General features: G+C 37.8%; 44 protein-coding genes and 1 tRNA gene. 37 read left to right on the forward strand and 8 right to left on the reverse strand.

Annotated features, from left to right (window positions below; all coding sequences use genetic code 11):
• The 10 genes from MVE01_RS07645 to MVE01_RS07690 form a co-directional block, all read left to right on the forward strand.
• A partial coding sequence (locus MVE01_RS07645) for a radical SAM protein (protein ID WP_472561591.1) occupies positions 1-821 on the forward strand: 821 nt, incomplete at its 5' end.
• 74 nt (positions 822-895) lie between these two features.
• A tRNA-Asn gene (locus MVE01_RS07650) sits at positions 896-970 on the forward strand.
• Between the two features lie 313 nt (positions 971-1,283).
• Positions 1,284-2,162, forward strand: a complete 879-nt coding sequence (locus tag MVE01_RS07655; RefSeq protein ID WP_472561592.1) for a hypothetical protein — start codon at positions 1,284-1,286, stop codon at positions 2,160-2,162.
• 84 nt (positions 2,163-2,246) lie between these two features.
• Positions 2,247-2,714 (forward strand): hypothetical protein, encoded by a 468-nt coding sequence (locus tag MVE01_RS07660; protein WP_472561593.1) that lies wholly within the window; start codon positions 2,247-2,249, stop codon positions 2,712-2,714.
• A gap of 183 nt (positions 2,715-2,897) precedes the next feature.
• Entirely contained in the window at positions 2,898-3,896 is a 999-nt protein-coding gene (locus MVE01_RS07665) for a hypothetical protein (protein WP_472561594.1), read from the forward strand.
• 70 nt (positions 3,897-3,966) lie between these two features.
• Positions 3,967-8,568: a hypothetical protein gene (locus MVE01_RS07670; protein ID WP_472561595.1), complete on the forward strand. Its 4,602-nt coding sequence runs from the start codon at positions 3,967-3,969 to the stop codon at positions 8,566-8,568.
• Entirely contained in the window at positions 8,562-10,112 is a 1,551-nt protein-coding gene (locus MVE01_RS07675; protein WP_472561596.1) for a PA14 domain-containing protein, read from the forward strand. Before MVE01_RS07670 ends, MVE01_RS07675 begins: the two co-directional genes overlap by 7 nt.
• A gap of 7 nt (positions 10,113-10,119) precedes the next feature.
• Positions 10,120-12,060, forward strand: coding sequence for a lamin tail domain-containing protein (locus MVE01_RS07680; protein ID WP_472561597.1), 1,941 nt, complete (start codon positions 10,120-10,122; stop codon positions 12,058-12,060).
• 56 nt (positions 12,061-12,116) lie between these two features.
• On the forward strand, positions 12,117-12,611 hold the full coding sequence (locus MVE01_RS07685; protein WP_472561598.1) for a L,D-transpeptidase family protein: 495 nt from the start codon (positions 12,117-12,119) through the stop codon (positions 12,609-12,611).
• Between the two features lie 57 nt (positions 12,612-12,668).
• Entirely contained in the window at positions 12,669-13,088 is a 420-nt protein-coding gene (locus MVE01_RS07690; protein WP_472561599.1) for a hypothetical protein, read from the forward strand.
• 74 nt (positions 13,089-13,162) lie between these two features.
• Here the strand turns inward: MVE01_RS07690 and MVE01_RS07695 are convergent, their stop codons facing one another.
• The 5 genes from MVE01_RS07695 to MVE01_RS07715 form a co-directional block, all read right to left on the reverse strand.
• A complete protein-coding gene (locus tag MVE01_RS07695; RefSeq protein ID WP_472561600.1) occupies positions 13,163-13,801 on the reverse strand; it encodes a hypothetical protein in 639 nt (212 codons plus the stop codon).
• Positions 13,802-13,810: 9 nt separating this feature from the next.
• Positions 13,811-14,203 (reverse strand): hypothetical protein, encoded by a 393-nt coding sequence (locus MVE01_RS07700; protein WP_472561601.1) that lies wholly within the window; start codon positions 14,201-14,203, stop codon positions 13,811-13,813.
• Positions 14,204-14,293: 90 nt separating this feature from the next.
• Positions 14,294-14,860 carry a hypothetical protein gene (locus MVE01_RS07705; protein WP_472561602.1) on the reverse strand — a complete coding sequence of 189 codons (567 nt, stop codon included), beginning with the start codon at positions 14,858-14,860 and terminating at the stop codon, positions 14,294-14,296.
• 12 nt (positions 14,861-14,872) lie between these two features.
• Entirely contained in the window at positions 14,873-16,723 is a 1,851-nt protein-coding gene (locus tag MVE01_RS07710) for a TonB-dependent receptor plug domain-containing protein (protein WP_472561603.1), read from the reverse strand.
• 209 nt (positions 16,724-16,932) lie between these two features.
• On the reverse strand, positions 16,933-17,100 hold the full coding sequence (locus tag MVE01_RS07715) for a hypothetical protein (protein WP_472561604.1): 168 nt from the start codon (positions 17,098-17,100) through the stop codon (positions 16,933-16,935).
• A 77-nt stretch (positions 17,101-17,177) separates the two neighbouring features.
• On the opposite strand from MVE01_RS07715, the gene MVE01_RS07720 reads away from it, so the two are divergent.
• The 14 genes from MVE01_RS07720 to MVE01_RS07785 all read left to right on the forward strand — a co-directional run bounded on the left by MVE01_RS07720 (position 17,178) and on the right by MVE01_RS07785 (position 28,190).
• Positions 17,178-18,371 carry a tetrahydrodipicolinate N-succinyltransferase N-terminal domain-containing protein gene (locus MVE01_RS07720; protein WP_472561605.1) on the forward strand — a complete coding sequence of 398 codons (1,194 nt, stop codon included), beginning with the start codon at positions 17,178-17,180 and terminating at the stop codon, positions 18,369-18,371.
• Between the two features lie 3 nt (positions 18,372-18,374).
• Complete coding sequence (locus MVE01_RS07725; protein ID WP_472561606.1) at positions 18,375-18,611, forward strand: hypothetical protein; 237 nt, start codon at positions 18,375-18,377, stop codon at positions 18,609-18,611.
• A gap of 92 nt (positions 18,612-18,703) precedes the next feature.
• Positions 18,704-18,949, forward strand: coding sequence for a S4 domain-containing protein (locus MVE01_RS07730; protein ID WP_472561607.1), 246 nt, complete (start codon positions 18,704-18,706; stop codon positions 18,947-18,949).
• Positions 18,950-19,927: an anthranilate phosphoribosyltransferase gene (trpD, locus tag MVE01_RS07735; protein WP_472561608.1), complete on the forward strand. Its 978-nt coding sequence runs from the start codon at positions 18,950-18,952 to the stop codon at positions 19,925-19,927. It begins immediately after the preceding gene.
• Positions 19,928-20,030: 103 nt separating this feature from the next.
• Positions 20,031-20,450, forward strand: coding sequence for a tRNA (adenosine(37)-N6)-threonylcarbamoyltransferase complex ATPase subunit type 1 TsaE (gene tsaE, locus MVE01_RS07740; RefSeq protein WP_472561609.1), 420 nt, complete (start codon positions 20,031-20,033; stop codon positions 20,448-20,450).
• On the forward strand, positions 20,450-21,172 hold the full coding sequence (gene lptB / locus MVE01_RS07745; RefSeq protein ID WP_472561610.1) for an LPS export ABC transporter ATP-binding protein: 723 nt from the start codon (positions 20,450-20,452) through the stop codon (positions 21,170-21,172). Before tsaE ends, lptB begins: the two co-directional genes overlap by 1 nt.
• A 3-nt stretch (positions 21,173-21,175) precedes the next feature.
• Positions 21,176-21,943 carry a TIGR02757 family protein gene (locus MVE01_RS07750; RefSeq protein WP_472561611.1) on the forward strand — a complete coding sequence of 256 codons (768 nt, stop codon included), beginning with the start codon at positions 21,176-21,178 and terminating at the stop codon, positions 21,941-21,943.
• A gap of 59 nt (positions 21,944-22,002) precedes the next feature.
• Positions 22,003-22,728: a F0F1 ATP synthase subunit A gene (locus tag MVE01_RS07755; protein ID WP_472561612.1), complete on the forward strand. Its 726-nt coding sequence runs from the start codon at positions 22,003-22,005 to the stop codon at positions 22,726-22,728.
• 7 nt (positions 22,729-22,735) lie between these two features.
• Positions 22,736-23,011 carry a hypothetical protein gene (locus tag MVE01_RS07760; RefSeq protein WP_472561613.1) on the forward strand — a complete coding sequence of 92 codons (276 nt, stop codon included), beginning with the start codon at positions 22,736-22,738 and terminating at the stop codon, positions 23,009-23,011.
• Positions 23,012-23,551, forward strand: a complete 540-nt coding sequence (locus tag MVE01_RS07765; protein WP_472561614.1) for a thiamine phosphate synthase — start codon at positions 23,012-23,014, stop codon at positions 23,549-23,551.
• Positions 23,552-23,610: 59 nt separating this feature from the next.
• Positions 23,611-25,041 (forward strand): Asp-tRNA(Asn)/Glu-tRNA(Gln) amidotransferase subunit GatB, encoded by a 1,431-nt coding sequence (gene gatB / locus MVE01_RS07770; RefSeq protein ID WP_472561615.1) that lies wholly within the window; start codon positions 23,611-23,613, stop codon positions 25,039-25,041.
• A 23-nt stretch (positions 25,042-25,064) separates the two neighbouring features.
• Positions 25,065-26,612, forward strand: a complete 1,548-nt coding sequence (locus MVE01_RS07775; RefSeq protein WP_472561616.1) for an NAD-binding protein — start codon at positions 25,065-25,067, stop codon at positions 26,610-26,612.
• Positions 26,599-27,306, forward strand: coding sequence for a potassium channel family protein (locus tag MVE01_RS07780; RefSeq protein ID WP_472561617.1), 708 nt, complete (start codon positions 26,599-26,601; stop codon positions 27,304-27,306). The genes MVE01_RS07775 and MVE01_RS07780 overlap by 14 nt, the downstream gene beginning before the upstream one ends.
• On the forward strand, positions 27,303-28,190 hold the full coding sequence (locus tag MVE01_RS07785) for an NAD(P)H-dependent glycerol-3-phosphate dehydrogenase (protein ID WP_472561618.1): 888 nt from the start codon (positions 27,303-27,305) through the stop codon (positions 28,188-28,190). The genes MVE01_RS07780 and MVE01_RS07785 overlap by 4 nt, the downstream gene beginning before the upstream one ends.
• On the opposite strand, the gene MVE01_RS07790 is transcribed toward MVE01_RS07785, so the two are convergent.
• Positions 28,179-29,753, reverse strand: coding sequence for a phosphoethanolamine transferase (locus MVE01_RS07790; protein ID WP_472561619.1), 1,575 nt, complete (start codon positions 29,751-29,753; stop codon positions 28,179-28,181). The genes MVE01_RS07785 and MVE01_RS07790 overlap by 12 nt on opposite strands.
• A gap of 97 nt (positions 29,754-29,850) precedes the next feature.
• On the opposite strand from MVE01_RS07790, the gene MVE01_RS07795 reads away from it, so the two are divergent.
• Positions 29,851-31,620, forward strand: a complete 1,770-nt coding sequence (locus MVE01_RS07795) for a BamA/TamA family outer membrane protein (protein WP_472561620.1) — start codon at positions 29,851-29,853, stop codon at positions 31,618-31,620.
• Positions 31,617-35,096, forward strand: coding sequence for a translocation/assembly module TamB domain-containing protein (locus tag MVE01_RS07800; RefSeq protein WP_472561621.1), 3,480 nt, complete (start codon positions 31,617-31,619; stop codon positions 35,094-35,096). The genes MVE01_RS07795 and MVE01_RS07800 overlap by 4 nt, the downstream gene beginning before the upstream one ends.
• Here MVE01_RS07800 and nspC read toward each other — a convergent pair.
• The gene (nspC, locus tag MVE01_RS07805) at positions 35,093-36,232 is read right to left on the reverse strand and encodes a carboxynorspermidine decarboxylase (RefSeq protein WP_472561622.1); all 1,140 of its coding nucleotides are present in this window, start codon (positions 36,230-36,232) and stop codon (positions 35,093-35,095) included. The two genes, MVE01_RS07800 and nspC, sit on opposite strands and share 4 nt — an antisense overlap.
• A gap of 76 nt (positions 36,233-36,308) precedes the next feature.
• Between nspC and MVE01_RS07810 the strand changes: the two genes are divergently transcribed.
• The 8 genes from MVE01_RS07810 (at position 36,309) to MVE01_RS07845 (ending at position 42,263) form a co-directional block, all read left to right on the forward strand.
• On the forward strand, positions 36,309-36,788 hold the full coding sequence (locus MVE01_RS07810) for a hypothetical protein (protein WP_472561623.1): 480 nt from the start codon (positions 36,309-36,311) through the stop codon (positions 36,786-36,788).
• Positions 36,789-36,894: 106 nt separating this feature from the next.
• Complete coding sequence (gene rpmH, locus MVE01_RS07815; RefSeq protein WP_067328544.1) at positions 36,895-37,029, forward strand: 50S ribosomal protein L34; 135 nt, start codon at positions 36,895-36,897, stop codon at positions 37,027-37,029.
• A gap of 40 nt (positions 37,030-37,069) precedes the next feature.
• Entirely contained in the window at positions 37,070-37,381 is a 312-nt protein-coding gene (gene rnpA / locus MVE01_RS07820) for a ribonuclease P protein component (RefSeq protein ID WP_472561632.1), read from the forward strand.
• Between the two features lie 51 nt (positions 37,382-37,432).
• Positions 37,433-39,034 carry a membrane protein insertase YidC gene (gene yidC, locus MVE01_RS07825; protein WP_472561624.1) on the forward strand — a complete coding sequence of 534 codons (1,602 nt, stop codon included), beginning with the start codon at positions 37,433-37,435 and terminating at the stop codon, positions 39,032-39,034.
• Positions 39,035-39,037: 3 nt separating this feature from the next.
• Positions 39,038-39,913: a Jag N-terminal domain-containing protein gene (locus MVE01_RS07830; RefSeq protein ID WP_472561625.1), complete on the forward strand. Its 876-nt coding sequence runs from the start codon at positions 39,038-39,040 to the stop codon at positions 39,911-39,913.
• Positions 39,906-41,246 carry a tRNA uridine-5-carboxymethylaminomethyl(34) synthesis GTPase MnmE gene (mnmE, locus tag MVE01_RS07835; protein WP_472561633.1) on the forward strand — a complete coding sequence of 447 codons (1,341 nt, stop codon included), beginning with the start codon at positions 39,906-39,908 and terminating at the stop codon, positions 41,244-41,246. The genes MVE01_RS07830 and mnmE overlap by 8 nt, the downstream gene beginning before the upstream one ends.
• Before the next feature lie 8 nt (positions 41,247-41,254).
• A complete protein-coding gene (locus MVE01_RS07840) occupies positions 41,255-41,569 on the forward strand; it encodes a hypothetical protein (protein WP_472561626.1) in 315 nt (104 codons plus the stop codon).
• 43 nt (positions 41,570-41,612) lie between these two features.
• Complete coding sequence (locus tag MVE01_RS07845; protein ID WP_472561627.1) at positions 41,613-42,263, forward strand: carboxypeptidase regulatory-like domain-containing protein; 651 nt, start codon at positions 41,613-41,615, stop codon at positions 42,261-42,263.
• Positions 42,264-42,277: 14 nt separating this feature from the next.
• On the opposite strand, the gene MVE01_RS07850 is transcribed toward MVE01_RS07845, so the two are convergent.
• Complete coding sequence (locus MVE01_RS07850; RefSeq protein ID WP_472561628.1) at positions 42,278-42,958, reverse strand: dUTP diphosphatase; 681 nt, start codon at positions 42,956-42,958, stop codon at positions 42,278-42,280.
• A 127-nt stretch (positions 42,959-43,085) separates the two neighbouring features.
• Between MVE01_RS07850 and purL the strand changes: the two genes are divergently transcribed.
• The 3 genes from purL to MVE01_RS07865 all read left to right on the forward strand — a co-directional run.
• Entirely contained in the window at positions 43,086-45,308 is a 2,223-nt protein-coding gene (purL, locus tag MVE01_RS07855) for a phosphoribosylformylglycinamidine synthase subunit PurL (RefSeq protein ID WP_472561629.1), read from the forward strand.
• Positions 45,309-45,442: 134 nt separating this feature from the next.
• On the forward strand, positions 45,443-46,975 hold the full coding sequence (gene purH / locus MVE01_RS07860; protein ID WP_472561630.1) for a bifunctional phosphoribosylaminoimidazolecarboxamide formyltransferase/IMP cyclohydrolase: 1,533 nt from the start codon (positions 45,443-45,445) through the stop codon (positions 46,973-46,975).
• 249 nt (positions 46,976-47,224) lie between these two features.
• A partial coding sequence (locus MVE01_RS07865) for a UDP-N-acetylglucosamine 2-epimerase (protein ID WP_472561631.1) occupies positions 47,225-47,513 on the forward strand: 289 nt, incomplete at its 3' end.

Here is a 47,513-nt window from a genome sequence, read left to right on the forward strand (position 1 = left end):
ACTGTCTTTACTGTGAGCTTGAGCCTGCCAAGACGATGACAGGGCAGGATGAGGTGTTGAGTGTTGGGCAGATCGTTGAAGCGATCAAGAAGGGCTTGCAAGAGCATGAGGATATTGATTTTCTTACTATTACTGCCAACGGGGAGCCTACACTCTATCCGCATCTTAATACGCTGATAGATGAGATCAACAAGATCAAGGGTTCTACCAAAACACTCATTCTCTCCAATGCTGCGACCATAGACGAGCCTAAGGTGCAGGAAGCTCTGCTGAAGTTTGATGAAGTGAAGCTTTCGCTTGACTGTGCAACGCAAAGCTGCCTTAAAAAGCTTGACCGTTCTCACAGCGGCATAGAGGTAGAAGCCATCAAAGCAGGGATGCTGGCATTTAAAAAGCGTTACAGCGGTGCATTGGTCATAGAGATACTCATTGTTAAAACGCTGAACGACAAAGCAGAAGAGATAAAAGCACTCAATGACTACCTGCTTAAACTGCAACCTACACGTATAGATATAGGTACCATAGACAGACCACCTGCCTTTGATGTAAAACCTGTAAGCTATGAAGAACTCTTGAAGATCAGCCATTGGTTTGACAGCACCTTGCCTGTCTATATCGCTTCACGTAAAAAAACTCAGATGAATGCTTCAAGTTATAGCAATGAACAGATATTGGACACACTTAGAAAGCGACCTTTGACCATGGAGGACATAGAAGTTTTGTTCGATGAAGAGAGTCAAAAAAGGTTTCAAAACCTTCTTAAAAGTGAGAAAATAAAGTCAGTTGAGACAAATGGTGTAAAATTTTACAAAAAAGCCTAAAAAACTCTTGACATTAAAGATGTTTTTGTCTATAATCTCACCCACGAAACAAGCACTCAGCTTTTTCAAACCATTCCGGCATAGCTCAGCGGTAGAGTAGATGACTGTTAATCATTTGGTCCCAGGTTCGAATCCTGGTGCCGGAGCCACTTTTTAATTCTCCCAAACAAAACACTCCAAGTTTAAAAATAATATGTAAAATGACATTTTTATTTTTCTGAAAATTCTATCATATAACGTTACAGCAGTCGTATTTTGACATTTTTTTGACATTTTTTAACTATAATAGAATATTGAAAATATATATTTTATAGAAAAACAGGTTCATTTTATTTTTTTACATTAAAAAATATGGTATTATAGTAACGGACAAGCAGTCACTCTATATAGAGCGAACAAATAAAAAACAGGGAGTATCACAAGAGTATGCACTTTTTCAGTAAAATTCTATGTACAATTTTTTTGTTCAGTGCTCTCCTTGCTGCTAAAGGTGTACCGGCAGGTACACAGATACTCAATGTGGCACAGTTGAGTTATCAGGTCAATGGTTTTGATTTTAACACGACAAGCAATACGCTGGTTGATGTTGTCGATCAGGTATTGGATCTTGAACTTGTATGCCAATCTACCCAAAATATCATTGTGCAAAACGGTGAAGTGAAACGTGCATTGCCTTTTGTTCTGGAAAATATAGGAAACGGTACAGACAATTTTTCTCTGACTCCCGACACCAATGCCTCAAGCCCTGAAGTAGACAATAGACTTATCTTTCTTGATGATGGTGATGGGGTGTTCAACAGTGCAGATGTACAGGTGAACGATATTAACTTGACAGCAGACCAGAAAGCAACACTCTTCTTTGTTAGTGACATTCCTGCTTCTGCTGCCTGGCAGTATTCCCATAACGGGATCGAAGCCAGATCAACCATAGGCGGTTCGGGAATACCCGGAAAAGACTACAATGTGAGTAACGGTACAGAGAACTATTATGCAGTAGACGGATACAAAGGCGGGGTAGAGAGTGCTTTGTGTACTTATGAGATGAACCATCTGAATCTGATACTTAAAAAATCTGCCACACTCTCAAGTGACCGTCTGTTTACCGGTACGGTCATTCATTATCGCATAGAAGCAACAGTCAAAGGTGAGGGGACGGTTAGCAATATTGTCATTAAAGATGTGATTCCCTCAGGTACAACGTATGTGCCCGGCAGTATTAAACTTGATGGTACAGCTGTTACTGATGCAGGACATTTTTCAGCCAATAGCATAGCTGTACCTGTGAATGATATGACCAGATCAGATACCCATGTTGTAGAGTTTGATGTAAAGGTTAATTAATGCTTCGATAAGCTCAGTTTCCGGTGGGAAGTTGAGCTTGTCGAAGACAAAATCGGAAGACAAAATTGATCAAAAAGGAAAAATATGATAAAAAAATTATTTACAAGTTTAATGATAGCCTCGTCTGTGATGGTTATGGGTCTGTATGCAGATGTAACCATTAAGTCACACTCTTACCAGAAAGTGGTGAAGAAAAAGAAAGCAAAATGGGTCAAAGCAACCAAAGTTGTACCCGGTTCTGTAGTACTTTATATGAATACTTTAAAAAACAGAGGTAAAGAGACAGCGCAAAACCTCACAGTGGTCAATGCAATACCTGCACATATGAACTATGTCAAAGGTACAGCAAAATGTAAAAGCAAATGCAGTGTGACCTACTCGGTAGATGGCGGTAAAACATTCAATAAACCTAAAAAACTTTTTGTCAAAGACAAAAAGACAAAGAAAATGAGACATGCAAAAGCAAAAGAGTATACGACCATCAAATGGGTAGTTGCCAAACTTAAGGGTGGTAAAAAAACCACAGTACAGTACAAAGCTAGATTGCAATAACTAAAGGATCATGGTTGACCCTTGAGGCGAACAGTTTAAGACTGTTTCCTTCAAGGGTTAGACTTTGAGGACGAGAGGTGCTATTCTTCCCTTCGACAAGCTCAGGAACCGAGTGTTTTACGGTATCTGAGCTTGTCGAAGATAGAGATGGCAAGAAAAAATCATGAAACAAAGGAGTTACTCATGAAAAAGAGTTTGGTAATAGCATCGGTGATGCTGTTTGGATTTATAGGGGCAAATGCGGCTATGACTGCGCCGGGAACGGACATTAACAATACAGCAACATTGAGTTATGACGTAAACGCTGTTCATCAAACAGCAGTTGATGCAAGTGATGCCGGATTTAAAGTTGATAGAAAGATAGATGTAGAGGTAGCAAATACAGATGCAGCAAAAACAGTAGATGTAACACCAGGTGCAACAGACCAAAATTTACATTTTACTATTGCCAATAAAGGTAATGACCAGGAAGAGTATACATTAAGTTATGCCGATATCGCTTCTGGAGATCAGTTTGATCCTACCAATTGCCAGATCGATGCAGGAGCAGGATTTGTTAACTTTACAACAACAATCACTATTGCAGCTGAAACCAATTCAAGTGTCACTGTACAGTGTGATATTCCTGCACAGGGAACTGTACATAATGATGATAACGGAACTATTGTTCTTACTGCAACAGTCAATAATCGCACAAAAGCAAATGATGATGTAGATGATCCAGCAGTTGTTCAAGATGTGTTTGCTGATGGGGCAGGAGAAACGGATGCTGTTAATAATGGTGACTATTCAGATAGAGGAACTTATCATGTAGTAAGTGCTGACTTAAGTTTGGCGAAAACATCTATTGTTACAGAAGATCCTGTTCATGCTGCAGGTGGAGCAGCAAAGCCACACAGAATACCTGGTGCAACGGTACGTTACTGTTTTGTTGTAGATAACAACGGTTCAGCAAGTGCAGATAATGTGAAGATTGCAGATGACTTTACAGCGGATAATAAAAGTGATTTAACTGTAGTTAAAGCAGGTTACACGGTACAGCCAAATACAAATGCTTGTGACTGTACTGCTGATGGTACAGACGCAGGTGTTGCAGCAGGTGCAACAAATGTAGAGATTACAGTAACACCCCTAAATGCAGGACAGAGAGAGTGTGCTTATATAGAAGCAACAGTGAACTAACATCTCATTCCCATCGAAATGATGGGAATGGGTCTAATAAAAATAATAAAATAAAAGAAAGGAGAAATAGATGATAATATTAACATATTTACGCAGTATGCTATTGTCTCTCTTTCTCCTTTCTTCTGTTTTATGGGGTGCAAATGTAGGAAATATCATCTCCAACACGGCAACATCGACCTATGTCATCAACAGTATAGACAAGAACAGTACCTCAAACGAAGTGAATCTTACCGTTGAGGGAACAGATGCGACCATAGAGTTCTTGAGTGCTGATCCGCATGGGGAGCAGACGCATATGCTGGGCGCAAGTGCTTATCTGGGAAGTGATGGCAGTTGGCACACCATGCCGGCACCCACACTTTCAAACGGCACAGTGCTGAGTACCACCGTGCCTATAGGCATGACAGATACCAATGCCTATAATATAGATGACCTCTCTCTTATTAAAGTTACAGATGCTGATCAGAATGTTGACAGTAGTGTACGCGATACTATTGATGTAAATATCACTTCGCCTTCAGGCGATAGTGAGACCGTAAGGCTCATAGAGACAACTCCCAACAGTGGTATATTTACCGGTTATATTGTACTAACCAACAGCAGTAGCAGCCATGGAGACGGCAGACTGCATGTTGAAGTAGATGAGCATATAGATGTTGCATATGATGACCAGGGGGTTGCTGCACGAACGGACAGTGCCATTATTGCTCAGCAAAAAGAGTTGAAAGTCTGGATAGAAAAACAGGTCAATAAAGAGGTTGCAAGTGTAGGCGAAATACTACTTTATACCATAACTGTACACAATGATGAGAGTTTTGTACTGAGAAATATGCAAGTGGATGACCATATGCCGCTTGGGTTAAAATATAAAAGTGGTACGGCGAAAATAGATGGGGTAAAGACTACACCGACACTCTCCAAAGATGGCAAGCATCTTTATTTCATCATTCCTGTGTTGCCTGCAAACGGCAGTGTGAAGATCACCTTTATAGCCCAAATAGGTGCAGGAGTACATAACCATGAAATAGCAAATGTTGCCATGGTCAATGATTCAGGCTGTCCTCTGCCAATGGCGAAAATACTTAATGGATCTGACAAAATAATCAATATACCAAATTTTGCTGCACGCAGATGTGTGTTCAGTTCCAACAAAGCAGTGGCAAGAACACGCATACAAGAAGAGTTGATGCGAAGCAAAGGCATCATTATAGGTCAAGTGTATGAATGTGCTTATAAAAAGAATAAAAAAGGACATGGTGTAGCCAATGTAAGACTTTATATGGAAAATGGTACCTATGTTGTGACAGACAGGAATGGTAAATACCATATAGAGGGTGTAGATGCAGGTACACATGTGGTTCAGGTAGATGAGGATATGCTGCCAAACGGCTATGTTATGGGAGATAATGCCCATCATGCACGTTTTGCAGGACGCGCCTTTTCGCAGTTCGTAGATGTGGGAAAAGGTGCACTCAAAAGAGTGGATTTCTGCTTGGATCGTACCGTTAAAGTGAAACAGGATGCCAATGCAACGAAAGTTGAAAGTAAAATAGCAGATATCTATGACTATAAAATACCTACATCTTTACCGCACATGCCTAAATATAACCGTGGACACTTACGAAACCTCAGAGGAAAAACAGAGATACTCTGGCCGCCTGAGAAATTTGTACCGAGCATTCCCAGTACACGTATAGCTGTTGTGCACAAAAAAGATCAAAAAGCTGAAGTATGGTTGAACGGGCAAAAAGTCAGTATGCTTAACTATGAGGGCAGGGTAACAGACAGTAATAACTCCACAGTGATAGATACCTACAAAGGTGTGGATCTGCTTGATCAGACCAATACCATCACGGTACGTTTATTGGATAAGCAGAACAGACTTCTGAAGCTGTTAAGACGCACTTTGCATGTTTCCACTGCCCCTGCAAAAATAGAATATGTGGAGAAAAACTCATTCGCAGTAGCAGACGGTAAACATTCTCCGGTCATTGCGGTGAAATTCATAGATGCAGACGGTTATCCGCTTCGTACAGGGATCACAGGGACATTCAGTATTGAGAGTCCGTATCAGTCACAGGTTGCCCTGGATCAGTTGCAGGAAGATCCTCTGGGTAGCACTGCAGGTGAAAATAGATATACCATCGATTCAGATGGTATAGCCTACATTAAACTGCAACCGACAACACAGTCGGGTACGGCAACACTGCACTTTAAGATACAAGACAGAGACGAAGTCATCCGTGCATGGCTGAAACCGCAGCTTCGTGAGTGGATCATGGTAGGATTTGCCGAGGGTACGGTAGGTTACAATACACTCAAAGGACATAAAGAATCTTTAGCATCCATCGATGCAGAAGACAAAGTTGTTACCCAGGGTAGAGTCTCTTTCTTTGCAAAAGGGCGCGTTAAAGGTGAGTGGCTGCTTACCATGGCATACGATAGTGGCAAAGATACAAAAAATTCAAAACTTTTTGATGAGATAGACCCAAATACCTACTATACGCTTTATAATGACGCTTCAGTACAGAATTATGAAGCATCTTCGAGAAAAAAACTCTATCTCAAAATAGAAAAAGAGCGTTTTTCTGCACTTTTGGGTGACTTTAATACAGATATGACTGTCACAGAACTTTCACAGTATTCTCGACGTATGACAGGGATCAAAAGTGAATACCATGGAGAGAATCTGGAGGTCAATGCTTTTGCAGCACATACAGACCAACTTTTTATGAAAGACGAGATAAGAGGGGACGGAACTTCTGGTTTCTACCACCTTAAAAACAAACCTGTTGTGCGTAACAGTGAATCTGTAACCATAGAGGTTAGAGACCGTTATCATAATGAACGTATCATTGAGAAAAAAAGTCTGCAGAGATTTAGAGATTATGAGATCGACTATGACAGGGGGACACTCTATTTCAAAGAGCCGATCTACAGTAATGATAAAAATTTCAACCCCAGATTCATCGTGGTGGATTATGAGACAGAAGGTGACGGGAGCAAACATTATACCTATGGCGGCAGAGCCGCTGTAAAGGTACATGGTGGTGCAGTGGAAGTAGGCGGAAGCTACATCTATGAAGATACGGCAAAAAAGAAGAGTGAACTCTACGGAGCAGATACTACTGTTAAAGTGGGCACACATACAGTGATGAAAGCTGAGTATGCAAAAACAAAAACCACACAGGACGGCAATACGACCTATGGTGATGCGAAACTGGCAGAAATAGAATATATCGCAAACGGGCTCTATGTCAGAGGGTATTACCGTGAACAGGAAGATGCTTTTGGCTTGGGTCAGATAAGTTCCAGTCTGGGTGCTACAAGGAAGTTCGGGTTGGATGCCACAAAAACATTTGAAAACCGTCTTCTTCTTAAAGCTTCAGCCTATAGAGATACGGATCTGTTGAATGATAAAGACCAGGATGTATTTGAGACAAGGGTACAGATGAATCAGACTTTGTGGTCTGCCTATATGGGATACAGATATGCAAACAATACAGACAGTGCAGCAGTACACCAAATATTACTGGGGGCTTCTTATGCTTTCTTTGATCAGAGGTTGAAACTTTCAGTGACTCATGATCACTCTTTTGGAAAAGATGAAGACAAGCTTTTCCCTACCAAGACAACAGTGGGTGTTGATTATGCCGTGACATCAAATGTAAATCTTTTTGCCAATTACGAATGGGCAAAAGGGCGGGATGACCATGAGCTTGGACGTGTAGGACTGCGTTACAGACCTTGGTCTGGTATGACGTTTGAAAATACGACCGTCAGTGAATTTAGCAATGACACCACACGTATTTACAATACACTGGGTATGATGCAAACCTATCAGTTCAACAAGAACTGGAGTTTTAATATAGGATATGAAAAAGGTCAGCTTCTTGATGGTAATCTCACTGATGAAGAAGATACATTCGATGCCTACCGTTTAGGGGTCAATTATCATACAGACACATGGACGGCTCTGATCAACGGTGAATACAGAAATGGTGGGAAAGAAAATAAATATAATATCACCGCAGGGATCTATACCCAGGCAAATGAAGCACTGGCACTGGCATTAAGTGCAGGCTACAATAAAGTCTATAATGATTTTAAAAGCCAAAAAGATGCGAATCTGCGCTTCTCTCTTGCCTACAGACCCCAACAAACAAACTGGATAGTGCTGGATAAGCTGGACTATATCCATAATACTACAGTTGAAACAAGTGATTCGACAGGGCTGACTACAAGAATAAGAACAGAAAAGATCATTAATAATCTCAATTTAAACTACACACCAAGTAATGATTTTGAGATCTCGTTCCAGCATGGTATAAAGTATGTAGCAGATACGGTAGAGTCTTATGAACATACCGGGATTACACAACTTTTCGGTATAGATACCCGTTATGACCTGACAGAAAAATGGATGATAGGTGCACAGGGATCTGTTCTTTATGCACAAAGTGCAGACAACTGGGATTATGGTTTTGGACTCTATACAGGATATAACATTTTTGAAAATATGCTTCTTACTCTGGGGTATAACTGGGAAGGTTTTGAAGACAGGGATTTCTCTTTGCAGACCTACCGCATAGAAGGACCGTATTTGCAGTTTAAAATGAAGTTCGATCAGAAGAGTTTGAAAGATATGGTTAGGTTAATGTCATGGTAGAAAAAAGTAAAATAATATTTTTTATAATAATATTTTCTTCTTTACTTTCTGCAGCTCCATTGCAATATTTGGCAAAAAGTATCGGCCCTGATTTAGGTGGTAATGCTAACGGATTTGAAAATGTATCCACAGCATTTCATAGTGATTATCATCGCTCAAGTGGAGTGTATGATGATGCGTTGGACGAACATGTTCCTATAGGATTCAGTTTTCCTTTTAATGGGAGCACTTACAATGAAATAATTATTTCATCTAATGGGATACTTTATTTGCGTACAAGTGGTGCTTTCAACAATGACAGTGAGCGATCTGCAGCAGCAGATTACACCAATCGTCAGTTAAACAGTTCAAGTACGCCCGATAATGCTATAGTACCTTACTGGGATGATCTTTATCCAAGTGCCAGCGGTACAAAAAAGACAATAAAATATGATACTTTAGGATCTGGAGATGGTAAACATTTTGTTGTCTATTGGAATGAAGTACCACGCTATGGTAACAGTAATTCACAATATACATTTCAAATTGCCCTCTATAAAGATGGTACAATTAAATATAGATATAAAGATGATAACAACAATGATGCGGATGGAAATTCTGCTACGATAGGTGTCAAAGAAGATTCAAGCCATTATGATCAGAATACATATAACACCTCTAATATTGATCAAGGTAAGGATATCGTCTATCGTCCATATAGGCATTTGACTCCTGTAAGCCCGGCATGTCAAACACCTGTACCCAAGATAGGTATGCAGACATTTCATCAGAATGATGCCCATCCAAAAGATGAATATGAATTTATTACATTAAGACAAAACAATACTAATCCATTTGGAAGCGGATACCAAGATCAGATCAATGGAAGTGGCAATCCATATGGGAATAATGATAAGTATTGGAGTAAATTTCATGGATATATTTATCTTCCGGATACAGGTATCTACCAGTTTGGGGTAGATGGAGATGATGCTGTAGAAGTTTATCTTGATGATAAACTTATTACCGGATGGTATGGAGGACATGGAAAACATAATCATGCAGAATATGTGATCAATGTAGATGCACAGGCAGGATGGCATAAGATACGTTTCTATCAGGAAGAACGAAATGGTGGAGACAACTACTATCTTTACTGGAAACGACCGGGAGGCAGTATGGAAATTGTCCCCTCTTCCCGCTTTTTTCATTGTCTTCCTGATCTTTCCAAAACATCTTGTGTAATAAATGATCCTGTTAATGGTACTACAAAACCAAAAAGAATTCCTGGAGCTACTATACGGTATGCCTTATTGGTAGACAATACTACGGATGATACTATGGATAATGTAATAGTAGAAGATACTGTATCAAGTGATTTTGATGCAGCATCTATTAAGAATCTTCAGATACAAAGTGGGGACTGTGACTGTATAGGTGTTTCTTCTGCAAGTAGTAATGGTGCAAACGGTACTGCAGATGGAGTAAATCCTGTAAAGCTTGACTATGGAAGTGTGAGTGACAACTCTAAAGAGTGTGGGTATTTTGAAGTAGATATAAAGTGAGATGGCTATGAGAGGAATATTTTGGTTATTTATTGCTTCTTTCTTCTCCTTGTTTCTTCAGGCAGAAGTTATTACCTCAGACTTGGAATATCAGAGAATAAGTGGAGTTGGTTACAGTTGGCAAACGGTCAATCTAGGTAACAGTTACAGTGATGCCATAGTAGTATGTACCAATGTTCTGGCAAACAAAACAGATAATGAAGCAGTAGTACGCATCAGGAATATTAATTCCAGCAATTTTCAGGTGAAAATTCAGCATCCAAATGACAGTGATCCCGGTTACAGTACGGATGTCTACTGTATCATCTCAGATGAAGGTAGCTATACAATTCCCTTTAAATACGAAGCACACAAGGTACTCTCAGATAATACCAATGGAAATACAAGCCCAAATAACTGGAGTGCAGCAAGAGCAGAAGAGGTTACGGGCAGTGTGACACAGTCCTATACAAAGCCCGCAGTACTTGGTCAGGTGATGAGTTATAATGATCATAGATTTTCGATTTTTTGGTCTTTTAACTGTCAAAACAGAAACAGAAGACCCTTTCAAAGTAATAACAGAATATGTGTAGGAAAGCATGTAGGACAGATAGGGCAAACCCGTAATAATGAAACTTTGGGTTATTTTGTAGCTGAAGCCGGGATCTATGAACTGGAAGACTTTTCTATGGCGGTGAACTATGGGGGAGACAGTATTCGGGGTATTGGCAACAACCCACCTTACAGTTATACTCTGGATAAGGCATATACGGACGGCATTGTGCATCAGGAAGCTGAAGATGGCGGACAAGGAGGATGGGCAGTCCTCTATGGTGCAGCACCGTTTGGTACATCATTGGATATGGGGATTGATGAAGAAACGGTACAAGGAGATACTACACGTACCCACACGACTGAAGAAGTAGCCTATTGGGTAATGCTGAATGATCCGGTTACACCGGCAGAACTGGTGATAAATGAAGTACTTTACCGGCAAACAACAAATGGCAGCAACAATGATGAGTTTGTAGAGTTTTATGTGACACAAGGGGGTGATCTGAAAAATTATCTTTTCACAGATCAAGATGGAGCAAGTCATCATTACCGTTTCCCAAAACATACAGTCAGTACAGGCGATTATGTGATTTTACATATCGGCAGTGGTACAGATAGTACTGTTGGAAATGTACATCATTTTTATATAGGGCGTTCAGAGATATTGAATAATGGGGGAGATGATGTTTCTTTATATCGACCCGTAAATACAGATATTACCATTGTGGACAATCAGCCACTCAGTGTTATTCCAAGTGATTACATGGCTTATGGGAGTGGAGGAGCTGTAGATAGCATATCTACAAGCCAACTTGGGGTAACGGTAAACTGGAGTGGGGGTGAAAATAGCCGACTAAGTGGGGCAGGTACAGGTGAGTCCATCGCCTTGACTCCCAATGCAAATGACAGTGATACTTCTCTATGCTGGGAACTTTCTGCTACAACGGTTGCAAGTAAAAAAGCAACAAACTGTACAAACTATATACCTACCCGAGATACCAATACCAATGCCGGACAGACCAATTCTATCACTCTCAGTAACACAGCCATGCCCGATATGCACATCACCAAAACCTCTATCGTTACAGCAGACGGAGTAAATGCTACACATCCAAAACGTATTCCCGGTGCCACGATCCGTTATTGTTTTACGGTAGATAATACAGGGGAGGGGAATGCAGACAATGTCAAGATAAATGATTCGCTTGCAGGCAACGGGAAGGACAACCTAATGTATGTCAGATCGGGGAAAGTCATTCAGGATATAGCGACGGTCTGTGATTGTGCGGCTATTTCTGACACCTCAGGCAGCATAAGCGGTACGGATGTAACGATAAATGTAGGTACACTCACCGGAACCGGTGCGACAGCTACATCAAGAGGGTGTGCCTATATAGAGACGACTGTGAAATGATGCACAATTTCTTCACAGAAAAAAGTTAGACTTAAAAAGAGTTAGGAGAATACACTATGAGATATAAGATAAGAGGGATACTTTTTGGGTTATTGATTATATCAATACCTCTTTGGGCATATCAGGAAATAGTAGTTGATCTCTCTGAGCAGAAAGCCTATGCGATAGAAGATGGGTATATAGTATTTGAAGGGCGTATCTCATCGGGGAAAATAGGCAGAGAAACTCCAAACGGTGAATTCAAGATACTTCAAAAAAAACGTAAACATGTTTCAAACCTCTGGCCAAAACCAAATGGTGGAGCAAAAATGCCCTATATGATGCGTCTGACAAATAGTGGTATTGCGATGCATCTGGGGTATGTACCCAACAGACCTGCTTCACACGGATGTATTCGTCTTAAGAACGGTTTTGCACAAAAAATGTATCGATGGGCAAGAGTAGGAACACCTGTGTATGTAGAAGGAGATGCACGTGACTATTTGGATGCAAAACGATTTGCAAAAGAGTATTACGGTGATGAATATGGGATTGTTGATTATCATGATTAATGCTTTGTTAATGTGATAACAATATAATAAAGCTCATTTATAAAAAAGGAAAATAGAATGAATAAAATAATATTAATTTCAATGGTGGCAGCTTCAGCACTTTTTGCCGATATGGCAACAGGTATAGTAAAAGACGTAGCAGTTTCCAAAGCTAAAGCACAAGTGAAAGAGACAGTGATCAAGAAGGTTGCAGGCGATGACCCCGTAAAACAGGCAGTAGCCAAAAAAGTAGCTGACAAGGTAGTAGGTGAGCCCAGTATGGCTGATAAAGTAAAAGGTGCAGTAGCAGATAAAGTGATGCAGGGTGATGCAGAGGGTAGTTCAGGTGTTGTAGACAAAGTTGTCAAAGGTGCTACCAAAACAAAAGAGCCATCTCTCAAAGACAAAGCTGTTGATATGGCTGCCCAAAAAGCAGTTGGCTCAAATCCTCTTAAAAAAGCAGCAGCAAAAGAGGCGATCAAGTCTTTGGCGCATTAATTTTTATAAGTAAAGGGGCTTCCCTTTACTACTTACTTCCCTTTTCCATATGATTCATGTTTAAATTATATATACTATGATGTTAAAGTCGTTTTGGAATTTTTAATAGTTGGTGAGAGTTGATGAAGATGGTATGATTCGATGTAATGTTTCTCCGATTCCAGCTTTTTTATAGATTGTTCTAATGTAGTGATCTTACGCTCAATTGGCTCCAGGAGAAGTAGCATATTTTGTTTTTGAAGTTCATGTTCAAGTAAAGACAATTCAATATCTTCAATTTCAATTTGTAATTTTTTCAATATCTCATTTCTATTTTTAAGTATTTTTTCACGCTCTTTAGATGTATGTTCAAGGTGGGTAAGTTCACTTTCAAGCTCACTGATCACTATAGATTTTTGGCACCATTCCTCTGTAAGCCTTTCAAGAAGACGTAGTGCATAGTCCACTTCTTTTTCTGTTGAGAGCAAGGCATTGGCATGAGGCTCTTTTTCTTTATGAAGTAGTAGAAGCTGAGCATGTAGATTTTCTATTTTACGTGTATGGTTATGAAGTTCTTTAGCATATGCGCTTATATTTTCTTTATAAAGTGTATCAAGTGCACTAAGAGCTATGGCTACCTGCACTTTAGCTTGTTCTGAAGTATCATTTTTGTCTCTTTTCGATGAAGTTTCTTGTGGAACTACCGGTGTAAGCTGTGTGAATGTATCTGCCATACTGACCTCCTATGAATCTGAAGTGTGGTTTTGTTTGTTCTGACGCTTTTTTTGCAGGGATTCTATTTTCGCCACAACTTGATTTTTGGTTCCTTCCTGTAGTTTTCGTTCCATGTTTTCAATAGTATGGTTCAGGGAAAGTATTTCTTTCTCTCTTTCAGATTCTTTTGTAAAATACTCTTTTTCCTGTTCTGCATGACGTTGATGCAATGCTATGATCTCTTTTTCTTTCTCCTGAAGCAGGATATTTTTCTGATTGCACTTATTAACATAAAAGGCATAAATACTTACTATAAACAATATTAAAAAAAATATGGAAAGATAGAGAGAAGTATTTTGCATTGCTTTTTCTCCCGCATTTGCTGTGTGTATCAGAAGTAGGGCTAGAAGTAGGTGTCTCATAAATTATTCCTTGGGATTAGTGCGGTAATATTGGTAGATATGGTAAGATATAATACCTTAATCATTGCTATTATATATTAGAAATTTCCTTTACTGTACGCGTTTAAAACTTTTTAAAATTAATAGTATTACAACGATCTCAATGCCAACAAGTAAAAAATGCAAAAAATAGACTTGATTCTGATTACTTACAATACCATAGTGTGCTATGATCTTATAGAAAAGATAGGAGACACCCATACCTAAAAGGTATCCTAATTGTTTCACCGTATCAAGTCTGGTTAAGAGTATATCTGTTTTAAGTAACAGTGTTTCTGCCCTTACAAGGTAAGAGCCGAAAACAAAGGTGATCTGATATCCTATATAAATGATAAGTGCTGTTTGATAAGTGTAGGGAGAGGAAAGAAAATAGAGCATAGCCAAAAGCAGAATGATCTCTACAAAAAGAGAGATCCTGAAAAACCATTTGGTATTGAGAATGGTATGGTAGAGTCTTGCAATAAAAAGCATCCCTAAAGCAAGCACTACTCCGCCAAGTGAATAGACGGAAGGCTTAAGCGGTGCATACAGCGTAAAGATGGCTCCTACACTCAATCCCAAAAAGAGGGAGTTGAAAAATTTATATCTGATGAACCATTCCGGAAGTAGAGTTAGCATAAGTGATTATACCTAAAAGCTGTATTTGATCTTAGCGTAGATCGCTCTGCCTTCAGTTGCGTATCCGTAAACAGATTGATACTCTTTATCGAAAATATTTTTGGCATGAATGGATACATCTAAATTTTTCATGATCTTTGTACCGAAATTAAGATTCCATAACGTATAGTTTCCTGTTGAAACATTGGATGCAACAGGATAGCCACCGTCTGTATCTACACGATCACCGATATACTTGGCATTGATACCAAAGTGTGTATTGGTATCTGTATAATAATCTATTGCTGCATTAATAGTGTCTTTTGCACGTCTGACAAGATTTGTTCCATCTTCTTTTTTGTATTTAAAGAGGTGTGTATAATTTGCAGAGAGATTAAGGTTTAATGATGCGACAGCATAGCTTCCTGAGAGTTCCAAACCTGAAAATTTTGATTTTCCACTCACATTATAATAACCAAAATTAGTCATATCGTAATCAATACTATCTTCCACTTTATTGTTAAAGTAAGTTATAGAAAGAAGCTTTTTATAGTCTGCGGAAATATCAAACCCTTTGGTATAACTTGGTTTAAGTGAGGTACCAAAGATAGTATTAGCCAATTGATAAGAGCTGGGTGCATCATAGGATGTATAATAATTTGCAGAAGTGGTAAATCCTTCCAGAAAATCATGATGATGCTTCAGACCTATTTTATAGGTTGCTTTGTTGTTAAATGTACTATAGTTGTCATATCTGAGATTGGTTTCCAAAAGTGTATTATGATTGATATTGTAGGTATTTGACAGGTAAACAGCTTTGTTGCTGTAGTCTGCCTGACTCTTAGGAAAGGTATTATATTGGTTAAATCCGTCTATGTCTTTATACTCTAAACCAAGTACAGCTTTACCGTTTGTATAAGAATATGCATTGATAAATGTATACTCTTTTAATGTTGCTTTGTAAACATTATGTCCGTCACCATAGAATCCTGTTGTGTAATAGTCTCTGTTATATTTCCCTTTACTGGCATGTAAAATAGTACTGTAATTATCAAGAGTAAAATAATAATCCAATGCAATATTGCTTTGGTCAGATGTTGCATGAGAGTAGTCATCGTTAGCATGTCGTGCAGAAAAACTGTCATCATACTCTGTTTTGGTCTTGATACGATTGTAATGAATATCTATCTTGTTATAGGTATCGAAAGCATATCCAAGTTTTATAGTGTAATTTTTATTTTCATATCCGTCATCTTCTGCCGATCTTGGTGTCAGTGCAGAAAAACCGTTTGTTTTCAAATAAGAAGCTATGACCTGTGCTGTAATCTTCTCATCTTTATACATAAGGTCTGCATCAGCACCTTTTGTTGTATAAGAGCCGTAACGCAATGCGAGTGAACCGTGTAGTCCGTCTTTTGCTCCTTTTGTGATGATGTTGATCACCCCTGCACTGGCATTGGAACCCCAAATACTGCTGCTGCCGCCTTTGATAATCTCAATGCGTTCGATGTTGCTTGTTGTAAGACTTTCAAGAAGGGCTGTACCATTGGTTGTGCTTGGATCATTTAAACGCATGCCGTCTAAAAGGACAAGTACTTTCCCTGAGTCAGCTCCTCTGACAAAGAAAGAGGTACTTTGTCCTAAGCCACCGGCATGGTTTACCGAGATACCGGCTACTGTACTGATAGCCTGAGAAACAGTCTGATAGCCATTCTCTTCTATCTCTTCAGCTGTGATCACTGTTACTTGTGAAGTAGTGTCTTTAATGGATTGAGGGGTTTTATTTGTAGAGATAACCGTGATCGGCTCTAAGGTTTCATCTGCAAAAGTGCTGTTTGTTAAAAGCAGTGTAGCTGTAATTAGGCAGAGTGGTTTAATTTTCATTTTGTTTTTCCTTATTTTTTGTAGGTTTTTACTCGTTCCCATGCTTTGCGTGGGAATGCATATTTAAATTTTAAAATAATGCCTACCCATTGCTAGATGCAAAATGAGTAAATTGTGTTTTTATTACCACTTAACGGTGGAATTGAATTTGGATGTAATTTATAGTGCCGTATGCATTCCCACGGAGACCGTGGGAACGAGAAATAAAGTTATAGTGTTAATGCAGGAGGTGAAGTTTTATACTCTTCTATTTTGAAGGCATGGTCATGGTACTGATAGTTGCTGTCACATCGGCTCAACCTGTGTAATGTTGAATACATCGCTATCACTGACAGTGAAAAGTACTGTTTGGTATGTCCCCGTAAATATTTCTTCATAGGCGAATTGTACCCTCTCTATCTTACTATTAAATTAAAAAAAGTATAATATCTCTAATTATTTTTAGGAGATTTTTATGGCAATTGAAACAGTAGCATCAACAGATGCGTTTAAAAAACTGGTAGCAGAGGTTACTGCACAGAAAGGTTACAGAGAGCCAATGGCATTTGCTATTGCAAGAGTAGACAGAGGGCAGAAAAATGCGGAGAAAGTACTTCAGGCAAATTTTGGGCTTATTAACTGGAAAGAGAATTTCGGGTCTGCGGCAGTTTTCATCAAAGCACTTCAGGAAGCAAAGTGCAAGGTTGATTTTTCCGGTTCTGAGTTCGTTGCAACGATCAATGACAACTTTGTAGAAAATGCTATGGCAGCCTTTGCACCATACCTTGCAGAAGCAACAGGTGATGCACATAAGAACGTACAGGTGATCAAAACACTTGCAGTGATGGAAGATATCGGTAAAGATTTCAGGATTGTATTCCTGTTTGAAGATGTAAATCCAGCGTCTGTGGAGGCAGTGTATTTAAAACTTTACGCACTTTCTCTAGGTAAAGCTGAACTCAGAAAAGTAAACCTCAATGGTGCATTTGGTATTTTATCTAATGTCGCATGGGTAGGGAATACACCGTATGAGCTTGACTATCTCAGAGAGAATGAAATAGAGATGAAACTGAATGGTACTTACCCTGTGGTAGATTCTGTAGATAAATTCCCAAGATTCCTGCAGCATGTGATTCCTGCAGACAATACACGTATTCTTGAAGCATCCAAAGTAAGAATGGGTGCACAGCTTGCTGCAGGAACCACAGTGATGCCTGGTGCCTCATACATCAACTTTAATGCTGGTACTCTTGGACCGGTGATGGTAGAAGGTAGAATTTCCAGTTCTGCAATCGTAGGTGCAGGCTCAGATGTAGGTGGCGGGGCAAGTATTCTTGGTGTACTCTCCGGAACGGATGGTAACCCTATCAGTATCGGTGAGAATACACTGCTTGGTGCCAACTCAGTCACCGGTCTTCCTCTTGGTGATGCATGTATCGTAGATGCAGGAATTACCATTTTGGCAGGTACGAAGATCAAGATCGCTCCTGAAGAGTTGGAGAAGATAAAAGCTGCAAACCCTGAGTCCACACTTGATAACAAAACAACCTTTAAAGGTGAAGAACTGCAGGGTCTTAACGGTATCCACTTCAGACAGAACTCTCTTACAGGTGAGATCATTGCCAGAAGAAGTACAAGAGAAGTGAAATTAAATGAGGATTTACATTAGTCAATGAATGAAGAAAATGTTGTAGAACGTGTTTGTCTTTTGGCACTTATGAAAAAAGAGCCGGATGAGACACTCAAAGATATACAAAAAATGCTTGTAGATACAGGTATGTTTGATATGAAAGAGTGTAAGGCTGTTTTTAAAATGCTTAAAAGCGAACAGTATATCTCTGAAGAAGGTGGGCTTACTATGAAGGGTGTCATGGAAGCAAAATTGGCTGAGGAGATGTTTAAACAATAGCTTTTAAAGGTGTTGTCATGGGACAACACCCTACGGAAAAAGAATGATAATGTAGGGTGTTGTACCCCTACAACACCAATAAAAGGAATCTAATGCGTGTAGATAAATGGCTCTCAGCTGTCAATGTGGTAAAACGTCGTACGATTGCTACAGATATGTTAAAGTCCGGTGTTGTATTTGTGAATGATATGAAAGCAAAAGCATCCAAAGATCTGAAAGTTGGAGATAAAGTTACGATAGAATATCTTAAAGGTGCGAAGTCCTATGATGTATTGCAAATTCCTAAGACCAAGACGATTCCAAAATCTCAAAAAGAAGAGTTCGTAAAGGAGCTTTAAATGGATATAAAGACCCAATTTGAAAAACTGTTTAACAACGAAATGCCTACAGAGGAAGCACGTCAATTTCTTATAGACCTTTATGAAAAAGGAGAGACCGGATCAGATATTGCTGCTGCAGCATCTGTGATGCGGGAGCACTCGGTGAAACTGCCTCTTTCAAATGACTTGAGAGAAAAAGCGATCGATGTTGTGGGAACAGGAGGGGATAAAAGTGGTTCATTCAACATCTCTACAACGGTTTCACTTCTATTGGCCTCTCTTGGATGTGTGGTTGCCAAACATGGAAACAGAAGCATTACCTCAAACTCCGGTTCTGCCGATGTGCTTGAAGCTTTGGGGATCAATCTGAATCTTTCAGTAGAAAATCAGATCAAGATGCTTGAAGAGACAGGGTTTACTTTTATTTTTGCTATGAACCATCATCCTGCCATGAAGCATATTATGCCTATTCGAAAATCCATAGATCACAGGACGATCTTCAATATTTTGGGACCATTGACCAACCCTGCAGGTGCAAGAAAATATCTTTTGGGTGTATTTGATCCGGCATACATTAAACGTATGGCTGAAGCACTGCTTGAGCTTGATACTAAAAGAGCATATGTGGTAAGCTCCCATGACGGTATGGATGAGATCTCTTTAGCTACAAATACCTCCTTTGCCTATGTGGAAGCAGGACGTATTTCAGAAGCTGAGATTAACCCTGAAGCGATTGGTTTTAAACGGGCACCCAAAGAGGCTATCTTAGGTGGTGATGCACTATTTAATGCACATATAACAAGAGATATCTTTTCAGGTGAAGAGCGTGGAGCTAAGAGAGATATTGTGATACTGAATGCTGCTTTTGCACTTTTTGTGGACGGCAATGTCCGTGATATAGAAGAAGCTGTAGAAATGGCAAAAGAGGGGCTTGAGAGTGGGAAAGCCAGAGAACATTTAAATAAAATAGCTGATGTAAGTCAAAAATTGGTGTAAATGTAGGTCGGGGTGCCCTCACCCCGACACATATTCAAACAATTAAAATATTATTTTATGCAAATAAATGTCGGGGTGAGGGCACCCCGACCTACGGAGATATATGGAAATCACAGCTTCATTACACGAATTAGATAAAGTTGTTACATACCTTGATGAGGTTTTACCCCAAAATGCCATTGTATTTCTCCGTGGAGATCTGGCTGCAGGAAAAACAACTTTGACCCAAGCTATCGCTAAAGCAAAAGGAATAGAGGGGGAAGTGACTTCTCCTACTTTTTCACTGCAGCAATGTTATAAATGTAAAGATGGATATAATCTTTACCACTATGACCTTTACCGTTTAGAGTATGATGAGTTCATGCAGATGGGCCTCTTTGAAGAGTTTGAAAAAGAGGGATGGCATATGATTGAATGGGGAAGTGATACACTTAAAGCCTTTTTAGAAGGGGTTGGCTATAATGTTGCTATTATAGAAATCGAACCACATAATAATGTTAGAAACTACAGGATAAAAATCTAATGCACACACTTGAAGCCAAGCATCTCTCTAAGACCATTAAAAAGACCAATATCGTACATAATGTTTCCCTGGAAGTAAAAAGCAAAGAGATCGTAGGGCTTCTTGGACCAAACGGGGCAGGAAAGACTACCTCGTTCTATATGGTATGTGGCTTGACAGATACAACAAGCGGAGAGGTTTTTTTAGATGGTGAAGATGTGAGCAAATTACCGCTGAGCAGACGTGCACAGATGGGTATAGGGTATCTTCCCCAAGAGTCAAGTATTTTTAAAGACCTCACTGTAGAGGAGAATCTTCTGATCGCTGCTGAAGCACTGAATTTACCACAAGAGACAGTACAGCCGCGTATAGAAAAACTACTGGAAATCTTCAATATTGAACCAATACGAGCACGTATAGGGATACGTCTAAGCGGGGGAGAGAGAAGAAGAGTAGAGATAGCCAGAGCCTTGGTAGGTGAACCGAAATTCCTGCTTCTTGATGAGCCTTTTGCCGGGGTTGATCCTATTGCTGTGATTGATATCCAGAATATCATTAAACAACTTGTTGAACTGGATATGGGTATCTTGATCACAGACCACAATGTTCGTGAGACATTGGGTATTTGTGACAGGGCGTATGTGATGCGTTCAGGTGAGATGATGGCAAGCGGAACCAGTGAAGAGATCGCAAACGATAAGAATGTTCGTAAACATTATCTTGGTGAACATTTTACCTTTTAGGCGATGTCTCTTCTAGATATAAAAACCCTTTTAGATAAGGAAGTTCAAGCCAGAAACAGTAGCCTTGAACTCTCTTATGACAAGCCTGATCCTCTTTTTATAGCTTCTAAATACAAAGATGAAACAATTGCTCTGATGTGTGCATTGTTTGCCTATGGAAATGCAGGGGTGATCGTTAGATTTCTGGATAGTTTGGATTTCTCATTACTTGATAGCAGTGAAAAAAATATACAAAAAGAACTTTCATCTTATTATTATCGTTTCCAAAAAAGTGAAGATGTGATAGCATTTTTTATTGCACTTAAACGTTTAAAAGAAATTGATAGTATAGAAAATATTTTTTATAAAGGTTACCGAAAAGAAGAAAATATTTTAGATGGTTTATGGATATTTATAGATACTTTGAAAAAGGTTCATCCGCATAAAACACAGGGGTATAATTTTCTTACAGGCTCCATACCAAAAAAAATAAACAGTGCAGGGACATATAAACGGTATATGATGTTTTTACGTTGGATGGTACGTAAAGATGAACTGGATATGGGATTATGGTCCAAGATACACAGCAGACATCTTCTTATACCTCTTGATACACATACATTTAAAATGTCACAAAAACTGGGACTTTTAAAACGCAAAAGTTATGATATGAAAGCTGTTATCGAGCTGACTGAACAGTTTAAAAAATGGGACAGCAATGATCCAATCAAGTATGATTTCGCACTTTATCGTCTGGGGCAGGAAAAAGTAGATATTAAAAAACTGTTTTAACCGACGATTTAGCACATTTTTAGTAAAATACAGGCAAATATTAAATATGAGGATGTTTTATGGAAGGTGTATTTACTTACCTTGGTGGTATTTTCGGAGAGCACAACCATTCAGTGGTACTTGTCGCCCATTTGCTTTTAGTGGCAGTCATTGTACTGCTTGTCGCAAAAATGGCAACGAAAAGTCTTAGAGCAGTGCCAAGCGGTACGCAAAATGTTATGGAGTCTTACCTTGGTGGTGTGATCGCTATGGGAAAAGATGTGATCGGTGAAGAACTCGCTAGAAAGTATCTTCCGCTTGTTGCCGCTGTCGGTCTATTTATCTTTGTAGCAAATGTCATCGGTATCATCCCTGGGTTTGAGTCACCGACTTCAAATATTAATGTTACACTGCCTTTGGCATTGATGGTATTTTTTTACTACAACTATGAAGGTATCAAGAAAAACGGTGTCGTACATTATTTTGCACATTTTGCCGGTCCGGTTAAACTACTTGCTCCACTCATGTTCCCTATCGAAATCGTATCTCATATCTCAAGGATCATCTCTCTCAGCTTCCGTTTGTTTGGTAACATCAAAGGGGATGATCTTTTCTTATGGGTACTTCTTATGCTTGTACCATTTATTGCGCCGCTTCCGGCATATTTGTTGCTTACATTCTCTGCATTATTACAAACATTCGTATTTATGATCCTTATTTATGTATACCTTGCAGGTGCAGTTGCGATTGATGAAGAGCATGAAAAAGCACCGAATCCTGTAGCCGATACAATGGGTGCCGTATAGATAACTAATGAGACTGGATGATAGATCACTCGGTTTCGTTATCAGTTTTCTTTTAGGCGTTGCATGGGCAGCTGTGCTCATCGGCGCTGTCTCTTCTTTTCTCTCTTTTTACCATATTGGTTTCTTTTTTGCACTTGTTTCTGCTTTCATCGGTATGCTGCCGGGTTTGATAGGCATAGTATTACTTGAACATATCATTACAAATAAAGAACAGCAGGAAGAACTTAAAAAACAGACTAAATTGCTTCAACAGCTGGTAACACAAAAAGAACAAAATTCTTAAATGCTCTCTTATGCTATTACAGATTCTTCCACTTTAGATTTTACCTGTTTGAATACTGAGTTGGAAAAATTTTCAAAGCAAGCATCCATGATCGTTTATCGGGATAAATCCAATTCAAACTATGCAGTGGATGCTGTTGATTTTGTAGAGGCAGCCAAGACATATCCTTTTGATAAAATAATGATTCACGGTGATTATGAATTAGCCAAATCCATAGGATCGGATGGTGTACATCTGGCATCTACACAGTTGCATATGATCTCAGAAGCAAAAGCTAGAGGTCTTTTTGTTGTAGTAAGTACACATTCACTAAAGGAGCTTAAAGAAGCAGAAATATCAGGTGCAGATATGGCGACCTACAGCCCTGTGTTCCATACACCCAATAAAGGAAAAGCCGTTGGACTGAAGGGCTTGCACAAAGCAATTCTTCAAGTGAATATACCTGTGCTTGCATTGGGAGGTATTTTGACGAAAAAACAAATAGTATCTTGTCAAGAAGCAGGAGCAGCGGGGTTTGCTTCCATTCGTTATTTTGCCTAAACTCCTTTATAGTACCAAAACGCTATAATCTACTTAATTATTTTACAAGGAATACTAGCATGTTTGAAACCGTTATCGGTCTTGAAGTCCACGTACAACTCAATACTAAAACCAAACTTTTCTGCGCTTGTCCTACCTCTTTTGCAGAGCACCAAAATCAAAATACCTGTCCTACCTGTTTGGCACTTCCCGGTGCTTTGCCGGTGGTGAATAAAGAAGCAGCGGTTAAAGCGATGAGACTTGGGTATGCCATTAATGCAAATGTAAATCATACTTCCAACTTCGATAGAAAGTCATATTTCTATCCGGATAGTCCCTCTGCGTATCAAATTACACAGTTTACCAAAGCGATTGTCCAAAAAGGTGAGGTAATGATAGACCTTCCGGATGGAAGCACTAAGCGTATTGGAATGACTCAAGCACATCTTGAAGCAGATGCGGGTAAAAACATGCATGAGGGTGACCACTCAAAAGTAGACTTGAACCGTGCAGGAACACCACTGCTCGAGATTGTATCAGAACCAGACATGAGAAGCTCAGATGAAGCTGTAGCATACCTCAAAAAACTACACTCAACCGTACGTTACCTGGACATCTCTGATGCGAACATGCAAGAGGGATCATTCAGATGTGATGTGAATGTCTCTATTCGTCCCAAAGGGCAGGAAGCATTTGGGACAAGGGTAGAGATAAAAAACATTAACTCTTTCCGTTTTGTAGCAGCTGCTATAGCCTATGAAGTGCAACGCCAGACTGAGGCGTATGAAGATGGTGTCTATGAGCAAGAGATATGTCAAGAGACACGTCTTTGGGATGCAGAGAGTGCCGAGACACGTTCAATGAGAGGAAAAGAGGAAGCAGCGGACTACCGTTACTTCCCAGACCCGGATCTGCGTCCACTGGTAGTGACACAAGAGATGATAGATGAAGCTAAAATCATGCCGGAGCTTCCTGATGCAAAAGTAAAACGTTATACCGAAGAGCTAGGGATCAAGATGTATGATGCGCTTGTAATTACCTCTGACAAAGAGATGGCATGCTACTTTGAAGAGATGCTGGAGCAGGGTGCTGTAGCAAAGATAGCAGTGGTTTGGCTTACTTCCGAGTTGCTTGGACGTTTGAACAAAGCAGGTTTTAGTATAGAAAATTCACCTATTGATGCAAAAACATTGGGTACACTTGTTGCTAAAATTTCTGATGATACTATTTCAGGAAAAGGTGGGAAAGAGATACTTGATTACATGATGGAAAATGAGAGACGTGATATAGAAGCACTTATTGATGAACTTGGACTTGCCCAAGTTAGTGATGATGGTGCTATTTTAGCGATTATTGATGAAATACTTGCTAACAACCAAGATAAAGTAGAACAATACAAATCAGGTAAAGACAAGCTTTTTGGTTTTTTTGTAGGACAGACAATGAAAGCATCGAAAGGGTCTGCAAACCCTGGAAAAGTAAACGAGTTACTTAAACAGAGACTCTTGTAGCTTAAAAAAGAGAGGAAGATCAGATGAAAGATAAACTGTTGTCGTTGGCACTCTTCCTTCATCATTCAAAAAAATATAAAACATACAAACAGTTTGCCAGAGATCTGCTTTTTGATGCAAATAATATTTATAAACGCTATTTTGATCTTACAATTATCTTTCTTGTTATATCTTCTGTACTGATCTTGATCTATGAGGTTAAAAATCCTGTGCCGATATGGTTGGATAATTATGATATCTATTTTGTTTCCATTATTTTTGCAATAGAGTATATATTGCGCTTGTGGGTGCATAATGATCTTTCTGAAATGATCATTAAAGAGTACAATGACTCTAAGTTCCTGTTAAAAGATTTCAATCTTTGGAGGGTGATAAAAACAGGACTCTATGCAAAAATGAAATATATGTTAACGCCGTCAGCTATTGTTGATCTGTTGGCAATTCTTCCTGCATACCGACCTTTAAGGGTTTTGCGTGTGTTCATTTTGTTTAGAGTCTTTAAATTGCTAAGATATACCAAAAGCATTAATCAGTTTGTTGATGTGCTTGTCAATAAAAAATTTGAACTCCTTACACTTCTTTTTCTACTTTTGTTCATTGTATTTACATCAGGGATTGCTATCTATATTTTGGAAGCAGATAAAAATCCAAAGATCCATACGCTTTTTGACGGAATCTACTGGGCGATTGTAACTATATCCACAGTGGGATATGGGGATATCTCACCGGTAACGGATGTGGGTAGAGGGATATCTATTTTGATCATTGTCAGTGGTATCGCTATGATATCATTTGTAACATCAGTGATTGTTTCTGCATTTTCAGAGAGACTTAATGAACTTAAAGAATATCGTATTATTGAGCAGATCAATAAAAACAGATCATTCCTCATTATCTGTGGATATGGACAACTAAGCAAAATGTTTTTCAGACAAAATCGAAAGCATATTGAGCATTATGTCATCATGGATAATGACAAGGAACGTGTAGAAAAAGCAAAAAAAGATGGCTATGTTGCTATACACGAAAATGCAAGCAGTTTTGAAACACTTAGTAAATTTGACAGCCAATATGCCGATATTACTATTCTTTGCCTTACTTCCAGTGATGTTGAAAATATCTATATTACACTTAATGCCAAGAGTATTTCCCGAAAAATAAAAGTGATTGCAAGAGTGAATGACCCAGAGACAATAGATAAATTTAAACATGCAGGAGCAGATGAGATATTGATGCCTAATATAGTGGCAAATACGATGATTTATACTGCGATCACTCAACCAACAATGTATAAAGCTATTCATGCTATTCTGACAGGCAAAAGTATAGCAAATATTGATGAGATCCATGTACACCATTCACATGGTATGGTAGAAAAGCAGATAAAAGAGCTTGATTTCAAGAGTAGTAAACTTCTTTTTATAGGTATACAAAGAGAGGGAGAATTTATTTTTAACCCACCATCGGATGAACAGATACAGCCGTATGATATTTTGCTTGTGATGGGAAGGAAGATCAGTTTGGAGTACTTTAAGTCTATGCATGAAGGAGATATCAGTGTCAAAAAATAAGATAGCGATCTTTGGTTATGGCAACCATGGAAAATTTATTGCGCAGGGTCTTATGACTGACGGGTTTGATATTACAATCATTGAGTCAGATAAAAATTTTTATAAGGATGCAAAAGCGGATGATTTTGAAAATGTATTTTTGATCGATGTGACAAAAGACAGTGAATTGAAAAATGTGGTTCTCCCCTCTTTTGAGCAGTTGGTCTGTGTAATGGATGATGAGCACTTGAATGTATTTTTGACACTCTCTTTGCGATCGCTTTTTAAAGACTCTTATATACTTTCTATCTCAGATTCTCTAAACGTAACCAAAAAGCTAAAGATGGCAGGAGCCGATAAAGTCATAGATATGTATGAAGTAAGTGCCAATAAGATCTATAATATTTTAGACAGACCGGTTGCAACAAGACTCCTTGAAGGATTTGTAAGTAACCGTGACGGCATTACCTTTAAAGAAATGCTTATTCCTGAAGGCTCTTTTCTTGATGGAAAAATGGCAGATGATGTTAATTTTTCAAACTACGGTGTATTGCTTGTCGGTATGATCGATGAGGAGATGGGACATACTTTTGTGTTTGTAACCGCCGGGATAGAGCATAAACTTGACAGTGGAGATACGATTGTATGTATTGGTTCAAAAGAGAAACTCGATATGTTTTATGAAGAGATAAAAAAAAGGAAGAGCAGTCTATGAAGTTAGCAATAATTGGAGCAGGAAAGTGGGGTAAAGCATTGTATCATGCTTATTCACAGAAGAATGAAGTGGTGATCTCTTCCCGCAGTACGAAAGATATTCCAAACTTTGTACCGATGGAAGAGGCATTACAGTATAAATATCTTATTATGGCTATTCCTGCCCAATTTGTACGTAGTTGGATGGAAGAACATTTTGTTGACAAGGGACAGAATATTCTTGTGGCGGCTAAAGGAATCGAGACAAGTACAGGAGCATTTCTTAATGAAGTATATGGTGAGTTTGTTTCTGCTGACAGGCTTGCTTTTATCTCAGGACCTTCCTTTGCTGCAGAGGTACAACAGTCTCTTCCTACAGCATTGATGATCAGTTCTGATAATTTGGAACTGGCACAAACGTATGCAGATGCTTTACCTGATTTTATTAAAGGGTATGTGAGTGATGATGTAGTTGGGGCTGAAGTAGCAGGTGCATACAAAAATGTCATAGCCATTGCCGGAGGTGTCTGTGATGGTCTGGGGTTGGGGAACAATGCTCGGGCAGCACTTATTTCAAGAGGTTTGGTAGAGATGACACGTTTTGGTGAAGCATTTGGTGCAAAGAATGAAACATTTCTTTCATTGGGCGGTGCCGGAGATCTTTTTCTAACGGCAAGTTCTACACTCTCAAGAAACTACAGAGTAGGTTTGGGATTGGCTAAAGGAAAGTCCATGCATACCATTCTTGAAGCATTAGGTGAAGTAGCAGAAGGTGTACCTACGGCAAAGGCATTGCATAAAATAGCACAGGATAAAGATATTTATCTACCTATTGCCCAAGAAGTCTATGCAATGATAGAAGAGGGTAAGAATCCTCTTAAAAGTGTAAGAGATCTATTGGGCTAAAATATCCATCTTTTTCTTATATACTTTTGTTTGTACGTTAAACACGCCAAGCAATGTTGAAAAAAGATTATCCTGACTATATTTTTGTTTAGACAACTTTTTGATTTTTTCTCTGTCTGTCGGGAAATTTTCTCCAAACCATATAATGGATCCTATATGTTTTTGAGCTTCTGGTGCTATGAAATAGGGGAGACCATGAAGATAAATACCATTTTCTCCTAAAGATTCTCCATGGTCAGCCATATATATCATGGCAGTTTGGGCTGTTTTATCATATGTTTTAAGAAAATCAATGACATGTGCAAGGAAATAGTCTGTGTAGAGAAGGGCATTGTCGTACGCATTGTTTATCTCTTCTTTTGTACATTCTTCAAGTTGATTGGTTTTGCATACCGGTGTGAATTTTTCAAATCTTTTAGGGTAACGTTTAAAATACTCCGGACCATGATTTCCCATTTGATGAAGTACAATTAAAATATCTTTATTGCTTTTAGAAATGACTTTTTTTAGCCCTTTGAGCATCCCTATATCTCTGCATTCAGTATCACATACTGTATTCAATTTAGGGGATTTGTAGTTCTCGTGAGATACACGCAATGCAACACCTTTAGAGTCAGAATTGTTGTCTCTCCATAGTATTTGTATACCTGCATGGGAGAGCACATCAAGTACACTATAAGTGTGATGACCTTTGGAGGAATCATAATCCACTCTGTTATACATGGAAAACATACAAGGTACAGAAATGGCTGTAGCAGTTCCACAGGAGTACATTTGAGGGAAATTAATAATTTGTTCTTTTTCAAGAAGAGGATTAGTCTTTTTTTTGTAGCCGTTAAGTGAAAAATGGTCACTACGGGCAGCTTCACCTACAACCATAATGACTATTTTCCTTTTATTGTCTTTTTTAATTTCTCTGGCATCAAGACCGATCTTTTTCATTGGAATATTTTTATCTTTAAATTGACCATAGCTATAAGATACAAGGTTGTAAACCGCAGTAACAGGATTGGTATAGAGACGTAAAATTCTATGTTCTCTAAAAAAGGAAGCATAAAATTTGGAAAAACTAAACAGTATTACAAGAATAAGCAGAAGATGTATAATGAAAAGTTTTATTCTGCTAAATAATTCTGTCTTAAATGATCTATATATCAAAGGTGTTTTATAGACAATATAAGAGGGAAGAAGACCAAGAAATACAACATAAATTAGGAGTTTAAAACTAATGAGGTCTCCACTTTCATTAATATCAGTCTGTAAAATATTTGCTATCATTGTTTTGTCTATAACTATATTATAGCTCTGCATAAAGTAGGCAATAAATGCAGCCAATATAAGAGAAATAATAATAATAGGTTTAAGTATATATCGTGAAGAAACAAGGGTAAGAAGAATAACAATCAAAGCATAAAGTAATACACCTAAAGAGAGTATGAAAGCACTATTTGCCAAATTGAAAGGATAAACTTCCAGTACATGTTGAAAAAATGAAAAATTATCGAATAAAACAATAAAAATTGATGTGAGTATAATCAATACTGTTATAGTGGCAGTTTTCAATATCGTCCCCTGAAAAATAGATATGTTATCATATCAAAAAATTGTAAACAGTATGATGTTATAGCATTTTTGATAGAATAACTCTTTTAGGAGTATGATGAAGATGTATTATAAAATTATTGTTTTTTTTCTACTGTTTTTTTCTGCTTCTCTTGTTAGTATGGCTGAAGAGGTTATACTTCCTACACATGAGATCCATTTTGAAGGGCAACACTATTTTGATGAGTCTGTACTGCAGGATGCTTTGGGAGTAAAAACAAAAAGCTTTTTTCAATTTTGGAAAAAAGATATGCCAAAGATCGAGGATAAACTACTTCCCACTTTAAAAATGTCTTTGGAAAATTTTTATGATTCAGAAGGTTTTTATGATGCACATTTTGGAATCAGAGAAAGCAATACAACGGTTACAGTAAATATTAAAGAGAATAAACCGGTAAGAATATCTGATATCAATGTGAGTAGTGATTATGATCTTGTGCCTCTGATTACGTTGAAAAAAGGTCAAATATTCAGAGCCAAAGATTTTATAAAAGTTAAAAGTAATATCATTAATTCATTATTGCAGAAAGGATATTGCAGTTATGATCTGGATACAAAAGCCTATGTTGATCTTGAAAAACATACAGTAGCATTAAGATATTTGCTTACCAAAGGTGATATATGTAGATTTGGAGAGACAAATATAAAAGGTCTTGAAAGTATTGAAAAGAAGATCATTATATCAAGGGTTGTAGCAAAAAAGGGTGAAAAATTTGATCCTAAAAAGATTAAAGAAAGTTATAATAAAGTCTATGGATTGGATGCATTTGACAGTGTAATGATCAGTACAGATCGTAAATTTTATAATAATGTACCCATAGATATTACAGTCAAAGAATTAAGCAAGCCTTATCATTATGAAGTAGGTGCCGGATATGACACATTTGTAGGTGCCAGAGTACATGGTCTGATTACAAAAAGAAATTTTTTAGGTAATGCAAAAAAGATTACGCTCAAGGCTTCATGGTCACAAAAAGAGCAGTTGCTTACTTTGGATTTTTTTAAACCATTGTTATTTACATTATTTGATTACGGTATTGATTTTGGAGCACAGATAGGGTATTCAAACCTTGAATATACAGGATTTAAAGAGAAAAAAACATTTGGAAAATTGTATCTGGAACATAATGAAGGAAGATTGAATTTAAGAGCTGGTTTGGGATTGGAAAATATCGAGATATCTCTTTTGGACAATCTGGAAAACAATCAAGTATTGAAACAGGCAGTGAAAGAGGGAACCTTTACCCTCTTTTATCCTTATATAAATGCCGTCTATGATGCAAGAGATTCAAAGTTAAATCCAAGATACGGATATTATCTTTCAGCCTATATGGAGTATGGTATTCCCTATAATGCAAAGGCCAGTGCCTATGTTAAAACACTTTTGGAAGGCAGGCTGATACATACTTTCGGGGATTTGACACTTGCGGGTGTTGCAAAGTTCGGTGTAGTAGATCAAACCAAAAATGAAGTACCTGAATCAAAACTGCTTTTTGCCGGGGGATCCTACTTTAACCGTGCTTATGGATATAATGAAATAGGGGTGATCCTCTCTCCTACAGCTGATAGTATACAAGGAGGATCAAGTATGTTAAATTTCTCTTTTGAAGCAGATTATCCTATTTGGGGTAACCTTTATGGTGCTATTTTTACCGACAACACCATGCTTACTGATAAAAGTTATGATTTTAGCGGAGAATACATCAATACAGCCGGTTTAGGAGTGAGATATATGACACCTATAGGACCATTTAAACTAGATGTAGGGTGGAATATACATGATACTTCACAGTATGGTATCTCGTTTCAAATAGGACAGTCATTTTGAAAAAAATATTTTATGCTTTTATGATACTTTTGATTCTTTTTATTGTAGCGGTAGTATCAGCAGTGAACTCATCTATCGTTATAGATAAAATAGCCAAAAGATTTGCTCCTGACTACAATCTAAGTTACGAACATATATCAGGTAATGTATTTACCGGTATTAAAATAGATAAGCTCAAATATGATAATAAAATTATTGCGAATAATATTATCTACAAGTGGGATCCGATCAGTCTGCTTCAAAAAAAGATCTCTATTGATAAGATCAAAATAGAAAATGCAGATATTGATGTGATCAAATCACTTGTTGCTTCTTTTACTGTGGACGGATCTGATAATAACAGTTCTGAACCTTTTAGTTTCGATGTAGGTGTAGATAATATCTCTATCTCTTTGAACCCTTTTAAAGAAGAAGGGATTACCTTCTATAAGACTATGTTAACCGCAAATGATATGACCTATTTTAAAAATGGAAAAGTAGCAGTGAAAGAGATGCTTTTGGATATTGATTCAAATTTAACAAAATTCTCCTTTAAAGGAAGTATGAAAGAGAATAAACTTAATATCCATGCACTCTCTATAAAATCATTGAATTCTCAAATGCTGGAAAGTATCATTGCAAAATTTACTCATGCAAAAAGAACTAAAGAAATAAATAATGGAAATGATGTGAGTGATACATCGCTCAATCCACTTATTCCCAGGATCATTACTTTAAAACATTTTGAAGGTTCATTACAACCAAGAGTCTATAAGTCTATGCAAATAAAACAGTTTAATGTGACATTAAATGATTTGAGAGTAGATACAGAAAAAATAGTTGCAAATGAAAAAAACAGTTTAAATATAGGAAATTTTGCATTACGCACAGATAGTAACGTTACGGATATTAGACTTCAAATGACATTAACAGAGGATAAAGTAATTTTCAAATACCTTGGATTAAAAAATATAGATATCCTGGCACTGCAGCATTTAATTGTAAGTGACTCCAATGAAAGTAATACGACAACAACGCAAGATGAGTCTAATGCCCTTATTCCTAAAACTGTAGTTATAAAACAACTTCATGCTGATTTTTTACCTGCTGAATATGAACCGGTTAAATTGAAAAAATTGATAGTGAATGCAAAAGAGATACATTTTGATGTAGAAAAACTTTTATTAAACAATGCGGTGCTTGATCTTAACGGTACGACAAACTTAAGTAATGTATCATTTGGAGGAAAAGTACAGAATAACCATTTATCGGGTAAGGTACACCTTGTTCCCAATAAACATCTTTTTGAACTCTATGAATTACCGGTGCGTAAAGAGGCTATAGGAGATATAGTAGTTGATCTCAATGCATCCAAAGAACGTATTGTTGCTGATGTAAAAGCCAAAGCAAAGCATATACTTAAAAACAAAAAAGGTGAATTTAATGTCGATATAGACAATCTTAATTCTCATGTGGTATATGATTTGCTAAAACATAGACTGAAAGCAGATTCTCAAGCAACTGTGACTACTCCCTATGCAAAAAATATTGTATTATCCAATGATTTTTTAATGGATGATACAATCAGTTATAAAGGAGAAGTCAAAGTAAAAAAACTTAGTGGTATAGATATAAAGCTTACTAAACCACTACAACATCTGCTTATCAGGTATAGTGGTAATACAAAAAGTTTGAAAACCATTCTCTCCTCAGATCAACTTAAAGGTCATTTTGATTCTTCTGATCTCAAAAAGGGACAATTACATTTGGAAACGACCACTCCTTTAATGCTCAATGAAATGCTTGATCTTCCCCCAAAACTTAAAGATACAAAAGTCAATGCTGTGGTGGATGCTCCTGTAGATTTTGAAAATATCACTCCGCTAAAAGCGCAAATAAAGATCAGTTCAAATATAGCTAATATGGATGCAGATCTGTTATATGATAAAACAATGATACTGAAAGCAAAAACGGTCATACCGAAAGATTCACTATTAAGATCTTTTAACAAAGAAGTAAAATGGGATGCATTGGCACCATTGGATACAAGAATTGAAATGGCTGAGAAAAGTGTATCGCTTCAGTTAAGTTCAAAACAGTTGAATGCAGATATTCAATATTTTTTAAACAATGGGAGAATAGACGGTAAAGTAAAATTGGCTGGACTTGTAACGAACATCAGTGGTATCGTTAAGAAAAGTCTAAAAATCGATACTAAGATCAGTTCGATGAAATCTTTGAATAAAAGTATAAGCAGCCTTTATACATTTGAAGCATTCCCACCAATTGAAGGCTCTGCAGCTATAAGTGCAGTGATTACAGATCTTAAACGTATTAAATTCTTACTCTCTTCCCCTGAAATTGTCTATAAACCAGGTCGTAAAGCAAAATATGTGATCAAGAATATTAAATTAAGCGGTACGCTAGACCAGTCCAACATTATACTAAACTCCTATACACTGACTTACAATAAAGAAAAATTTTTCTCAAATAAAGCATCACAAATACAAATAGACGGTGATAGGATAAGGATCAATCCCTTATGGTTGAATGATGCACTTCATATTGCAGGTGACTATAATCTAAAGACGAAGCAGGGAAGTATAACAACGCAAAGTAAAAAACTGCCTATGCACCATGAATATGCAGATATAGATACCAAGATAGACATTAAAGCACTATTGGACGGAAATAATACAACGATCAATGGAAAAATAACACTTTTGGGTGGAAATATAAAATATGACCTTAGTCAAAAAAGTTTTGCGTCTGACAGTGATATTGTCATTATTCAAGAGATGAAGAAAAAGAAAGCAAGCCCCTTTATGGATAATCTAAGTACCAATATTCAAATAGAGACAAAAGAACCATTAGTCTATAAACAGGGTCCTATTCATATTAAAGCAAAAGCAGGTTTGAGTATCAATAAAGTGCAGCATGGACCGTTATTGGTAGTAGGATCAGTTGAATTGTTAAAAGGCGGTAGTTATATCTTTCAAAATAAAAAATTTGTGCTTGAAAAAAGTTTTGTCTATTTTACGGGTGACCCCAATAAACCTCAGTTGGATATCAAAGTAAAATACAAATCTATTAAACATCTTATTACTATTGCTATTTCGGGTACTCCTGAAGCCCCAAATATTAATTTTTCTTCAACTCCTTCTCTGACCAAAGAAAAAATACTTTCCGTGATCCTTTTTGATTCAGAAGAGGGAGGAGATACACACAGTGGAGATGAAATGATGAAGATGATGGGTGGTGCTATGGCAAAATCAGCACTTTCAGATATGGGAATAAAGCTTGACCATCTTGTTCTTGGTGCAGACGGTAGTGTAGAGGTAGGTAAGAAACTGACCAATAAAATAACTATTATTTATATTAATGGTACGATACCTGAAGCAAAACTTATTTATCAGCATGGAAAACATACGGAGAGTACGATCAGTGCAAGTCAGAAATCCCAATCATATGACATTATTTATAAAAATGATTTCTAAGAGAGTCTCTCTTTGAAATCTTTATACCCAAATTCACGTATCACTTCAATATGGCCATCTAGCCGTCGTATAGCGATACTTGGCAGCTTAATACCGTTGAAGGTGGTGGCTTTAACCATAGTGTAGTGCATCTGATCTTCAAAGATGACCCTGTCTTCTGGTTGAAGCGGTTTGTCAAAACTATAGTCCCCCATGATGTCTCCTGCCAGACAAGTATTACCTGCCAATCTGTAAGTATATGCCTTTTCTCCGGCTTTTCCTGCATCTCTTACTTCTGCACGGTAGGGCATGATGATCGTATCAGGCATATGGGCTTCAGCAGAAGTGTCCAAAATGGCAATATTTATACCGTTATAGACAATATCAAGTACCGTTGTTACAAGTGTACCCGTCTGCCAGCCTATAGCTTCTCCGGGTTCAAGGTAAACTTCCACATTGTATTTTGTTTTAAAGTTTTGTATGAGCTGTATGAGTTTTTCTACATCATACCCTTTTCTGGTAATGTGATGTCCTCCACCAAAGTTGATCCATTTCATATTTGGAATGTATTTACCAAATTTGTCTTCAAAATTATTCAGTACATCTTCCAAAGCATTGCTATCCTGTTCGCAGAGCGCATGAAAGTGAAGTCCGTCAAGTTCTTCTATGAGTGTGTCATCAAAATTTTCCAGTGTTGTGCCCAAACGTGAGTTGATACCACAGGGGTTGTAAATTTCTTTAGGGGCTTCGGAGTATTCAGGATTGACTCTTAATCCAAGAGAGAGTCCGGGGTTAATTTCTTTTGCTTTTTTGGAAAAATATTTGAATTGTGCAGGTGTATTGAAGACCAGGTGGTGGGAAAGTTTGGCTATCTCTTCGATCTCCTCTTCTTTAAAAGCAGGAGAGTAGGTATGTACTTCTTTGCCAAATGTTTCATGGGCAAGTTTAGCTTCATTAAGACCGCTTGTACAGCATCCGTTCAAATAGGGTTTGATAGTATCAAAACTTTTCCATAAGGCATAGCCTTTAAGAGCCAAGAGTACTTTTGCACCGCTTTGCTCTTTGATCGTTTTGATCAATTCAAGATTTTTAATAAGAAGTGATTCTTCCAGCAGCCAGCAAGGAGAAGGTAAGGTAGTGTCAGTTACTATATTCATATGGGATTATAACAAAATTTTTTGTTATAATAAACAAAATAAATTATTAAAAAAAGTATTTTTATAAGGAAGAAATATGGCTCAACCGGAGAGACGAAGACGTAAAAAGAATTTGCGTTTTGATGAATCGAATATAAAGTTGGCATTATTGGTTTTAAATAAATTGGAAAAGCCGCTGGAGTTACTTTATTATCTTATGAAACGGGAAAATGAGAGACCACTTGTTTTGATGTTATTATCTGCAGAAGAGATAGAACTTGAGATTCTTTTAGAAGCAGAGAAACGTGATACCGATCTTCTTTTTGAAATAGACAAAAAAAATAATCTCTATGCACTTATCTGTCAGGAGACAAAAATTGACGGCGGATATAGATTTGCAGAGAGATTTTATCGTACTTTGGAAACGCAAAATGCTACAAATATCTATTCTGTGGAAATTGAAGTATGTTCACCAAAGTATGAAATAAAAGAGGTAGTATTCAAGCTGATCGAAACATATATGAAAGCGGTGAATGAAGAGCGGGAAGGTGAGATCATTTTTCATAGCCTGCATTAAAATAAGAGTACTTCTTAGTATGCTTTAAGCGAGCTTTAGGTAAAATCGCGTCCAAATAATACTTTAGACAATACGTTTAAGTAAAACAGATGAAGGATAATTCAGAATGAAAAGAACATACCAACCACATAACACACCAAGAAAAAGAACACATGGTTTTAGAACAAGAATGAAAACTAAAAACGGTAGAAAAGTAATTTCTGCAAGACGTGCTAAAGGTAGAAAAAGACTAGCAGTATAAGTGAGATAAGACTATTAGCAAAATTAGGCATTTTACCAGAATCAAAACCGGTAAAGAGTTTAATGGAGTGTATCACCACTCTTCAAAAACATGGCATACACCTTACTTTGTACTCTTCTATAAAAATACGGATAACTATAAAGTAGGCTTTGTTGCCAGTAAAAAAATAGGAAATGCAGTGCATCGAAACAGGGCAAAGCGTTTGCTAAGAGCACATTTTATTGAAAATATCGATCTCTTGTCAAGAGGCTCATATGTACTGGTTGCAAAACCTGCTCTTTTGGATAAAAGCTTTTTAGAGATTCGTAAAACCTACCTCCATGCACTTAAAAAGTGTTCTGTATTAACATAATTTAACCCATATCACACTATACTATCGACTAAATTGACAAAAGGTATAATTTTGGAACAACAAGATTTAAACAAACGACTTCTTCTTGCACTTGCACTCTCTTTTTTTGTATTTGTAGGATATAGCTATTTTTTCCCTCCGAAAAAAGTAACGCAACCAATAGAACAGACAGCAGATACTAAAGTATCAACATCTGATAATCCAGCACCAAATACGCTATCTACTGCAGAACAAAAAGAAAGTAATGCACCGGTAAGTAAAACATCAACTGATCCATTGTTGGTTACGGTCAATTCCAAAACATTTAAAATGAGTATAGATGCATTTGGACGTATTTCGCAATTTGAACTTTTAGAGAATAAATATCAAAAAGATGGGAAAGACCTTAAAATATTGAATCCTCAGGAAGTTAAACCTTTAGAGATAAGATTCTCGGATGCCAAACTGAACGAAGAAGCTTTTAAGACACCGTATAGCTATAGTGGAAATAGCAGGGTAGATGTAACATCTGCACCTAAAACGATTACTTTAACACAAAAACTCTCTTCGGTTACGCTTACTAAAAAGATCACTGTACAGTCCAATGGTGCCTACAGTATAGATATTTCTACCTCTTCTTCTGTTCCCTATTTTGTTACTCCCGGACATAGACCTATGGCAGACAATTCTCGTTATTTATTGGTACGTGGAGCTTTAGTCAAAGGAAAAGATGGTGTGATGACCATTATCGAAGATAAAAAAGCAAAAGGGGATGAGTCCTTTAAAGATGTTGTGATCGCTTCAGCATTTGACAGATATGTAGCTTCTACATTCTATAATTTTAAAAAGGGTATGAACGTATCTATCATCAAAGAGAAAGATGATAATCCTCTTATTTTTGTAGAGGGAAGCCAAAATCTTCACCTTGGTGGATATATAGGTCCAAAAGAATATAAAATACTTAAATCTATTAATCCTGAACTGACAGATACGATTGAATTTGGTTTCTTTACATTTCTTTCAAGACCTTTTTATAAAGTATTATTATGGATAGAAAATTTAGTGGGTAACTGGGGATGGGCGATTGTACTGTTTACTTTGCTTGTAAAACTGATCCTTTTCCCTCTTTCCTATAAAGGTATGATGTCTATGCAGAAGCTTAAAGATCTTGCCCCCAAAATGAAAGAATTCAAAGCAAAGTATAAAGATGATCCGGCAAAAATGAATATGAAGATGATGGAGATGTATAAAAAGAACGGTGCAAATCCTATGGGTGGATGTTTGCCTATGATCTTGCAGATCCCCGTCTTTTTTGCGCTTTATCGTGTACTCTTAAATGCCGATGAATTGCAAGGTGCACACTGGATACATGGTTGGATAGAAAATCTTGCAGTGGCCGATCCTTACTATATTCTTCCGGTACTCATGGGTGCATCTATGTGGTTCCAGCAAAGAATTACACCCAACAACTTTACTGATCCTCTTCAGGAAAAGATATTTAAATGGTTCCCTGTTGGTATGGCACTGATGTTTATTATTATGCCTTTCCCTTCAGGCTTGGTACTTTACTGGGTAGTAAACAATACTTTTACAATAGGTCAGCAGTATGTGATTAATAAGGCATATGCCAAGCATAAAGCCCAAGCTGTAGCAGAACACCATAAAAAAGGATAGTGAATGAAAAAGGTTGAAGCACCGACACTTGAAGAAGCGTATCAAAAAGCTGCTCAGGTGTTAGAATGTTCTATTTCTGAACTTCAATGTGAAGTTGTGCAACATCCATCAAAAGGCATCTTGGGATTTTTAAAGAGGAGTGCTATTATCGTAGCTACGTCTAAGAAGACTTCTCTTTCAAAACACAAGGAAAAAGTTTCAGTAGAAGAAAGTATTGCTTCGGAGATCATAGAAACTGTAAAAAGTGAGACGATCAAGAAAGAAACAGAAACGACAACGATAAAAGAAACTCCAAATAAAAAAGATGTTGTGTTGGACAGTTTTTTTGAAGCCGATAGAGTAGTTGAAGAAGATGAAGTTTTAGAGAATGAGTTGTCCGAAGAAGAGAAGAATGAAGAAGAAAGTGTAATTTATGACGAGTTGGCACATCTCATTGAAGATCAGCTCAAAGAGATGCTTTCACATGCTTGTTTTGAGATTGATATTGTTGAAGTGGATGTGAGAGACAATACTGCACTGATCTTCATTGACGGGGAAGATGCTGCACTGCTCATCGGTAAAGAGGGGTATCGTTATAATGCCCTCTCTTATATGCTGTTCAACTGGTTACATACAAAGTATGAACTTTTCATTAAGTTGGAAATTGCAGAGTTCCTTACTTCCCAGCAAGATATGATACGCAATTATATTAAACCAGTGATTGAGAATGTTGAAAAATACGGAAAAGGAAAAACCCGCTCTCTTGACGGTATTTTGGTACAAATTGCACTCGAACAGCTTCGTGAAGCATTTCCTGACAAATATGTTGCAGTAAAAACAGGCAAAGAGGGCAATAAGTTTGTTGTCATCAATGAATTCAATAACAAGAGCCATGCATAACTCAATCGCAGCGATTGCTACAGCACATGGTGTCTCTTCTATCTCTATTATAAGAGTAAGTGGGGAGGCAGCACTCTTTGTTGCTAAAAAAATATCAAAACTTCAAAATATTACTCCAAGATATGCCCATTTAACTTCTTTGTATAATGCAAGAGATATTCTTATAGATCAAGCGATCATGATCTATTTTTCAGCACCACATAGTTTTACAGGTGAAGAGATTGTTGAGTTTCAGTGTCATGGTGGTATGATCGTGGCTCAGGAGATACTTGATACCATTACTTCTTACGGAATAAGGCTTGCCCAGCCGGGAGAATTTTCAAAACGTGCATTTTTAAACGGTAAAATAGATTTGACTGAAGCAGAAGCAATTTCTAAACTAATTGAAGCAAAAAGTGTAGATGCAGCAAAGATTCTGGCAAGACAATTAAAAGGTGAATTGAAAAATTTCGTAGATGAGAGTAGGGATGCACTTTTAAAATCCTTGGCATATTCTGAAGTGATGATCGATTATGCTGAAGAAGATATTCCTAATGATATTATGCAGAATATTCTCCATCAACTCGATGGATTGACCATTAAAATAGAAAAGATTGTAGATGCTTCTCATCGTCGAAGAGGATTGATCGAGGGATTTAAAGTAGCGATCATCGGAAAACCCAATGTCGGGAAAAGTTCTCTGCTTAATGCCTTGCTCTCTTATGAACGAGCTATTGTCAGTGATATAGCAGGAACAACAAGAGATACGATTGAAGAGCAGGTACGTATAGGATCTCATATCATACGTTTGGTTGATACTGCCGGTATACGCAATTCAGAAGATACGATTGAAAAGATAGGTATTGAGCGTTCTATCTCTTCGGTAGAAGAGGCAGATATTATCATCGCTCTTTTTGACGCTTCTGTAGTTTTTGATGATGAGGATGAGAATATCCTCTCTATTGTTCAGAAATACAAAGATAAGCACTGTATTGTTGCTATAAATAAAACTGATCTTGAATGCAAGTTAGATAAGGAAAAATTGGAGAAATTTAACCCTATAGAAGTCAGTGCAAAAAAAGGGTTTGAAAGACTCACACAGCGTATGGAAGAACTGTTAGACAGTATAGGGGAGGGAGAAGAACTCATGCTTATCTCTGCAAGGCAGATCGAAGCAGTGGAAGTGGCAAAAAATGCTATACTTGAGGCAAAGGTACCACTTCTTGAAGGTGAATTGGAGTTCTTCTCCTATCATTTGCAAGAAGCAGTTAAAGCGATATCCTCTATTTCCAAACCATATGACAGTGAAGAAATACTCGATAAAATGTTCGGTGAGTTTTGTTTAGGAAAATAGGAAATAGTATGATAAGTCTAAATGATATTGAACTCTATGCCATTGTCATACTTTTAATATTTACTGTCTGGTTTATTTTCAATACGATAAAGTATTACCGTGGTGAAAAAAGAAAAGTAAAGAACCTTCACCGTTTTGCAAAAGAGGGTGAAGTCAAAGCACAACAAAACCTTGCCCGACACTATCAAAAAGGTGATATGGTACAGAAAAATTGTGAAAAAGCGGCATTTTGGTATCAGAAAGCTGCCTTTTCCGGAGACAATGAAGCTAAAGGACACCTTGAAAATTTTTTAGCACATCGTAAACATAAAAATAAATGTTAATAGTGTATAATTGTCCAATCATTAAACAGAAGGAATTATTTATATGACTAAGAAAATCCCATTATTCATGACTTTTTTTATTATGCTTTTTCTCTTTACGGGCTGTGTTCAAAGAGAATTGGTGATCTCTCAACCCGATATCCAGCAATCTCAAAATAATACATGGGGGGGACAGAGCAATATATCAGAAAATATTGATACCTCTGATCTTGATGAGAATTTAACAGAGACAGAGACTGTGATTACAGAAGAGATGCCTGAACAAAGAATGGAGCGTATCACTTTTCCTGCAGAAGAGTATAACCGTTTGCCAAGAACAGGAAAAGGAACAGTTAAAGGTACTATCTATGTAAAAGATGCCTATGAAAAAAGAATACCTGGAAGTGGTACAAGACTTTACTTAAATCCAGTGACGAGCTATTCTGACCAATGGTATAAAGAGAGTTATATTGGCGGTTATAAAATGGAAAAAGCAGATCCCAGACTCTTTAACTATTTAAGATTCACTGCAGCAGACAGCAATGGAAATTTTGCATTTTACGGTGTTCCCTCCGGAAAATACTATCTTATTGGCACGGTAACATGCGGTACAGAGTGCGGATACAGTTCTCCTAAAAGTATACGAATTGCTACCCAGGTAAGTGTTACAGGGAATCAGGTGGTACAAAAAGATCTAAGTAGAATGGTGGACTAAAAGTGCCCTAAGGCTTATCCTTTCGGATAGGCAGCTTCGAGTTTAGTGTAAAGCAGAGTAGGTGTGATCTCCTCATTTTCTTCCAGAATGCTTTGCATCGTTACATTGTCTTCTTTGCCGTTCCATATTTTAATATAAGTGCCTTTTTTATATCCATGGTCCTGTCTAAATTGATTGAGGATGTTTTTACCGACATAAAGCTTATAAAGACTGTCTAAATTAAGACCTGACTGCATGGCAACATTTAGAAATGCCTCCATCAGTTTCTCTGTAGACTCATCACAGAAGAGAGCTTTCATTAGGATCTCCACTGTTTCGATCTGTTCATAATTGTTTTTACTTGTTGGTGTTAACTGTTTGTTAAAAGCCTGAAAATTAGTGAGCCTGTTTATGTTGCTTGCTAGATCTTCTATAGTTCCAAGATTTTGCATTTTATATTCTTCAAGTCCTTGAGACATAATAAAGTGCCAGATATCCACAGCTTCTATCTTGATATTCTCATAATCAGGCTGAGCATCAATATTCTTCCAATGCTTCCAAGGATAAGACTCTATAAGTTCTGCACACTCCAGGTAGGTACAACGCTTCCAGTCAATCAGTTTTCCGTTTTTGGTCATACCTTTTTCCCAACCTGTACCGTTAGTGGCATCATTGAGTTCCTGTTGGAGTTTTAACATTTGTAATATTTTGTCCATTAGTTCCGCCTTTTAAAATTCTATTAGAATCATACCACTAAATTGTAAAGAGTTATCTAAACAGTATCTTAACACTTTTTCAGTAAAATATAACCCTTATTTTACCTCCTAAAAAAGGACACATTTTATGTCACAACCTGTAGAAAATCTAGATGAAGTGCTAAAGAATCATAAGCTAAGCAAAGAGGAGTATCAAGATATTTTACGTATTTTGGATGGCAGACATCCAAACATTGTAGAGATCGGTATTTTTTCAGCCATGTGGTCTGAGCACTGCTCTTACAAATCAAGTAAAAAATACCTTAACGGTTTTCCTACCAAAGCGCCATGGGTCATACAAGGACCGGGTGAGAATGCCGGAGTTATCGATATCGGTGAGGGTATGGCAGCAGTCTTTAAGATGGAGAGTCATAACCACCCATCATTTATTGAGCCGTTTCAGGGAGCTGCGACAGGTGTAGGAGGGATCCTTCGTGATATCTTTACTATGGGTGCAAGACCTGTGGCAAACCTCAATGCTTTGCGTTTTGGTCGTGTACGCGGTGAGAGTGAAAATGCCAAATATCAAAGACACTTGGTGCGTGGTGTGGTTGACGGTATTGGAAGTTATGGTAACTGTATGGGGGTGCCTACCATTGGTGGTGAAGTGAGTTTTGATGAGAGCTATAATGGGAATATTCTTGTGAATGCTTTCTCTTTGGGACTTGTAAAATCAGATGAGATATTTTTAGGTGTAGCATCAGGTATCGGCAACCCAGTCATGTATGTCGGTTCAAAAACAGGACGTGATGGACTTGGTGGAGCAGTTATGTCTTCAGACTCCTTTACCGAAGAGTCAAAGTCATTGCGTCCGACAGTACAGGTGGGTGACCCCTTTACAGAAAAATTACTGCTTGAAGCCTGTCTTGAACTCTTTAAAACAGACCATGTTGTAGGTATTCAGGATATGGGAGCTGCAGGGCTTACCTCCTCTGCCTTTGAGATGGCAGGTAAAACGGGTGCAGGACTCATTATGCATCTTGACAAAGTACCTGCACGTGAAGAGGGGATGACGCCGTATGACTTTATGCTTTCTGAATCTCAAGAGCGTATGCTTATTTGTGCTAAAAAGGGATCTGAACAGGCGATCATTGATATTTTTGAAAAATGGGAGCTGGATGTTGCCGTCATCGGTGAAGTAACAGATACAAAGAGAATGGAACTTTTCTGGCATGGAGAACAAGTCTGTGATATGCCGATCGCTCCGGTAAGTGAAGAAGCCCCGATCCTGGATAGACCGACGGCAAGACCGAAATATCTTGATACAGTCAATGCTAAACATGTAAATGATTATGCCAAAGTAGCAGATCAGGAAGCGTATGAAAAACTGCTCGCCTCTCTTGAAGTGGTGGATAAAGCATGGGTCTATAACCAGTATGACTCTATGGTACAGACCAACACAACAAAACATCCGGGAAGTCTTGATGCTTCATGTATTCGTGTAAAAGAGAATGGAAGGGCTCTGGCAATGAGTTCAGATTGTAATCCACGTTACTGTTATATTGATCCCAAGAAAGGTGCAGCTTTAGCTGTTGTTGAGTCTGGACGTAATGTGGCAATGTCAGGGGCGAGACCACTTTCTATTACAGACTGCCTTAACTATGGTAATCCTGAAAATCCTGAAGTGATGTGGCAGTTCGCGCAAGGCTGTGAAGGGATCAAAGAGGCATGTCTTGAGCTTAATACACCTGTGGTAAGTGGAAACGTCTCGCTTTATAATGAAACGAACGGTGTTTCTGTATTTCCTACACCGGCTATTGCTATGGTTGGACTGAATGATAATGCAAACAAAGTATTGCCAAGTTGTTTTCAGGAAGAGGAGTCTCATGTACTTCTTTTAGGTGAAACCAGAGGTGAGTTTGGTGGATCACTCTACATTAAAGAACTTTTTAACGAAACAACAGGGACTTTGCCAAGTTTCGATTATTCGGCAGAACTCAGACTTTGGGAACTTGTGATAGAAGCCAATAAAAAAGGACTGCTTAAGTCTGCCAAAGATGTGAATGTAGGGGGTATCGCAATAGCACTCTCTAAAATGGCGGCAGTTTCAGGTAAAGGTGTGGTTTGTGGTATTCGTATGGAAAACAGCAGAGATATCTTTGATGAATCACAAAGTAGGGCTTTGGTAGAGGTATCCAAAGAAGATATCGAAATATTTGCAAAAATGGCGATGGATCTTGGTGTAAAAGTAGATATTATCGGTAAAGTCGGCGGAGATAAAGTAAAGGTGAATGATGTTGAACTTTCTTTAGAAAAAGTAAAAGATATTTACTTCAATACCTTTGCCCGTACGATCGAGCAGGATCTGTAGAAACTTTATATTTCTATTTTAGTTTGGAGTTTGTTTCTATTTTTTTAGAAAAAAGTAGAGCAAAAGTAACACAAAATTTTAGGCTAGGGTGCGTTTGCTAATGCACCTTTAAATTCATATTATAAAGAGGGAAAATGAGAGCACTATTAAGCGTAAGTGATAAAACGGGGATTGTTGAGTTTGCCAGAGGGTTGGATAAGTTAGGTTGGGAGATCATCTCTACAGGGGGAACCTACAAAAAATTAAATGGAGCAGGTGTTAAGGTTGTCGAGATCGATGAAGTAACCAAATTTCCGGAGTGTTTTGAAGGACGTGTGAAAACACTGAATCCTTATGTGCATGGGGGGATCCTTCATAAAAGAGGCGATGCGGCACATGTGGCACAGGCCAAAGAGCTTGGCGTAAAGGGGATTGACCTTGTGTGTGTGAACCTCTATCCGTTCAAAGAGACCATAGAGCGTACAGAAGATTTTGATGAAATTATTGAAAATATCGACATCGGTGGACCAACAATGGTTCGAAGTGCTGCAAAGAATTTTAATGATGTGCTTATTGTGACTGACGTTAATGATTATGAAAATGTACTCGGTGCTTTAGAATCTAAAGCAAATTCTTTAGAGTTTAGACGTGGACTTATGATCAAGGCATTTGAGCATACTGCGGCATACGATAGTATGATCGCAAATTATATGAATGTCAGATTTAATAAAGGATTTGGGGAGTATCAGTTCATTACCGGTAAAAAAGTTTTCCAAACACGTTATGGAGAGAATCCTCATCAGGATGGTGCATTGTATGAGTTTGATAATCATTTCACTAACCACTTCAAACAAGTCAAAGGTGAAGCGTCATTTAACAACATCAACGATGTCAATGGTGCCCTTAAAATAGCTTCAAGCTTTGGTGATGAAAATGCCGTCTGTATTGTAAAACATGGTAACCCTTGTGGATTTGCATTGAGAGATACGTTGATTGAGAGTTATGTAGAAGCACTTAAATGTGACCCTATTTCTGCCTTTGGTGGTGTTGTAGCAGTGAATGGTGTGGTAGATGCACCTCTTGCTGAAAAGATGAATGAAATCTTCTTGGAAGTAGTGATGGCAGCAGACTTTACGCCTGAAGCGTTAGAAGTATTTGAGAAGAAAAAACGTCTTAAACTTTTCTCCCAAGGTGGCAAGAAGTTGGTCATGTCCAAAGATTCTCATGACTTCAAGCATGTAGATGGTGGGTTTGTTTACCAAAATTCTGACTGTATTTGTGACAATGAAGTACATAATGCCCATAGAAAGTCAGAATTGACTGCCTCAGAGCAGGAGATGAAAGACCTGGAGATCGCATGGAAAGTAGCAGGTCTTACGAAATCTAACTGTGTAGTGTACGTCAAAGACTCTGCCATGGTTGCTGTAGGTATGGGTATGACAAGCCGTGTAGATGCTGCACAATGTGCGCTTAAAAAAGCAAAAGAGATGGGACTAGATGTAAGTGGAGCAGCCATGGCATCGGAAGCCTTCTTCCCATTCCGTGACAGTATCGATGCCGCAGCTGAGGCTGGTGTAAAAGCCATCATTGAGCCTGGTGGAAGCATTAGAGATGATGAAGTGATTGAAGCTGCCAATGAGCACGGGATTTCGCTTTATTTTACCACTGTAAGACACTTTTTACATTAAGATACTTGTGTATGCATCAAAATGATGTATATATGGTTTAAGAAAAAATTCAACTTAAGCAAATACATTCTGATATATAATCTATTTAAGATAGAACAAAGAAAAGGAGTCAACGTAATGAAAAATGTTTGGTAGAACTCTTTTCTCTCCAATTAAAATTTTATATACAAAGAGATATTCTTCCAACAACAATTTTCTTTTTTATTATATTGGTAACTTTAAAACCTATTTCTATCATAAGGATAGAACATGAAAAAAGTATTACTCGTATTTGGGACAAGACCTGAAGCTATTAAAATGGCACCTCTTATTCTTGCATTTCAAAAATATTCGCAAAAGATAGAAGCCAAGGTATGTGTCACAGCACAGCATCGAGAGATGTTGGATCAAGTACTGCAGATCTTTGATATCACTCCGGATTATGACCTCAATATTATGAAACCCGGACAGGATCTTTATGATGTAACAAGTAATATTCTGCTTGGTATGAAAGAGGTTTTAACTGAGTATCAACCTGATGTGGTACTGGTACATGGTG

Origin of the sequence: Sulfurovum sp., from assembly GCA_026990595.1 — a bacterium.
Taxonomy (GTDB): domain Bacteria; phylum Campylobacterota; class Campylobacteria; order Campylobacterales; family Sulfurovaceae; genus Sulfurovum.

Excerpts from the sequence above, each read along its gene's own strand:
- MVE01_RS07725 (WP_472561606.1), top strand. The coding sequence starts at position 18,375 with ATGAATGAAGAAAATGTTGTAGAACGTGTTTGTCTTTTGGCACTTATG.
- MVE01_RS07760 (WP_472561613.1), top strand. The coding sequence starts at position 22,736 with ATGAGACTGGATGATAGATCACTCGGTTTCGTTATCAGTTTTCTTTTA.
- MVE01_RS07700 (WP_472561601.1), bottom strand. The coding sequence starts at position 14,203 with ATGAGACACCTACTTCTAGCCCTACTTCTGATACACACAGCAAATGCG.
- MVE01_RS07850 (WP_472561628.1), bottom strand. The coding sequence starts at position 42,958 with ATGGACAAAATATTACAAATGTTAAAACTCCAACAGGAACTCAATGAT.
- MVE01_RS07695 (WP_472561600.1), bottom strand. The coding sequence starts at position 13,801 with ATGGCAGATACATTCACACAGCTTACACCGGTAGTTCCACAAGAAACT.
- MVE01_RS07830 (WP_472561625.1), top strand. The coding sequence starts at position 39,038 with ATGAAAAAGGTTGAAGCACCGACACTTGAAGAAGCGTATCAAAAAGCT.
- MVE01_RS07730 (WP_472561607.1), top strand. The coding sequence starts at position 18,704 with ATGCGTGTAGATAAATGGCTCTCAGCTGTCAATGTGGTAAAACGTCGT.
- MVE01_RS07785 (WP_472561618.1), top strand. The coding sequence starts at position 27,303 with ATGAAGTTAGCAATAATTGGAGCAGGAAAGTGGGGTAAAGCATTGTAT.
- MVE01_RS07795 (WP_472561620.1), top strand. The coding sequence starts at position 29,851 with ATGAAGATGTATTATAAAATTATTGTTTTTTTTCTACTGTTTTTTTCT.
- MVE01_RS07710 (WP_472561603.1), bottom strand. The coding sequence starts at position 16,723 with ATGAAAATTAAACCACTCTGCCTAATTACAGCTACACTGCTTTTAACA.
- nspC (WP_472561622.1), bottom strand. The coding sequence starts at position 36,232 with ATGAATATAGTAACTGACACTACCTTACCTTCTCCTTGCTGGCTGCTG.
- MVE01_RS07675 (WP_472561596.1), top strand. The coding sequence starts at position 8,562 with ATGGTAGAAAAAAGTAAAATAATATTTTTTATAATAATATTTTCTTCT.
- MVE01_RS07765 (WP_472561614.1), top strand. The coding sequence starts at position 23,012 with ATGCTCTCTTATGCTATTACAGATTCTTCCACTTTAGATTTTACCTGT.
- rpmH (WP_067328544.1), top strand. The coding sequence starts at position 36,895 with ATGAAAAGAACATACCAACCACATAACACACCAAGAAAAAGAACACAT.
- MVE01_RS07665 (WP_472561594.1), top strand. The coding sequence starts at position 2,898 with ATGAAAAAGAGTTTGGTAATAGCATCGGTGATGCTGTTTGGATTTATA.
- MVE01_RS07810 (WP_472561623.1), top strand. The coding sequence starts at position 36,309 with ATGGCTCAACCGGAGAGACGAAGACGTAAAAAGAATTTGCGTTTTGAT.
- MVE01_RS07720 (WP_472561605.1), top strand. The coding sequence starts at position 17,178 with ATGGCAATTGAAACAGTAGCATCAACAGATGCGTTTAAAAAACTGGTA.
- MVE01_RS07705 (WP_472561602.1), bottom strand. The coding sequence starts at position 14,860 with ATGCTAACTCTACTTCCGGAATGGTTCATCAGATATAAATTTTTCAAC.
- tsaE (WP_472561609.1), top strand. The coding sequence starts at position 20,031 with ATGGAAATCACAGCTTCATTACACGAATTAGATAAAGTTGTTACATAC.
- MVE01_RS07660 (WP_472561593.1), top strand. The coding sequence starts at position 2,247 with ATGATAAAAAAATTATTTACAAGTTTAATGATAGCCTCGTCTGTGATG.
- MVE01_RS07840 (WP_472561626.1), top strand. The coding sequence starts at position 41,255 with ATGATAAGTCTAAATGATATTGAACTCTATGCCATTGTCATACTTTTA.
- trpD (WP_472561608.1), top strand. The coding sequence starts at position 18,950 with ATGGATATAAAGACCCAATTTGAAAAACTGTTTAACAACGAAATGCCT.
- lptB (WP_472561610.1), top strand. The coding sequence starts at position 20,450 with ATGCACACACTTGAAGCCAAGCATCTCTCTAAGACCATTAAAAAGACC.
- mnmE (WP_472561633.1), top strand. The coding sequence starts at position 39,906 with ATGCATAACTCAATCGCAGCGATTGCTACAGCACATGGTGTCTCTTCT.
- MVE01_RS07685 (WP_472561598.1), top strand. The coding sequence starts at position 12,117 with ATGAGATATAAGATAAGAGGGATACTTTTTGGGTTATTGATTATATCA.
- MVE01_RS07670 (WP_472561595.1), top strand. The coding sequence starts at position 3,967 with ATGATAATATTAACATATTTACGCAGTATGCTATTGTCTCTCTTTCTC.
- purL (WP_472561629.1), top strand. The coding sequence starts at position 43,086 with ATGTCACAACCTGTAGAAAATCTAGATGAAGTGCTAAAGAATCATAAG.
- MVE01_RS07755 (WP_472561612.1), top strand. The coding sequence starts at position 22,003 with ATGGAAGGTGTATTTACTTACCTTGGTGGTATTTTCGGAGAGCACAAC.
- MVE01_RS07845 (WP_472561627.1), top strand. The coding sequence starts at position 41,613 with ATGACTAAGAAAATCCCATTATTCATGACTTTTTTTATTATGCTTTTT.
- MVE01_RS07775 (WP_472561616.1), top strand. The coding sequence starts at position 25,065 with ATGAAAGATAAACTGTTGTCGTTGGCACTCTTCCTTCATCATTCAAAA.
- gatB (WP_472561615.1), top strand. The coding sequence starts at position 23,611 with ATGTTTGAAACCGTTATCGGTCTTGAAGTCCACGTACAACTCAATACT.
- MVE01_RS07680 (WP_472561597.1), top strand. The coding sequence starts at position 10,120 with ATGAGAGGAATATTTTGGTTATTTATTGCTTCTTTCTTCTCCTTGTTT.
- purH (WP_472561630.1), top strand. The coding sequence starts at position 45,443 with ATGAGAGCACTATTAAGCGTAAGTGATAAAACGGGGATTGTTGAGTTT.
- MVE01_RS07715 (WP_472561604.1), bottom strand. The coding sequence starts at position 17,100 with ATGAAGAAATATTTACGGGGACATACCAAACAGTACTTTTCACTGTCA.
- MVE01_RS07690 (WP_472561599.1), top strand. The coding sequence starts at position 12,669 with ATGAATAAAATAATATTAATTTCAATGGTGGCAGCTTCAGCACTTTTT.
- MVE01_RS07750 (WP_472561611.1), top strand. The coding sequence starts at position 21,176 with ATGTCTCTTCTAGATATAAAAACCCTTTTAGATAAGGAAGTTCAAGCC.